This window comes from Streptomyces sp. NPDC006450, assembly GCF_040612195.1.
Classification (GTDB): Bacteria; Actinomycetota; Actinomycetes; order Streptomycetales; family Streptomycetaceae; genus Streptomyces.
Genome location: NZ_JBEXPT010000005.1, coordinates 1 through 56,382 on the forward strand (window position 1 = coordinate 1; position 56,382 = coordinate 56,382).

Consider the following 56,382-nt stretch of genomic DNA (forward strand, 5'->3'; position numbering starts at 1 on the left):
CGGAGCCGCCCCTCCCACCGCCGCCGCCCCGCCCGCCGCAGCGGCCCGGCTCACCGCGACCTCCGCGTCCACCGCCGGCCCCCGCCCCAGCAGCACCTCGGCGAGCTCCCGCGCTCCCGGCTCCGCGAACCGCACCACCGCCCGGTCGGGCAGCACCGTCCAGCTCCGCACCCGCGCCGCCCGCCCCGCGTGATCCGGCTCGGCGCCCACGCCCACGGCCACGGAGAGCGCCACCCCGCCGTCGGGCCCGCAGCCGCCCCGGATCCTGCCCCCGGCCCCGAGGCCGGCGTCGCGCAGGGCCTCCAGCAGCGGACCGACCACCCGGGGCGAGAGGCTCTCGCGGCCGCACGGGGTCCGGGGATGGACCAGCACCTCCCGGGCCCCGGCGGCCACCGCCGCCAGCGCGGCGTCCACCAGGTCCCCGGGGCTGAGCGGGACGGCCGTCCCGTCGGCGGCGCCCCGGGAACCGTTCAGCGACACCACCAGGGTCGGCCCCGCTCCCGCCCCCGGCACGCTCACGCCGCCCCTGCCAGATCGGCCCCCGGGAGCGCCTCGTCCGCGAGCGCCGGTCTCGGCACCACGATTCCGCAGCCCGCGCACACCGGCCCGTCCCACGCCCAGGCGGCGCCGGCCGACGTACCACCGGGCCCGCCGCCCGCCCGGGCCCCGGCGGCCACCGCCGCCACCGGCACCGGCCACTGCAACTCCCGGGCCCCGCACACCGGACACCCCGTCCCCGGTTCCGACTCCAGGGCCTCCACCAGCCGTCTGAGCACCTCACCCAGCGCTCCCTGCGGCCGCACGCCCGGGTCGGCGCACCGCACCACCGCGTCGCCGCTGCCGCTCCACGCCCACTCGGGCCGCCGCAGCCCGTCGTGCTTCTCGCGCCGCCGGCGCTCCGCGAACTGCCGTTCGTACTCCAGCCAGACCGCCCGCGCCTCCTCCAGCTCCTCCAGCGCGGCCACCAGCCGCGAGGGGTCCGCCGCCCGGTCCTCGGGGCCGATCCCGTGCCGGTCGCACAGGTGCCACCAGGTCGCGCGGTGCCCGTACGGGGCGAACCGCTCCAGGCAGCGGCGCAGCGAGTGGCGCCGCAGGGCCCTGTCGTTGCGTGCGTCGCGCACCTGATGGGCCAGACTCCGGAATCCCGCCATCACACCTTCACCTCCGCCGAGCGCCCAGCACCGGGCGCCGTGCCCGCCGCGCTGTGTTCCCCACAGGACCGGCGCCGTGTGCCCAACATGCCCGGCCCGGTCCGGGCGCATGCGGGGGCGGTCGAGGCGTGTGGGTGGCACATGGCCGGAACTCAGCGCCCCATGCGCCCCGCGACCACCACCAGCCGGGCCAGCTCCTCGTGGCAGATGTCGCTGTGCGCCCCCGAGGGGGCCCCGCCGCGCCGGACCACGGAGCCCGCGTCCACGCTCACGCAGCCCGCCGCGGGCAGGCCGCCCCGCAGCGCCGCGTCCAGGGTCAGCCGGGGGGCTCCCGGCACCCCCCGCACCCCGTCGTGCCCGATCGCGCCCCACCGCTCGTCGAAACCCAGAAGACCGGCCGAATCGCCGGCCATCCGGGAGGCCAGCGGGTAGAAGACCTTGAGGGAGGAGTCGTAGGGGGAATGGCAAGCGGTCAGCGGTCCGTCGACCCTGCCCTGCAGGCCGCGCAGGGCGCCCCCGCGCCCCCCGTCGTGCGGCAGGCTGTCGGCGAACGCGTAGTGGGAGAAGGCCCCCTGGAGCACGGTCAGGGACTTCACGTTCCGCGCCCCGGACGGCAGCGCGCGCAGCGAGAAGGAGACCACCCGGCCGCCGAAGCTGTGCCCGATGAGATGCACCCGCAGGGCCGGGCGGCGGCCGGCGAGCTCCGCCAGCAGCGGCCCGAGACCGTGTTCGCCGACCACACCGGCCCGTGCCTTCATCTGGTAGTACGTGGCCTGGCGCAGCACCTCCTTGGCCCCGTTCCACAGCGTCCGCATCCCGCCGCCCATCGAGAGGCCGGGCCCGGGGGAGTCCCCGGTGCCGTGGCCGTCCCCCGGGAACGTGGCGCCCGCCTCGGCCAGGGCCTCGGTGAATTCCCGGCACACCCGCAGGACGTCCCCGCTGAGGAAGTCCGGCACCTCGCGCGGGGCGAAGGCCGCCGCCAGGTCGTCGCCGGTGCCCACCCCGTCCACCCCGGCCAGCTCCCGTACCAGCGCGCCGAACTCGCTGAAGTCCACCTCCCCCGTGGGCCGTTCCTCCAGCAGTTCGGCGATCCGGTCCAGCTCCGCCGCCCGGCCGGGCCAGAACGTGCCCAGGGCCCGCCGGGTGGCCGCGTCCAGGGCCGTTCCGTGGCCCGGCTCCCCGGCACCCCCCATGGCGCCCCGGGCGTCGAAGTCGGGTATCGGCTCGTCCGAGAACCGGATCGAGGGCCACACCACCCCCACGTACCCCAGCCGCACCCCGGTCCCCACCAGATCCGCGAAGGGGGCGAAGAACCGGTCGAAGAGCCGGATCGCGGTGGACCGGTCGGAGTTCCATCCGTGGGCGAAGACCAGCAGGTCCGTGGCCTCGATCCCGAAGACCGCCTCCCGCGCGCCCGGGCCCGCGTCGCCCTGCGCGTCGAAGGTCAGCTCCACGTACGGCCGGGCTCCGATCCCCGCCCCCGTCGCCCCCGCGGCCCCCGCAGGCACCGCACCGCCGATGTGCACCATGACGCCCCCCTCCACGCCGTGTCCCTGTTCCGCAGCATCCTGCGGAACAGGCCGCCCGGCCAGCCCCTCCGCACCAACCGGTCCAACCGGTTCACGGATACAGCAGGTACTCCTCCCGTACCGCCGAGAACCCCGCCAGCCCCGCCGCCCAGTCGTCCGCGATCTCCTCGACGCCCGCCCCCGCGTCGACCATCCGCCGGACCCGGTCCGAGCCCGTGAGCCGGTCGATCCACTGGTCCGATCGCCAGGCGAATCCGCTCCACGCCCGCCGCGCGGTGACCAGCAGCCCGATCCCGGCCCGTACCGGATCGAAGGCCTCCCGGTCGTGGACGAGCAGCCGCACCCCGCCACAGGTCTTGCCGGCGTGCTTGGAGAAGGACGGCGTGAAATAGGCCTCCCGGAACCACACCCCGGGCAGCTCCAGCGCGTTCGCCGCCTCCGCCCACCGCCGGTCCACGCCCTGCGCCCCGACCAGCTCGAAGGGGGTGGTCGTACCGCGTCCCTCCGACAGGTTCGTCCCCTCGAACAGGCAGGTCCCGGCGTACGCCAGGGCCGTGCCCGGCGTCGGCATGTTCGGGCTCGGCGGGACCCAGGGCAGCCCGGTCTCCTCGAAGAAGGACTCCCGCCGCCACCCCGCCATCCGCACCACCTCCAGCCGTGGGACGGGGCCGGCTCCCCGCAGGAACTCGCCCGCGAAGAGCCCGGCCAGCTCGCCCGCCGTCATCCCGTGCGCCAGCGCGATCGGCTCCCGGCCCACGAAGCTCGCGTACGGGCGCTGCAGGACGGGCCCGGCCGCCCGCCCGGCGCCGACCGGGTTGGGGCGGTCCAGCACCACCACCGCCTTGCCGGCGAGCGCGGCCGCGCGCATGCAGTCGTAGAGGGTCCAGATGTAGGTGTAGAAGCGGGCGCCGACGTCCTGGATGTCGAAGACGACGGTGTCGACGCCGGCCGCCGTGAAGACGTCCGCGAGCCGCTGCCCGCTCTTGTCGTACGTGTCGTACACGGGCAGCCCGGTCGCCGGATCCCGCCCGGCCCCCTCCGAACCGCCCGCTTGGGCCGTCCCCCGGAAGCCGTGCTCGGGGCCGAACACCGCGACCAGGTCCACGCGGTCGTCCGCGTGGAGTACGTCGACCAGGTGGCGGGCGTCCGCGGTGATCCCCGTGGGGTTGGTGACCACCCCGACCCGCTGCCCGGCCAGTACGGCGTACCCGTCCGCGGCGAGCCGCTCGAACCCGGTCCGCACCCGGCCGGCGGGCACGCCCGGCGCCCGCGCCCCCGGGGCCCCCGCCCCCAGCGCGCCCGCGGCGCCCGCCGCCCCGGCCAGACCCAGCAACCCGCGTCGCGACAGCGTCATCGCGCCAAAGTAGGGCTCCGCACCCTTCCACCCGGACATACCGACTGGTTAGTCTGCCCGTGGTCCGGCAGTCCCGGATCCGGCAGCCCCGGGTCCGGCGGACGGCACCCTTGCGACACCCCGGCACCACCACCCGAGGCACCACCACACGAAGGGCGGACCCGTGAACGCGTTCCAGGACCAGCGAGTCGTCGTCACCGGCGCGGGCGGCGGCATCGGAGCCGCCCTCGCCCACCGCTTCGCCGCCGAGGGGGCGACCGTGGCGGTCAACGACCTCGACCCCGCCAGGGCCGCCTCCGTCGCGCAGGCGATCGGCGCCCGCGCCGTCGCGGTGCCCGGCGACGCCTCGGCCGTGATCGCGGAGGCCCGCGAGGCGCTCGGCGGCACCGTGGACGTCTACTGCGCCAACGCCGGCCTCGCCTCCGGCGGCGACGCCTTCGCCGACGAGGCCGTCTGGGAGGCGGCCTGGGACACCAACGTCATGGCCCACGTCCGCGCAGCCCGGCTGCTGCTGCCCGACTGGCTGGAGCGCGGGAGCGGGCGGTTCGTGTCCACCGTCTCGGCCGCCGGTCTGCTGACCATGATCGGAGCGGCCCCGTACAGTGTCACCAAGCACGGCGCGCTCGCCTTCGCGGAATGGCTCTCGCTGACCTACCGCCACCGCGGGCTCCAGGTCCACGCCATTTGCCCGCAGGGGGTCCGGACCGACATGCTCACCGCCGCGGGATCGGCGGGCGAGCTGGTCCTCGCGCCGACCGCGATCGAGCCGGAAGCGGTCGCGGACGCACTGTTCGACGGCATGGAGAAGGGCCGGTTCTTGATCCTCCCGCACCCCGAGGTCGCGGACTTCTACGCGTCCCGCGCCACCGACCCGGACCGCTGGCTGAGCGGCATGAACCACCTCCAGCGCAAGTGGGAGACCCGGTGACCGCGGACACCACATCAGAGGCCCCGGGCCCGGGTACGTCGCCTGCGGACCTGTCCTCCGCGCCCTCCCCCTCCCGGTACGCCGCCAAGCCCTGGCTCGGCCTGCTCAGCCCGGTCCAGCGGGCCCCGATCGCGCCCCCGCCCAGCGTGCTGCACGCCTTCCGCGCCGCCGTGTCCCGCGCTCCCGGGCACACCGCGCTCGCCTACTTCGACGGCCGCCTCACCTATGCCGAGACCGACGCGCTCTCCGACTCCCTCGCCGGCCACCTCGCCGCCCACGGCATCCGCCGCGGGGACCGGGTCGCGGTCATGCTCCAGAACACCCCGCACTTCGTGCTCGCCGTCCTCGCCGCCTGGAAGGCCGGGGCGGTCGTGGTCCCGCTCAACCCCATGTACAAGTCCGGTGAGGTCGGCCACATCCTGCGCGACTCCGGGGCCGCCGCTCTGGTCTGTGAGGCCCGGGCCTGGTCCGCGTACCTGCGCGGGGCCGCGCGGGGGACCGCCGTACGCACCGTCCTGACCGCCTGCGACCTGGACTTCCAGACCCGCGACGACGTACGGGTCCTCGCGCCGGGCCGTCCGGAGCAGGCGGCGGACGCCGCCGACCTGCACGCCGCGGCCCGCCGGGGCCACCCCGCCCCGCCCGACCCCGGCCTCACGGCCGCCGACACCGCCCTGATCAGCTACACCTCCGGCACCAGCGGCACCCCCAAGGGCGCCATGAACCCCCACGGCGCGCTCACCCACAACGCCGTGCGCCAGGTGACCGGCCACCCCCTCCCCGAAGGCGCCGGCTACTTCGCGCTCGCGCCGCTCTTCCACATCACCGGCATGGTGTGCGAGCTCGCCGCCTGCTTCACCAACGCCGGCACCCTCGTTCTCGCCCACCGCTTCGACGCCGGAGCCGTCCTCGACGCCTTCCTCGAACACCGCCCCGCCTACACCGTGGGCCCGGCCACCGCCTTCATGGCGCTCGCCGCCCACCCCGGGGCCACCCCGGACCACTTCGCCTCGTTCCAGGTGGTCTCCTCCGGCGGAGCCCCGCTGCCGCCCGCCCTGGTCGAACGGCTGCGCGCCGCCTACGGCTTCTACCTGCGCAACGGCTACGGCCTCACCGAGTGCACCGCCCCCTGCGCCTCCGTGCCCGTCCACCGCGAAGCCCCCGTGGACCCGGCCTCGGGCACCCTCTCCGTGGGCGTGCCCGGCGCCGACACCCTCGTACGGATCCTCGACGAGAGCGGCGCCGAGGTCCCCTTCGGCGAGACCGGCGAGATAGCCGTCCGCGGACCGCAGGTCGTCCCCGGCTACTGGGGCCTGCCCGCCGACACCGCCAAGGCCTTCCCGGACGGCGAACTGCGCACCGGAGACGTCGGGTTCATGGATCCCGAGGGCTGGCTCTACGTGGTCGACCGCAAGAAGGACATGATCAACGCCTCCGGTTTCAAGGTCTGGCCGCGCGAGGTGGAGGACGTGCTCTACACCCACCCCGCCGTGCGCGAGGCGGCCGTCGTCGGCATCCCGGACCCCTACCGCGGGGAGAGCGTGAAGGCCTACGTCAGCCTGCGCCCCGGCGCCGAGGCCGCCCCGGCGGAACTGTCCGCCTACTGCGCCGAGCGCCTCGCCGCGTACAAATACCCGCGCCGGGTGGAGATCCTGCCTGTCCTTCCGAAGACGACCAGTGGCAAGATCCTGCGACGGGAACTCCGGACACGCGACCACGGCTGAAAACGGCCGGACCGCGTTCGCACGGAGCCGCACACGCGAGGACACGAAAGGGAGGCGACAGCCATGGCCGCCAGGACCACGACGGAAACCGTCGGGACGCACGAGGCCCCGGTACCGCAGCGGCTGCTGGCCGTCGCGACCAGGCTGTTCGCCGAGCGCGGCTACGACCGGACCTCGGTCCAGGAGATCGTCGAGGCGGCCGGGGTCACCAAGGGCGCGCTCTACCACTACTTCGGGTCCAAGGACGACCTGCTGCACGAGGTGTACGCGCGCATGCTGCGCCTCCAGCAGCAGCGGCTCGACGCGGTGGCCGGTTCCGACGCCCCGGTGGAGGAGCGGCTGCGCGCCGCGGCCGCCGACGTGGTGGTCACCACGATCGAGAACCTCGACGACGCGGCGATCTTCTTCCGCTCCATGCACCAGCTCAGCCCCGAGAAGTTCAAGCAGGTCCGGGCCGAGCGCCGGCGGTACCACGAGCGCTTCCGCGCGCTGGTCGAGGAGGGCCAGCGCACCGGGGTCTTCTCCGACGCCACCCCGGCCGACCTGGTGGTGGACTACCACTTCGGCTCCGTCCACCACCTGTCGACCTGGTACCACGAGGACGGCCCGCTCACACCGCAGCAGGTAGCCGACCACCTCGCGGACCTGCTGATGCGGGCGCTGCGCCCCTAGGGGCGAGCACGGGATAGTCGGTGTAGCCCTCCGGCCCGGACACGTACATCATGAACTCCGGCCGGAGTTCGTTGAGCGGGGCGCCGGTGCGCAGCCGCTCCACGAAGTCGGGGTTCGCGAGGAACCCCCGCCCGAGCGCCACCAGGTCCGCGCCGCCGGCCAGCAGCGCCTCGGCCCGCGGCCCGCCGCCGTCGGAGGCGACCTCCTCGTGGGTCAGCCGGGGGTTGGCGATCAGGGTGCCGGGCCAGGCCGCGCGGATCTTACGGAAGAGTGGCTGCTCCGGGTCGGCGTGGACCAGGTGCAGATAGACCGGCCCGACCTCCGCCAGGGCCTCGACCAGCGCCGGGTAGATCTCCTCGGTGTCGCCCTCCTCGACACCGTTGACCTCGACTCCGGGCGAGATCCGTACGCCGACCCGCTCGGGGCCGATCGCCTCGGCGACGGCCCGGACCACCGCGACGGTGAACCGGATCCGGCCCGCCACCGACCCGCCCCACCCGTCCGTGCGCCGGTTGGTGTTCCGCGCCAGGAACTGGTGGAGCAGGTGGCCGTTGGCGGAGTGCACCTCCACCCCCGCGAAGCCCGCCTCGACGGCATTGCGGGCGGCGGCCGCGAAGTCCGCGAGGGTCGCCCCGATGTCCTCGGGCGTCATCTCCCGCGGATCGACGGCCTCCTGGGGACCGCCGGGTGTCTGCAGCGGTTCCGGGAACCGCACCACCGAGGGGGCGAGGGGGACGTGCCCGCTGGTGTCGGGGTGGCCGACGCGGCCGCCGTGCTGCAGTTGGAGGAACATCCGCCCGCCGGCGGCGTGCACGGCGTCGGTGACACGGCGCCATCCGGCGATCTGCGCCGCACTGTGGACGCCGGGGATGTTCGGGTAGGTCTGCCCGACGGCGCTCGGGGTGGTGCCCTCGGCGATGATCAGACCGGCCGAGGCGCGCTGGGCGTAGTAGGTGGCCATGAGCGTCCCGGGGACGCCGTCGGCCCCTGCCCGGTTGCGGGTCAGTGGCGCCATGACCAGGCGGCTGGGGAGTTCCAGGCCGCCGAGGCGGGCGGATTCGAAGAGACGGGATGCGGTGGGGACCTGCTGCGTCTGCGTCATGCCGGTACCGTAAAACCTGACGCCGATGTCAGATTCAAGTCGGGGACTCGGGACGGAGTGCACATGCGGATCGGGGAGTTGGCGGCGCGCACCGGGGTCAGCGAGCGTTCGATGCGCTACTACGAGGAGCAAGGTCTGCTGGTCTCCGACCGGACCCCCGGCGGCCACCGCGACTACACGGAGCGGGCGGTGGACCGGGTCATCCGGATCCAGGAGCTCTACGCGGCCGGACTGCACAGCGCGAAGATCGGGCAGATCCTGCCCTGCATGCGCGATGCGGACGGCGGACCGAACGTACGGGCCACGCCCGCGCTCGTCGCCGAGCTGAAGACGGAACGGGACCGGATCGACCGGCTGATCGCCGATCTGCTCCGGTCCCGTGAGGTGCTGGACGAGGTCATCGAGACGGCGGCGGGCCACCCCGGCACCGCCGCCACCGCCGCACCGACGGCCGTGCAAACGCCCTAGCCGTGGAGACGCCGTCACCGTGGAGGCGTCCTAGCCGAGCGGTGCGACCTCGCGGCCCCAGGTCTCCTTGGCGACCACCGCGAAGGAGACGTACCAGGCGACGCCCGCGGTGAAGAGGCCGAGGAAGCCGCCGGTGTGACCGAGGGCCGTGCTCTGCGCCAGATCGCCGAGGGCGAGGAACAGGAAGGTCAGCGCCAGCGAGACGAACAGCACCCGGTGCGCGACGTCCAGCTTCATGGCGGCGATCGACATGTACGCGGTGAAGAGGAACCAGGCCACGAGGAACCAGCCGGTCGCCACGTGCGCCTGGTCGGCCGGCAGCGTCGGGACGACGAACTTCACGTAGCCGGCGAAGGACATCCAGAACGCGCCGTACGAGACGAACGCCGTGGTCCCGAAGGTGTTGCCGCGGCGGAACTCCATGATGCCCGCGACGAACTGCGCGAGGCCGCCGTAGAACAGCGCCAGCGGCAGTACGACGGCACTGAGCGCGGCGTTCGGGACCAGCCCCGAGTTGAAGAGGCTGAGCACGAAGGTGGTGAGGGCGAACGCCGCGAGGCCGAGCGGGCCGGGGTTGGCCATGGCCTGCGGCGCTGTGGCGGGGGAGGCCGTTGCTTGCGGCGCGGCGGCGGGGGCCAGGGTGGAGCTGGGCATGGCGAAGGGCACTTTCAGTGGGGGACATCCCGAATATATCGGACTTCCCCAGTGGTCTGGACCATAGAAGGTCCGCCCCCGGAGGACCGAAGTCCCCCGGGGTGCGGCCCCCGCCATCGCCCGCCGGAGGCTACCGGTACCGCTTGAGCTCCCGGTGTGCGAGCGACCGCTGGTGCACCTCGTCCGGACCGTCCGCCAGCCGCAGCGTCCGCGCCGCCGCCCACAGCTCCGCCAGCGGGAAGTCCTGGCTCACGCCGCCCGCGCCGTGCAGCTGCACCGCGTCGTCCAGGATCCGCACCACCGCCCGCGGGGTCGCGATCTTGATGGCCTGGATCTCGGTGTGCGCACCCCGGTTGCCGACCGTGTCCATCAGCCAGGCCGTCTTCAGCACCAGCAGCCGCAGCTGCTCCACGGTGACCCGGGCGTCCGCGATCCAGTTCTGTACGACGCCCTGCGCGGCCAGCTCCTTGCCGAAGGCGGTACGTCCCACCGCGCGCCGGCACATCAGCTCGACGGCCCGCTCCGCCATGCCGATGAGACGCATGCAGTGGTGGATCCGCCCCGGCCCGAGGCGGGCCTGGGCGATGGCGAAGCCGCCGCCCTCCTCGCCGATCAGGTTCCCCGCCGGGACCCGGGCGCCGTCGAAGACGACTTCGGCGTGGCCGCCGTGGTCGTGGTCCTCGTACCCGTACACCGTCATCGCGCGCCGGATCTCGACCCCCGGAGCGTCCCGGGGGACCAGGATCATGGACTGCTGGCGGCGCGGGTCGGCGCCCCCGGGGTCGGTCTTGCCCATGACGATGAAGATCTTGCAGTCCGGGTTCATGGCCCCGGAGATGAACCACTTGCGCCCGGTGACCACATACTCGTCGCCGCCCGGGGAACGCTCGATCCGGGTCTCGATGTTCGTGGCGTCCGAGGAGGCCACGTCCGGCTCGGTCATCGCGAACGCGGACCGGATCTCCCCGGCCAGCAGCGGCTCCAGCCACTGCTTCTTCTGCTCCTCGTTCCCGAACTGCGCGAGCAGCTCCATGTTCCCGGTGTCCGGAGCCGCGCAGTTCGTCGCCGTGGGCGCCAGGTGCGGACTGCGGCCGGTGATCTCGGCGAGCGGGGCGTACTGGAGGTTGGTCAGCCCGGCGCCGTGCTCCGCATGGGGCAGGAAGAGGTTCCACAGCCCCTGACGGCGCGCCTCGGCCTTCAGTTCACCGAACACGGCCGGGGTGTCCCAGGGCGAGGCCAGCCGCGCGCGCTGCTCGGCGGCGACGGGTTCCGCCGGGTAGACGTACTCCTCCATGAACGCGAGGAGCCGCCCGCGGAGTTCCTCGGTACGGGCGTCGAATGCGAAATCCATGGGGGCTCCTCAGCCTTCGTGCGATTGACGGAGTGTGGTCAGACCGTGATCGATGAAGACCGGGACCAGCTCGCCGATCCGGTCGAAGCCCGAGCCGACGGTCTGCCCGAGCGTGAAGCGGTAGTGGATGCCTTCGAGGATCACCGCGAGCTTGAACCAGGCGAAGGCCGTGTACCAGGCGACCTGGGAGGCGTCCCGGCCGGAGCGGGCCGCGTACCGCTCGATCAGCTCGGCGGGCGCCGGATGGCCGGGGGCCCCGCTGGTCGTGCTGACCGGGGAGTCGGTCAGCCCCAGGTCGGAGCTGTACATCACCAGCAGCCCGAGGTCCGTCAGCGGATCGCCGAGCGTGGACATCTCCCAGTCCAGCACCGCCCGGATCCGGTCGTCGGAGCCGCCGATGAGCACGTTGTCGAGCCGGAAGTCCCCGTGCACCACCGTGGGCGCGGGGGAGTCGGGCAGGGCGCGCCCCAGGGAGCCGTGCAGTTCGTCGATACCGGCGAGCTCTCGCCCCCGCGAGGCCGCGAGCTGCTTGCCCCAGCGGCGCAGCTGCCGGTCCAGGAAGCCCTCGGGCCGCCCGAAATCACCCAGGCCCACCGCCTCCGGGTCCACCGCGTGCAGATCGACCAGGGTGTCCACCAGGCCCAGTACCGCCCGCCGGGTCCGCTCGGGGCCGAGCGCCGCGAGCTGTCGGGCCGTCCGGAACGGCACCCCGTCCACGTACTCCATCACGTAGAACGGCGCCCCCAGCACGGCCTCGTCCTCGCACAGCAGCAGCGGCTCGGGCACCGGCACCGCGGTGCCGTGCAGCGCCGCGATGACCCGGTGCTCGCGCCGCATGTCGTGCGCGGTGGCCAGTACGTGCCCCAGCGGCGGCCGGCGCACCACCCACCGGGAGCTCCCGTCGCCCACCTCGTACGTGAGGTTCGAGCGGCCGCCCTCGATCAGCCGGCCGGTCAGCGGCCCGGCCACGAGGCCCGGCCGCTCCCGCTCGAGATGCCCCCGCAGCCGCTCCAGATCGAGGCCTCGCGGAGCAGAGGGGGCCGCGGAGGAGTCCGGTGAGGGGGCCGGGCCCGGGGCTGAGGTCATGGTGCGCGCCTCCGTACGGGGTTGACGACGACGGAACGATCGCGACCCATGATGCCGACCAGTCGGTATGCCGTCCAGGGGGTGCGCCGAAGCGACCTCTCACCCGTCCCGGCGTCCGGCCCCCCCGCCCCGCCCGGTCAGGCGTGGCAGAGGATCGGCGTCCCGCCGTTCATCACCGTCATGTCCCGCAGCACCGCGAGGATGTCCAGCGGGACCCCCTCGGGCTCCCCGGCGAGTTCCGCGTAGGCCCGGTGCAGGTTGGCCACCAGCCGCTCGCTCTCCCGCCAGGCGGCGAACTCCCCGAGGTCGGCCTCCCGCGCCGCCTCCAGCGGGGTCAGCCCCTTCGCGCGGCCCTCCCGGGCCAGCTCGGACACGTAGCGCAGATAGCGCTCGGTGGCCTCGTACGCGCCGGGATCCGTCAGCGGCCCGTGCCCCGGTACGACCGTCTCCGCGCCGAGCGAGCGCAGCAGCTCCAGCGCCCGCAGCGAACCGGCCAGCGAACCCATCGCCAGGAACGGCGTGCCCTCCGCGAAGACCAGGTCGCCGGTGAAGACGATCCGCTGCTCGGGCAGCCACACCACGGAATCGCCCGTGGTGTGCGCGACGCCGGGGTGGAGGACCCGCACCTCGGTCTCCCCGACGTGCAGCGTCATCCGGTCGCCGTACGTGAGATCGGGCGCGGTGATGTCCAGCGCCCCGAAGTCGGTCGCCGGCCAGATCATCTCCAGCTGGCGCCCGGCGGCGAGCTGCTCGGAACGCGCGTTCTCGTGCCCCAGGACCAGCGCCTCGGGGGCGAACACGCCGTTGCCGTAGGTGTGGTCGCCGTGGTGGTGGGTGTTGACCACCGTGCGGGGGAGCGGCGCCCCCGCGGCCAGGACCGCCGCGCGCAGGGCCAGCGCCCGCCGCTCGGTGGCCGCCGTGTCGACGAGGAGCGTCCGGCCGCCGCAGGTCACGAAGCCGGCGTTGTTGAGGCACCAGCCGCCGTCCGGCTGGACGAAGGCGTACACCCCGGGCGCGGGCTGGACGAGGTACGGCTCTTGGGCGGGCATGCGCGCTCTCCCCGGGTCGCTGTGACGGGCCTTCGGCATCCTGCCAGTCACGACGGCCCGGGGGAGAGGGAACTGCCTCACTGGCCGTCAGTCGACGCCAGTCGCCGTCAGCGGCTGTCACGCCGCCCGGCGATCGTCAGCGATCGTCAGTGGTCGTCGTAGTGGTCGCCGTGCTCCGCGTGCCGGTGCCCGTCGTGCAGGTAGTCGACGTGGTCCCCGTGCCGGACCGAGTCGTGACCGCAGTCCGTGCCGTGGGCGTGCTCGTGGGCGGCGTGCGGGGCGTGCCCGGCGGGCTCGCATTCGTCCCAGTGCCCGGAGTGCTCGCGGTGGAGATGGCCGTCGTGCGCGTAGTCGACGTGGTCGCCGTGCTCGACCGCCCGGTGGCCGCAGTCGGGACCGTGGGCGTGGGCGTGCTCCTGGGCGGGGTGTTCCTGGTGCAGAGTCGTCATGGGGCCGACGCTAGTGCGGAAAGACCCCGATCGCCCGTTCTGTCCGCTGTGTGCCGCGCATGGCGCCACAAGGCGGACCATCGGCCCGTCGGCTCACCTGATGAGCGCCACCGCGAACACGGCCAGGCCCACCGTGCACGCCGTCGCGGCCAGCGCCGCACCCGCGGGGAGCGCGGCCGGCTGCGCCGTCGCCAGCTCCCGCACCCGCCGGTGGGCCACGCACAGGAACGCGAGCCAGAGCAGCGCGACCACCGCGACCCCGGCGACCGCCCCCAGGGAGCCGCCCGCCGCCATCAGGGCCTGGCGCAGCGCCAGTACGGCCACCACCGCGCACGACAGCGTCGTACGCCGCCACGCGAGCCGGGTCCGCTCGGGCTGCAACCCCGGGTCGCGGCCCTCGGGACGCGGGGGACCGGCGGCGTCGGCCGGGACGCTCACCGCCCCTTCGTCCAGCCCAGCAGGACGACCATCATCATCGTCACCGCGACCAGCCCCACGCCCAGGCTCAGCACCACCGGGAACCGGGACATCGGCAGATCCTCGCCGCGCCGCATGGCGCGCTCGCACCCCACCCAGTGGTTCACCGCGCGCAGCGCACAGGCCGCGCCCACCGCGAGCAGCGTGATGGACATGCTCACGCGTACCGCCCACCGCAGGTCGGGCAGGAACTGGTCCACGGCGAACCCGCCTCCGATCAGGGCCAGGGCCGTCCTGATCCAGGCCAGGAAGGTCCGCTCATTGGCCAGCGAGAAGCGGGAGTCGGGGGTCGCCCCCTCGTCCCTCACCCGAGCCGGCGCGAACCACAGCCGCACGTCCTTGACGAAGTCGATCACCTGTCCAATCTACTGGCGTCCCGTCCTACCGGCGCCCGGAGCGGAACTCCAGCAGCCTGCGGTACGCCTCCAGCCCGTCCGGCACCCACGGCCAGGAGCCGTCCGCGACCCGCCTGCCCACCTCCTCCGCGGGGAGCCACGCGTGCCAGGCCACCTCCGAGGCCTGCGGCCGTACCGGCAGCTCGCAGCGGACCTCGTGCACGTAGCTCCACCAGGCCCCGCCCGGGCCCTCGTACAGGAACTTGAACAGCGGATCCGGCTGCTCCAGCCGCGCCACCCCGAGCTCCTCCTCCGCCTCCCGCAGGGCCGCCTGCGCGTAGCTCTCGCCGGCGCCGACCACCCCGCCCACGAACATGTCGTAGTGGGAGGGGAAGACCAGCTTCGAATCCGTCCGCCGGTGCGTGAAGATCCGTCCCTGCCCGTCCCGGGCCAGTACGAAGACGCAGCGGTGGATCAGCCCGGCCGCGTACACCTCGCCCCGCGGCGCGCGCCCCGTCACCCGGTCCTCCCGGTCCACCACGTCCAGTACCTCGTCGGCCGCGCTCATGCCGTGATCCCTCCGCTCCTGTTGACTGGTTACCGCTCCGTAGCAAAGGATCGCCCCACCATCGACGGAGGACGGGTTCCACATGACGTACGACGCAGACGTGATCGTGATCGGGGCCGGGCTCGCGGGCCTCGTGGCCACCGCCGAGCTCGTCGACGCCGGCCGCAAGGTCATCCTGCTCGACCAGGAGCCCGAGCAGTCCCTCGGCGGCCAGGCCCACTGGTCCTTCGGCGGCCTGTTCTTCGTCGACTCGCCCGAGCAGCGCCGCATGCGGATCAAGGACACCCGCGAGCTGGCCCTCCAGGACTGGGCCGGCACGGCCGGCTTCGACCGCGAGGAGGACGCCTGGCCGCGCCGCTGGGCCGAGGCCTACGTGGACTTCGCGGCCGGCGAGAAGCGCCCCTGGCTGCACGCCCAGGGCGTCCGCTTCTTCCCCGTCGTCGGCTGGGCCGAGCGCGGCGGCTACGACGCGAACGGCCACGGCAACTCCGTCCCGCGCTTCCACATCACCTGGGGCACCGGCCCCGGCCTCGTGGAGCCCTTCGAGCGCCGCGTACGGGCCGGGGTGGCCCGCGGACTGGTCCAGCTGAAGTTCCGCCACCGGGTCACCGGGCTCTCCCGTACGGCGGGCACCCTCGACACCGTGACCGGCGAGGTCCTGGCCCCCTCGGACGCCGAACGCGGCACGGCGAGCGGCCGCGAGGCCACCGGGGAGTTCTCCCTGCGCGCCCAGGCCGTGATCGTGACCAGCGGCGGCATCGGCGGCAACCACGACCTCGTCCGGGCCCAGTGGCCGGCCCGGCTCGGCACCCCGCCCGCGCGGATGCTCTCCGGGGTCCCGGCCCACGTGGACGGCCTGATGCTGGGCATCGCGGAAGGGGCGGGCGCCAGCCACATCAACAAGGACCGGATGTGGCACTACACCGAGGGCATCGAGAACTGGAACCCGATCTGGTCCCGGCACGGCATCCGCATCCTGCCCGGTCCGTCCTCGCTCTGGCTGGACGCCACCGGCAAGCGGCTGCCCGTACCGCTCTTCCCGGGCTTCGACACGCTCGGCACGCTCGACCACATCATGAAGACCGGCCACGACCACACGTGGTTCGTCCTCAACCAGCGCGTCATCGGCAAGGAGTTCGGGCTCTCCGGGTCCGAGCAGAACCCGGACCTGACCGGCAGGTCGGTCCGCGGGGTCATCGACCGGGCGCGCCAGGCCGTCCCCGGACCGGTGCAGGCCTTCATGGACAACGGCGCCGACTTCGTGGTCGAGAAGGACCTCTCCGCGCTGGTGCGCGGCATGAACGCGATCACCAAGGACGGACTCCTCGACGAGGAGACGGTCCGCCGCGAGATCGTCGCCCGCGACCGCGAGATCGCCAACCCCTTCACCAAGGACCTCCAGGTCACCGCGATCCACGGCGCCCGCAAGTACCTCGGGGACAAACTGATCCGCACCGCCGCCCCGCACCGGATCCTGGACCCCGCGGCGGGCCCGCTGATCGCCGTCCGGCTCTCGATCCTCACCCGCAAGTCCCTGGGCGGCCTGGAGACCGACCTCTCCTCCCGCGTCCTGACCGCCACGGGAGAACCCCTCCCGGGCCTCTACGCGGCGGGCGAGGCGGCCGGCTTCGGCGGCGGCGGCGTCCACGGCTACCGGGCCCTGGAGGGCACCTTCCTCGGCGGCTGCATCTTCTCGGGGCGGGCGGCCGGCCGTGCGGCGTCCGCGGCCGTCTCCTGACCCCGTCTCCTGACCCCGTCTCCTGACCCCGTCTCCTGACCCCGTCTCCTGACCCCGTCCCCTGAGACCGGCCGCTCAGGGCAGACGGGTCACCAGGCGGAACCGCTCCGCCACGACCGGGGTGTCGTCGTCGACCGTGAAGTCGGGGTCGCCGACGGCCTCCCGCATCTGCGGACCGTGCCAGAACTCCTCGTGCCCGGCGCGCCATTCGGCCACGGACGTGAACCCCTCGCCCTCGTCCAGCGCGTGCTGCAGGTCCACGTCCGCCAGCCGCAGCACCCGTACGTCCGTCACTTCCAGGACACCCACCGCACGCTCGGCGGAGTCCACGATCGCCATCAGCTCCCCCGCCACCGGCAGCGGGTCCCCGGCCGCCTCGTAGTCGGCCAGGACGCCCGTGGTCGTGGTCTTGGCGCCGCTCAGCACGGCTGCCACCAGCATGTCGCGCAGGGGCCCCGGGAAGGCGAACTCGATGGGCGGGAGATCTTCGTAGGCCGTCATGGACCCACCCTACGGTCCCGCGGGCGACCCGGACCGGGGAGGGAGGCGCCCGGCCCGCAACCTGCCGACAACTGCCACGAACCGGAACAACCGCATCAACTCACCTGTCTGAAAGACCAGTTGAAACTAGCCACGCGGTGGACTGGACCTTGACGCGGAGCTGTGCGTACCGCTTTGCTGTGCGTGATCTTCCGGCCACACCGTCCAACCGCCCGCGTCCTGGAGGGAAACCCGCGGATGCCGCCCCCTCCGCCGCCCTTCGGCCGCGCCCGCAAGCGGGACGCCCAGCTCTTCGACCCGGCCCTGTGCGACTCGGAACTCGTCGACGTCCGCGCGCAGTTCACCCAGGGCCGCTGGGCCAAGGCGCGCACCCTCCTCGTCGCCACCGGCGACGACTGGGACCGTCGCGGGCACCGCCTCGTCGTCCTCGGCGAGACCCCGGCCGCCACCGCGTGGGCGCACGAGTGGCTCCTCGCCGAACCGGAGAGCGCCGACGCCGTCACCCTCCTCGCCTGCGCGGCCGTCTTCCGCGCCCTGCGCCGCAAGGGCACCCCCGAGGCCGCCGAGGAGGCCTGCCGCCGCGCCGCGGCGCTGCTCCCGGCCGACCCCACCCCCTGGCTCGGCCTGCTGCTGCTCACCCGCGCGTTCGGTACCGAAGAGGAGTTCAGCCGCCACTTCGACCAGGTCCGGGCCCGCCACCGCGAACACCACCACGCCCACCACCTGATGGTCTCCCGACTGGCCGAACGGGCCCCCGCCGCCGGCCGCGACCCGCTCCACGAGGTCTACGACTTCGCCGCCTGGGCCGCCGAGGAATCCCCGGCCGACTCCCCGCTCGCCGTCCTGCCCGTCATCGCCCACGCCGAGCGCTACCGCGTCCTCGCCGCCGGGCAGGGTCACGGCCCGGACGCCGGAGCCGAGCACTGGTCGGGCCGCCGCCCCCGCCAGGTGCTGCGCTCCGCCTTCGACTGGTGGCTGGAGTGGGAGCGCGAGGACCACCCCCGCAACCGGGTCGACCTGAACTTCCTCGCCCACGCCAAGCTCTGCGAGGGCCGCCCCGCCGAGGCGGCCGCCCTCTTCCAGCGCATCGGCAGCCACGCCACCCAGGCCCCGTGGTCCTACCCGGACCTCGACCCGCACAAGGCCTTCCTCGCCGCACGCAGCGCCGCGCTCGGCACCGCCTGACCCGGCTCGGCCGGCGCACCCAGCAGACACCGCTCAGCAGGCACACCGCTCGGCCAGAACCGCTCAGCAAGCACCACCGCTCAGCCAGAACCGCTCAGCAAGGACCGCTCAGCAAGGACCGCTCCGTCCCCGCCCCGAAAGGACGCCCCGCCATGCCGACGGGCAGATCCACCACGCTCACCGACCCGGCCGGCCAGGCCGAGATCCGTACGTACAAGGGCCAGGACCGCGCCCTGCGCGCCGGCCGCCTCGGCACCGCCGGCCTGCTGCTCTCCGTACTCGCCGCGAGCGCGCCCCTGATGGTCGTCGCGGGTGTCATGCCCACCACCTTCGGGGTCATGGGCATCGTCGGACAGCCCCTGCTGTTCGTGATCCTCGGCGCCGTCCTCGCCCTCTTCAGCGTCGGCTACGCCGAGATGAGCCGGCACGTCCACAACGCCGGCGCCTTCTACGCCTACATCGCGCGCGGGCTCGGCCCCACCGCCGGCGCCGGCGCCTCGTTCGTCGCCCTCTTCGCGTACAGCGCCATGCAGGTCGGCGTCTACGGCATCCTCGGCTTCGAGATCTCCGGCCTCTTCGCCACGTACCTCGAGACCGAACTCGCCTGGTGGATACCGGCCCTGGCCGCCGTCGCCCTCACCGGCGCACTCGGCTGGCTCAAGATCGACCTGAACGCCAAGGTCCTCGGCGTCCTCCTGCTCATCGAGGTCCTCCTCGTCGTCGTCTTCGACGCCGCCGCCCTCGGCAAGCCGGGCCCCGACGGGCTCTCGCTGCACGCCTTCGACCCCGCGACCCTGACCGGCGCCGGCCTCGGCACCGCCCTGTGCTTCTGCATCGCCGCCTTCGTCGGCTTCGAGCAGTCCCCGGTGTACGCCGAGGAGACCAGCAGGCCGCACATCGTCGTCTCCCGGGTGATGTTCCTCGCCGTCGGCTTCGTCGCCCTCTTCTTCGCCTTCAGTGCCTGGGCCCTCACCGTCGCCACCGGCCCCGGCGACGTGGTCAAGGCCTCCGCCGAAGCCGGCCCCGGACTGCTCTTCCAGCTCACGGAGATCCGCCTCGGCGCCGCCTTCACCGACGTGCTGCACGTCCTCTTCGTGACCGGCATGTTCGCGGCGATGCTCAGCTTCCACAACGTCGTCTCCCGCTACGCCTTCGCCATGGGCCGCGAGGGCCTGCTCCCGGCCGCCTTCGGCCGGACCAACGCGGGCACCGGCGCGCCCGCCACCGGCTCGCTCCTGCAGACCGTGATCTCCGTCGTGGTTGTCCTGGCCTTCGCCTTCACCGACGACACCCCGGCCGGCGATCCCACCGTGCCCGTCCTGCACCTGTTCACCTGGATGGGCAGCGTCGGCGCCCTCGGCGTGACCCTCCTCATGGCCACCGCCTCCTTCGCGGTCATCGCCTTCTTCGTCCGCCGCGGCACCGCAGGCGCCCAGCTCTGGCGGCTCGCCGCCGCGGGCCTCGCCGGCCTCGCGCTGCTCGCCATCGCCGTCTACACGGTCAAGGACTTCGGCGTCCTGGTCGGCGCCGAGGAGGGCTCCGCGCTGAGCTGGGCCCTGCCCGGCATCATCGCCGCCGCCGCCGTCGTGGGCCTGGCGTACGGGCTCATCCTGCGCTCCGCCCGCCCCGCGGTGCACGCCCGCATCGGCCTGGGCAACGAGGCCTTCCGCCTCGACCAGGCGGCGGAGTCGGAGTCGGAGTCGGCCGGGACCTCGATCCCGGCCCCGCGCGGCTGACCCGTACACGTACGAAGAGGGGCCCCGCCGTGGCGGGGCCCCTCTTCGTACGCGGAGCGGAGTTCAGGCCTTCTTGACCACGCTGGACTTCAGCTGCATGGCCCCGAAGCCGTCGATCTTGCAGTCGATGTCATGCCCGTCGACCCCGTCGACGAGCCGGATGTTGCGCACCTTGGTACCCGCCTTGATCCCCGAGGGGCTGCCCTTGACCTTGAGCGCCTTGACGACGGTCACGGTGTCGCCGTCGCTCAGCACGTTCCCGACGGCGTCCTTCACGACCTGGGCTCCGGCGTCCCCGCCGGCCTCGGCGTCGCCCTCGGCGGGCACCCACTCGTGACCGCACTCGGGGCACACCACGAGCGCGTTCATCTCGTAGGTGTACTCACAGGAGCATTTCGGACACGGGGGAAGGTTCTCGTTCACCGGCCCAGAATATCCCGAACCCGTCGTGCACGGCCCGCCGCACAATGCTCCCCCAACGCAGAAAACCCCACGTGAAGTGGGGTTTTCGCTTGGTGTCCGAGGGGGGACTTGAACCCCCACGCCCGATAAAGGGCACTAGCACCTCAAGCTAGCGCGTCTGCCATTCCGCCACCCGGACAAGGTGTCTGTCTCGCGTCCCTCGCGGGCCGTTCCGACGTGGAAAACATTACCAAACATTCCGGGGTCCTCGATCACACCCCCCGACGGCCGGGGATCGCCCTTGGGGGAAGCGCCCCGGGGCGCGAGGATGGAGTCAGTTCGGTACTGATCAGTGGGAGGAAGCAGCGTGAGCGAATCGGGCGCGGGCAGGGCCGTCTCCGGCGAGGACGAGGTCGTCGACCTCTGCCGGGACCTCATCCGGATCGACACCAGCAACTACGGGGACCACTCCGGGCCCGGGGAGCGCAAGGCGGCCGAGTGGGTCGCGGAGCAGCTCGCCGAGGTCGGGCTGGAGCCGCAGATCTTCGAATCGCACAAGGGACGCGCCTCGACCGTGGCGCGGATCGAGGGTGAAGACCCCTCGCGGCCGGCCCTGCTGATCCACGGGCACACCGACGTGGTCCCGGCCAACGCCGCCGACTGGACCTACGACCCCTTCGCCGGGGAGATCGCCGACGGCTGCGTGTGGGGCCGCGGCGCGGTCGACATGAAGGACATGGACGCGATGACGCTGGCCGTCGTACGCGACCGCATGCGCAGCGGCCGCAAGCCCCCGCGCGACATCGTGCTGGCCTTCCTCGCCGACGAGGAGGCGGGCGGCATCTACGGCGCCCGGCACCTCGTCGACAAGCACCCCGACCTCTTCGAGGGGGTGACGGAGGCGATCGGCGAGGTCGGCGGCTTCTCCTTCACCGTCAACGAGAACCTGCGGCTGTACCTGGTGGAGACCGCCCAGAAGGGCATGCACTGGATGCGCCTCACCGTCGAGGGCACCGCGGGCCACGGGTCCATGACCAACAACGACAACGCCATCACGGAGCTCTGCGAGGCCGTGGGCCGCCTGGGCCGCCACACGTGGCCCGTACGCGTCACCAAGACCGTACGGAGCTTCCTGGACGAGCTCTCGGACGCGCTGGGCACCCCGCTCGACCCCGACGACATGGACGCCACGCTCGCCAAGCTCGGCGGCATCGCCAAGATGGTCGGCGCGACGCTGCGCAACTCCGCCGCCCCGACCATGCTCGGCGCCGGCTACAAGGTCAACGTCATCCCCGGCCAGGCCACCGCCCACGTGGACGGCCGCTTCCTGCCGGGCTATGAGGACGAGTTCTTCGCCGACCTCGACCGGATCCTGGGGCCGCGCGTGAAGCGGGAGGACGTCCACGCGGACAAGGCGCTGGAGACGGACTTCGACGGCAAGCTCGTGGACGCCATGCAGACCGCCCTGAAGGCGCACGACCCGATCGCGCACGCGGTCCCGTACATGCTCTCCGGCGGCACGGACGCCAAGTCCTTCGACGACCTCGGCATCCGCTGCTTCGGCTTCGCTCCGCTCCAGCTCCCGCCGGAGCTGGACTTCGCCGGGATGTTCCACGGCGTGGACGAGCGGGTGCCGGTGGAGGGCCTGAAGTTCGGCGTACGGGTGCTCGACCGGTTCATCGACGAGTCCTGAGGCGGGCGGGCGACGGGTGGCGGGCGGAGCGGGGCGTTGCTAACGCCCGGGAATCGAGAAGGTGTGCGGAATCCACTGAGAAGAGTGAATGCGCTCATACGCTCGTAGCCCCGGTGATCCCTCCTCGTTACAGGTGGTGCGGTCCGCGGCTGGGACCGCGCTTGCCTACTAGGAGGAACAATGCTCAAGAAGGTTGCCGCCGCTGCGGCTGTCACCGGTGGTCTGGTTCTCGCGGGTGCGGGTCTGGCTGTCGCCGACGCGGGTGCCCAGGGTGCGGCCATCGGTTCGCCCGGTGTCGCCTCCGGCAACGTCATCCAGGTTCCGGTCCACGTTCCCGTGAACGTCTGCGGTAACACGATCTCCGTGATCGGTCTCCTGAACCCGGCTTTCGGCAACACCTGCGTCAACGCCTGACGTATCTGAAGTTCTCGGCCCCGGAGTGCATTCCAGCGCTCCGGGGCTGCCGGGCTTCAGGGGCCCGATGACGATCTTTCGGCGTGCCGGGCGGGGGAGTCTGTGCGGCCGGCGCGCCGACCGGGCGTGCACGTGGGTGAACGTGCACGACGCACACACCAGGGGACGAAGTACAGATGCGACGACAGGTACAGGTCACCGGCAGGAAGACCTTGGTCACCATGGCGGCCGCGGGGGGTCTGCTCGCGCTCGGAGGGGGATACGCGCACGCGGACTCCGGCGCCTCCGGCCGCGCCGCGAACTCACCGGGACTGCTGTCCGGGAACGCCCTCGAGGCACCCGTGGACGCGCCGCTGAACGCCTGCGGGAACACGGCGACGGTGGTGGGGGCCCTCAACCCGGCCTTCGGAAACCGCTGCGCGAACCTCCCGGGCCGGCCCGGACACCCGCAGCATCCTCAGCACCCGAACCACCCCCAGCACCCCGAACACCCCCAGCACCCCGAACACCCGGGCGACCCGCACGAACCGTGCGACGAGGACACCGGCCCGGGGCACCCGGAACACCCGGAACACCCGAGCGGGCCCGGGGGCCACGAGAACCCGGGCGGTCCCGGCGACGGAAACCCCGGTGGTCCTGGGGGCAACGAGAATCCGGGCGGTCCCGGGACCCCGGGCGGGCACGGCACCCCCGGTGGTCCCGGGGGCAACGGCACCCCCGGCGGTCCGGGTGCCGGGCAGCAGCCGGGGACTCCGGCCGGCCCCGGCGCGGGTACCGGTACGGGGCCCGGCGCCGGATCGGTGACCCCGGTGACGCACCCCGCCCAGGGGACCGGCACCGGTACCGATACCGGTTCGACCCCGGCCGGGGGACTCGCCGCCACGGGCTCCGGCGATGTCCTCACCGCAGGAGTTCCCCTGGCCGCGGGCATGCTGCTGGCGGGCGCCGTGCTCTACCGCCGGGGCCGCAGCGCGGCCTGACGGTTCCTCAGGACGCGGGCCCCGCCCCAGGGGCCCGCGTCACCAGGTCGCGCGGACCTGGCGGATGATCCGGCGGCGCAATCGCACGCGGCGACTGCCGTCCCGAAGCAGGGTCAGCCGGTCGAGCTCCCAGTGCCCGTACTCGGCGTGTTCGGTCAGCAGGCGGGTCGTTTCCTGACGTGGAACCCCGCGGGGCACGTACAAGTCGACAAATTCGTATTCCGGCATCGCATCTATTGTGCCGTGAGAGCCCCGCTACGGATAGCGTCTGCACTATGTCTGATGCCGCTCTGCCCACTGTTGCCGAGGTACGCGCCGCCGCCGAGGCGGTCAAGGCCGCGCTCGACCGTCACCTCGCCGCGGTCGAGAGCAGGATCGGGGACGATGATCCGGACGTCTACGCCGCGTTCAACGAACTCGCCGCCGCCGCCGAGGAGTACGACGAGCTCCTCTACGACCGTTACGACGAGGTCACCCCCTTTGAGATCCCCACCCCCGAGGACGGGCTCCCGTACACCGGCCCCGCCGAACCCGCCGCCTTCAGCGTGCTCATCCGCCGTGACTACGCCGTCGTCGAGCCGGCTCGACTGATCGCCCAGGCCGAACGTGTCGTCGCGCACGACCGCGACGCCGAACTCGACCACGACGGCGGCACCGCCGACGCGCTCGGCGTGCTCTTCGGTGAGTACGAGCCGGACGAAATCGCCTCCCGCGCCAAGGACTTCGGGCTGGAGGAGGGCGATTCCACGCTGTGGATCGCCGCTTCGGAGGAGATCGCGGAAGCGGGGGAGTGGCTCGGTGCGCCCTTCGCGCACATCGATCCGCAGGACGTGATGCACCGGTTCGACGTCAGCTCGGTCTTCGACGAGGAAGACGAAGAGGGTGAATTCACCGAGGGGGCCGAGGACGGCGAGCCGGCCGAGCGCGGTCTGACCCCGGCCTGACCCGCCCCGCGCGACTCCTCGTACCGAACGCACCGCGGCCCCCTTCCCGGACGGGACGGGGGCCGCGGTGCGTTCCGTCAGCGGGGCTCGGCCGCCGCCGACGCCACGAGCGCCTGCAGCAGACCCGTCAGCCGGGTCGTACGGGGCTTCGCCGGTACTTCCGCGACCGCGCGCGGCAGCGCCTGGTCCACCCCGTGCACCACCGACAGGTGCCGCTCGGCCCGGCCGAAGGCCGTGTACACCCAGTCCCGGGACAGGGCCTGAGCCGCGTCCCCCGGCAGGACGACGACCGCCGCGGGCCAGCGCGAGCCGACGGCCTGGTGCGCCGTCACGGCCCAGCCGTGCCGCACCTGCGACTCCACCCGGTCCTTCGGTACGACGATCCGCGCGCCCGCGGCTCCGGCCAGGTGCAGCCCCTGCGCGTCGGCCGACACCACGCGGGCCGGCAGCGCCCGCCCGGCGGAGGGCACGTGGACCACCCGGTCACCGGGGTCGAAGCCGCCGAACCGGCCGGGGCCCGGGTTCAGCCGCTCCTTGAGGGCCGCGTTGAGCGCGCGGGTGCCCGCCGGGCCGCCGTGGCCCGGGGTGATCACCTGGACGGCGTCCGCCGGGATCCCAAAGGCGCGGGGCACCGACTCGGCGACCAGCTGCACGGTGCGGTGCACCGCCTCGCCGGCGTCGCGGACCGGGACGATGACGACCTCCTTGCCGGGAGCCTCGACCTGGTTCAGCTCCCCGACGCCGACGCCCGACACCAGCTCGCCGATCGGTCCCGGGTCCGGGATCCGGGAGACGACCTGCGGACAGGGACGGGCCGCGAGCACATCGGCGAAGACCCGCCCGGGACCGGCGGAGCCGAGCACCGCGGGGTCGCCGGACAGCACCAGACGGGCCCCGTCGGGGACGGACTCCACCAGCGCGGCCGCCGTCTCCACGTCCAGCTGCGGGGCGTCCAGGACGAGGAGCAGGTCCAGGGCGAACTGCCCGTCCGCGTCCCGCCCAGGGCCCTCGGCGCCGGCGAGCAGGCCCGCCACGGTGACGGCCCCCTCGGCCGGGGCGTGCGCGGCCAGGCAGGCCCGCAGGCCGAATTCCCGGGCGGCCGCGAGCAGTGCGCGGGGTTCGGCGCGGGCGGCTTCGCCGCCGGTGTGGGTGACCAGGCCGTGCCCGGCGGCGGCGCGGATCAGCTCGGCGCCCGTGCCGGTGGCGGCCTCGTCCCAGTCGGCGGGGTCCGTGAAGGTGTTGGCGAGCCGGGCCAGGCCCTCGGCGAGGCCCTCCTCGGCCATGGCGGAGCCCTCCAGGCCCACCAGGATGCGTACGGGCTGCTCCTCCCCCTCGGCGGAGTCCGCGACAGGCGGGCCGACGGGCTCCTCGAAGGCCAGCGCGGCGCCTTCACCGACGGCCGCCTCCAGGGCCTGCGCGGGGTCCGGTACGCCGTACTGGGCGAGGGCCGACTCCAAGGTGGGGGACTCCAGCACGGTGTGCCCCTTGGCGGCGGCCTGCGCCAGCAGCCAGCTCACCAGGGCGGCGGCCCGCCGCTCGTCCCCGGGGCCGGTCGCCTCGGCACCGAGGAGGGCGCGGGCGAACCCGTCGGCCTGGGTCGGGCGGACCCCGGCGACGGCCAGCAGCCGCCAGGGGGATTCGACGAGCTGCGCGGCGGCGTCCTCGCCGAGCGCGGCGGCGGTCTGCGGGGCGAGGGACTCGGGGGCCCCGCCCCTCGCCAGGACGGCGCGGATCGACTGGACGGCGTCGGGGGAGGGGGCGGTGGCATGCGGCGCGGGTGCGGGTGCGGATGCCGGGGTGTGCGCCGGGGCGGGCGCGGGCGCGGGGGACGGCGAGCGGGGCGCCGGGGGCGCGCTGAACGCGGCGGGGGGCTTGCCGCCGCTCTCCACGGCCCGTACGGCGGCCAGCAGGTCGGCGGCCGTGCCGCTGAGCTTGGCACCGGCCTCCACGGGGGCTTCGCGCTCCGCCTTGCGGCGGGCGATGCGCTCCCGCTCGATCTTCTGCGCGGCCAGTTCCGCCGCGGCTTCGCTGAGCTGAGGCGTGGCCTCGGCGGCCCCGTCCGCGCTGGCGGTCCCGGCGGCGGCTTCCGCTTCCGGGTCGGCGTCCGCGTCCGCCTCCGCCTCCGCGTCAGCGTCGTCGGTGGGCCCTGCGGGGCTTTCCCCCACCCCGCCCCTTCCCGAAACCGGGGGCTCCGCCCCCGGACCCCCGTCCGGGTCCGCGGCTCCGCCCTCGCCGGAGGCGTCCGCGACGGTTGACTCCCCGTCGGCGGTGTCCTCGGGGTCTGCCGGGGTGTGGTCCGCCGACGGGGGCTCGGCTTCGACGGCGGCGTGCGCGGCGGCTCCGTCCGCGGGGGCGGCCGGGTCTTCCGGGGCGGTGGCAGCGGCGGGCGCCGGGGCCTCCGCGGCAGCGGCGTCGGCGGCGGCGGTGTCGCTCACAAGGTGCTCCAGTCCTGATCGGGGTAGCGGTGGACGGGCGCCGAGACGTCGTCCAGCGCTTGGCGGATCTCCTGGGGAAGACTAAGGGCCTCCACCGACAGGGCAGCCCCGAGCTGCGCCGACGTGCGCGCGCCGACGATCGGCGCGGCCACCCCGGGTCGGTCCCGGACCCAGGCCAGGGCCACCTGGAGCGGGGTCACCGCCAGCCCGTGCGCGGCCGTCGCCACCGCGTCCACGATCCGGCTCGCCGGCTCGTCCAGGTAGGGGTCCACGAAGGCCGCCAGTGTCTCCGACGCACCCCGGGAGTCCGCCGGGGTGCCCGCCCGGTACTTCCCCGTGAGGACGCCCCGCCCCAGCGGGGAGGACGGGAGGAGGGAGACCCCCAGGTCCAGCGCGGCGGGGACCACCTCGCGTTCCACGCCGCGCTGGAGCAGGGAGTACTCCATCTGCGTCGACGCCAGCCGGGTGCGTACCCCCTGCGCCGCGAGCTGCCAGGTCGCCGCCTTCGCGAGCTGCCAGCCGCTGAAGTTCGACACGCCGGCGTACCGCGCCCGGCCGCTGCTCACCGCGATGTCCAGTGCCTGGAGGGTCTCCTCCAGCGGGGTCCAGGGGTCGAAGGCGTGGACCTGCCAGAGGTCGACGTAGTCCGTCTCCAGGCGGGCCAGGGAATCGTCCAGCGCGGCGAGGAGGTGGCCGCGCGAGGCGTCGAAGCGGCGGTCCGGGTCCGCGACCCCGCCCGCCTTCGTCGCGATGACCAGATCCCGCCGCGGGACGACGGAACCGATCAACTGCCCGAGGAGGTACTCCGCCTCCCCGCCCCCGTACACGTCGGCGGTGTCCACGAGCGTGCCGCCCGCGTTCCAGAACGTCTTCAACTGCGCGGCCGCTTCCGCCTCGTCCGGTCCGTCCGCCGACCGGCCCCAGGTCAGTGTGCCGAGACCGATCCGGGAGACGCGCAGTCCGGTGCGGCCGAGATGCCTCTGCTCCATGAGGGCTGAGACTACTGCCGCACTGACGCGGGACAGCCGGGCGCGCTACAGTCCCCGCAGACCTACGTTACTGATCGGTAAACCGGTAAGGGGACGACTTATGCGGCTCGGCATCAATCTCGGCTACTGGGGCGCTGGCATGGACGCCGACAACCTGGCCGTCGCGCAGGAGGCCGACCGCCTCGGCTACGACGTCTGCTGGGCCGCGGAGGCCTACGGCTCCGACGCGCCGACCGTGCTCGCCTGGGTCGCCGCCCAGACCGAGCGCATCGACGTGGGCTCGGCCATCCTGCAGATCCCGGCCCGCCAGCCCGCCATGACGGCCATGACGGCCGCCACCCTCGACTCCCTCACCAAGGGCCGCTTCCGGCTCGGCCTCGGGGTCTCCGGCCCCCAGGTCTCCGAGGGCTGGTACGGCGTGAAGTTCGACAAGCCCCTCGCGCGGACCCGCGAGTACGTGGAGATCGTCCGCAAGGCGATGACCCGCGAGCGGCTGTCCTACGAGGGCGAGCACTGGACGCTGCCGCTGCCCGGCGGGCCGGGCAAGCCGCTCAAGCTGACCGTGCACCCCGAGCGCGAGCACATCCCGCTCTACATCGCCGCCATCGGGCCGAAGAACCTGGAACAGACCGGTGAGATCGCCGACGGCGCCCTGCTGATCTTCCCGGCCGCCGAGCACCTGGAGGCCACCGCGCTCACCCACATCCGGGCGGGCCGCGAGAAGGCCGGCCTGACGATGGACGGCTTCGACGTCTGCCCGACCGTGCCGCTGGCCCTCGGCGACGACGTCGCCGGGCTCGCGGACATGTTCCGCCCGTACACCGCCCTGTACGTGGGCGGCATGGGCAGCCGCAAGCAGAACTTCTACAACCAGCTCGCCCAGCGCATGGGCTACGAGAAGGAAGCCGCCGAGATCCAGGACAAGTACCTGGCCGGCGACAAGCAGGGCGCGGCCGCCGCGATCCCGCACTCGCTGATCGACTCCACCACCCTGCTGGGCCCGGTCGAGCGCATCGCCGACGGGATGCGGGCCTACGCGGAGGCCGGGGTCACCACCCTGACGCTCGCTCCGGCCGGCTTCACCCTGGAGGAGCGGACCGCCGCCCTGCGGGCCGGTGTGGAGGCCATGGAGCTCGCCGGACTGGCCTGAGCGACGGAACGGAAGTCTGCGGCCGTGGTGGGGGCTCGGGGGGTCTTCCCCGCCACGGCCGACAAGCCAACAACGGGCCGGGCGGCCCCCGGGTTACGCACGGTGGGCCATCTCGGGGCTTCGTTCATTCGGACGAGTAGCGCGCCCCGCGGGTTGCCCGCCCGGGCGCGCGGAGTTTGACTCGGTGCATGCTCTCTGCCCGCAGCCTGTTCCAGGAGATCGTCGACAACGACGACTCCTTCCAGCTGTTCTGTTCCATCGCCGCCAGCGGGGAGACCCAGGGCGGCTGGGAGAACGCCCGGATCGCGGCCCTGGTACCCGACGGCATGCGCGATCTCGCACCCAAGATCACCCGGCACGGCGCCGACGAGGACAAACACGGCCGGATCTTCAACGCCCTGCTGCGCAAGCGCGGCCTGCCGCCCGTTCCGGTCCCGCCCGAGACCGACTACACGATGCTGCTGGAGCGCAGCGGCATCGGCCTCGCGCACGACAAGCTCCGCCGCGACGAGCCGCTGACCGAACGCGACATCGTCGTCTACCTCGCGCACAGCCGGGTCACCGAACAGCGCGCCGCCGACCAGATGGACATGCTGGTCAAGAACTTCGGAGACCACCCCGAGGTCGGCAAGGCCATCCGCATGATCAGCCACGACGAGGACAACCACCTCGCCTACTGCCACGAGGAGCTGCTGCGCCTCGCCCGGGAGGGCCACGGCCGCACCATCCAGCAGGTGCTGCGGGAGAGCGCGCTCGTCGAGATCGGCGTCTACCGGGACGTGAGCCTGGCCGTCATGGGCCACATGGGGCGGCTCCTGCGCTGGCCCGCACCGAAGGCGGCCGCGCTGGCCGCCGGGATCCGGGGCATGTACGCGTACGAGAGGTTCGCAGGCTGGCACCGGATGGTCTCCCTGCGCCCGCCGGCACGCGCGAACGCGCTGGGCGGCCCGGCGACGGCGGCGGCCGAGTTCGCGTAGCGGGCCGGTCCGGGGGCGGTCAGAGCCAGCCGCGGCGCTTGAACATCCGGTGCAGGCCCACGCAGACGACCGCCATCACCAGCAGCACCATCGGATAACCCCAGCGGTGCCTGAGCTCCGGCATGTGATCGAAGTTCATCCCGTAGATCCCCGCCACCATGGTCGGGACCGCGGCCATGGCCGCCCAGGCGGAGATCTTGCGCATGTCGTCGTTCTGCCGGACACCCATCTGCGCCAGGTGCGCGGCCAGGGCGTCCGAGAGCAGCCGGTCCAGGCCCTCGATGTACTCGTTCGCCTTCGTCAGGTGGTCGGCGACGTCGCGGAAGAACGGCTGGGAGCGCTCGTGCACGAAGGGCACGTTCCCGAAGGCGAGCCGGTCCATCGGCTGCAGCAGCGGACTCGTGGCCCGGCGGAACTCCAGGACCTGGCGCTTGAACCCGTAAATGCGGGCGGCGGTGTTCTTGCTGTCCGAGGGATTCGGCGCGAAGACCTCCGCCTCCAGCTCCTCCAGATCCGCCTGGAGCTCGGCGGCCACCTCGATGTAGTGGTCCACCACCGCGTCCGAGACCGCGTACAGCACCGCCGTGGGGCCGTGCTTGAGCACCTCGCGGTCCTGCTCCAGGCGGTGGCGCACGGCCGCCAGCGCGGCCCCCTCGCCGTGCCGGACCGTGACGACGAAGGAGTCGCCGATGAACACCATCAGCTCGCCCGTGCTCACCGTGTCCGAGGCCTCGTCGTACAGCACCGGCTTGAGGACCACGAACAGCGAGTCGTCGTAGACCTCCATCTTCGGCCGCTGGTGCGCGGTCAGCGCGTCCTCCACCGCCAGCGGGTGCAGCCCGAACTCCTCGCTGACGTGCTCGAATTCCTTCTCCGTCGGCTCGTACATGCCCACCCAGAGAAAGGCGTCACCGGTGGCCCGCGCCTCGTCGAGGGCATCGGAGAAGTCGTCGGGCGCCTCGGAGCGGCGGCCGTCGCGGTACATGGCGCAGTCCACAATCACCCGCGCATTGTTCCTTGCCCGGGCCCCGTCCGCACGTCGGCGTCACCGCATACCCTTCTGCCATGGCCACGCTGATCCTCGTACGACACGGGCGGTCCACCGCCAACACCGCAGGGCTGCTCGCCGGATGGACCCCGGGGGTGACCCTCGACGAGCACGGAGCCGCACAGGCCGCCGCGCTGCCCGGGCGGCTCGCCGCCGTGCCCCTCGCCGCGGCCGTCACCAGCCCGCTGGAGCGGTGCGCCGAGACCCTGGCCCCGCTGCTGGCGGCCCGCCCCGGTCTCGCCCTGCACACCGACGAGCGGATCGGCGAGTGCCACTACGGGGACTGGTCGGGCCGCAAACTCTCCGAACTGTCCGAAGAACCGCTGATGCGCGTCGTCCAGCAGCACCCCTCGGCCGCCGCCTTCCCCGGCGGCGAGTCCATGCGCGCCATGCAGGCCCGCGCCGTGGACGCCGTCCGCGACTGGAACGCGCGGATCGAGGAGGAGCACGGCTCCGACGCCGTGTACCTGATGTGCTCGCACGGCGACATCATCAAGTCCCTTGTCGCCGACGCCCTCGGCATGCACCTGGACCTCTTCCAGCGGATCCACGTCGACCCCTGTTCGGTCACCGCGATCCGCTACACGCCGACCCGCCCCTTCCTGCTCAGGCTCGGCGACACCGGGGACTTCGCGGCCCTCGCGCCCCGCGACAGCAGCGCGCCGGACGCCGCGGCGGCCGAGGACGCCGCGGAAGCGGGCGGCGAGGCCGTCGTGGGGGGTGGTGCGGGCGCGGTGTGATCGAACGGCGCAGTAGGGTGGACGGGCCAACCCATGGGCGCAGCCCTGCCCCTGCAGCCGAAGCTTGGAGACTGGACGTGCCCCGTCAGGTGTTCCTCTACGACCCGCCGGACCGTTTCGTGGCCGGCACGGTCGGCCTGCCTGGACGCCGTACGTTCTTCCTGCAGGCCTCCACCGGCCCCCGCGTCACCAGCGTCTCCCTGGAGAAGACGCAGGTGGCGGCCCTCGCGGAGCGGATGGAAGAGCTGCTGGACGAGGTCGTACGGCGCACCGGGGGCAATGCCCCCGTCCCGGCCGTGGCGCCCGCCGAGGCGACCGACACCGCACCCCTGGACGTCCCCGTCGAGGAGGAGTTCCGCGTCGGCACCATGGCCCTGGCCTGGGACGGCGAGGACCAGCGCATGATCGTCGAGGCGCAGGCCCTGGTGGAACTCGACGCCGACTCGGAGGAGGACCTCGCCGAGGCGGAGGAGCGGCTGCTCCAGGACGAGGAGAACGGGCCGCCCATGCTGCGCGTGCGCCTCACCGGCGCCCAGGCCCGGGCCTTCACCAAGCGGGCCCTGGACGTGGTCAACGCGGGCCGGCCGCCGTGCCCGCTGTGCAGCCTCCCGCTGGACCCCGAAGGGCACGTCTGCCCGCGCCAGAACGGCTACCGGCGCCAGGCGTGAACGCAACGGGGGGAACGCCGGAACTGGAAGCACTGCTGGCCCACGGGGAACTCACCGTCGTCGGCCGGATCCGGGAAGCGTCCAACGCCGTCCTGCTGTGCACCGTCACGCACGGGGGCGTGAGCACCGACTGCGTGTACAAGCCGGTCAAGGGCGAGCGCCCGCTGTGGGACTTCCCCGACGGGAACCTCGCCCAGCGCGAGGTCGCCGCGTACCTGGTCTCCGAGGCCACCGGCTGGGGGCTGGTGCCCCCGACCGTGCTGCGCGACGGACCGTACGGCGAGGGCATGGTCCAGCAGTGGATCGAGACGGGGGAGTCCCCGGAGGCGGAACTGCTCGCGCTCGTGGACGGCGAGGAAGCGGGGGAGGGCTGGAAGCCCGTCGCCTTCGCCGAGGTCGGCGAGGGCCGCACCGCGCTCCTCGTGCACGCCGACGACGAACGGCTGCGCCGGATGTCCGTCCTCGACGCCGTGATCAACAACGGCGACCGCAAGGGCGGCCACCTGCTGCCCGCCCCCGACGGCCGGCTCTACGGCATCGATCACGGAGTGACCTTTCACACCGAGGACAAGCTGCGCACCCTGCTGTGGGGCTGGGCGGGGGAGCCGCTGACCGAGGAAGCGGCATCGGTGCTGACCTCGCTGGAGGCCTCCCTGGCCGCCGGGCAGCCCCTGGCCACCCGACTGGCCGAACTGGTCACCGCCGCCGAGCTGGCCGCCGTACGGGCCCGCGTGGCGCTGCTGCTGCGCACCGGGAGGCATCCGCAGCCCTCGGGACAGTGGCCCGCGATCCCGTGGCCGCCCGTCTGACGGTCGGGGCCCGCTGCCGGACTGACGCACAGAACCGGCCATGGCGCAAGAGTGCCGATCCGGACAACAGTGCAGGTCCGGTTCGTTTCAGGAACACCCGTCCGGTTAGGCTCGAGACATGCATGCCTGGCCCGCTTCTGAGGTCCCCGCCCTGCCTGGCAAGGGCCGCGACCTCCAGATCCACGACACCGCGACCCAAGGGACGATCACCCTCGCCCCCGGTCCCGTCGCCCGTATCTACGTCTGCGGGATCACCCCGTACGACGCGACGCACATCGGTCACGCGGCGACCTACAACGCGTTCGACCTCGTGCAGCGCGTGTGGCTCGACACCAAGCGGCAGGTCATCTACGTCCAGAACGTCACGGACGTCGACGATCCACTGCTGGAGCGGGCCCTGCGCGACAACCAGGACTGGACGGAGCTCGCCGAACGCGAGACCGCCCTGTTCCGCGAGGACATGACCGCCCTGCGGATGCTGCCCCCGCAGCACTACATCGGCGCCGTGGAGGCCATACCCGGCATCGTGCCGCTCGTCGAGCGGCTGCGCGACGCGGGCGCCGCCTACGAGCTGGACGGCGACGTCTACTTCTCGGTGGAGTCCGACCCGAACTTCGGCAAGGTGTCCAACCTGGACGCCGAGGCGATGCGGCTGCTGTCGGCCGAGCGGGGCGGCGACCCGGACCGGGTGGGCAAGAAGAACCCGCTGGACCCGATGCTGTGGATGGCGGCCCGCCCGGGCGAGCCGAGCTGGGACGGCGGCTCGCTGGGCCGTGGCCGGCCCGGCTGGCACATCGAATGCGTGGCCATCGCCCTGGACCACCTGGGCATGACCTTCGACATCCAGGGCGGCGGCTCCGACCTGGCCTTCCCGCACCACGAGATGGGCGCCTCGCACGCCCAGGTGCTGACGGGCGAGTTCCCGATGGCCAAGGCGTACGTCCACGCCGGGATGGTCGCGCTGCACGGCGAGAAGATGTCGAAGTCCAGGGGCAATCTGGTCTTCGTATCGGCCCTGCGGCGGGCCGGAGTGGACCCGGCGGCCATCCGCCTGGCCCTGCTCTCGCACCACTACCGCGCGGACTGGGAGTGGACCGACGAGGTCCTCGCGGAGGCCCAGGCCCGTCTGGGGCGCTGGCGCGCGGCCGTCTCCCGCCCCGACGGCATCCCGGCCGACGACCTGGTCGAAGAGGTCCGCGAGGCCCTCTCCGACGACCTGGACGCCCCCGCCGCCCTCGCGGCCGTGGACCGCTGGGTCGAGCGTCAGCTCGTCACCGACGGAGACGACGAGTCGGCCCCGGGCCTGGTCTCGCGCACGGTGGACGCCCTGCTGGGCGTAGCGCTGTAAGCACCCGCCGGAGGGGCTGGGTTGCCCGCAGGGCGATTCCAGCCCCTCCGGCGTTCGAGGAGCGGGGTCCGGGGCGGAGCCCCGGGACACGGTGAAAGGGCGGGGCGGGGAGAAGAACTCCCCGCCCCGCCCTTTCACGGTCCGGCTACGCCTCCGGAGGCGTCTCGTCCTCGTCCGGTGAGGCCGCCGGAGAGGCCGGGGGCTCGTCCCCGGACGAGGACGGCTCCGGCTTCCGCTTCGGCGGCCGCGCCAGCCCACTGGACGGGTCCCGCAGGTACGACCCGTCCCCCGGCTCCGCGCCCGCGGACGGATCACGCCGCCGCAAGTACCGCTCGAACTCCCGGGCGATCGCGTCCCCGGAGGCCTCCGGCAGGTCCGCGGTGTCCCGCGCCTCCTCCAGCGTCTGGACGTACTCCGCCACCTCGCTGTCCTCGGCGGCCAGTTGGTCCACGCCCAGCTGCCACGCCCGCGCGTCCTCGGGGAGTTCGCCCAGCGGGATCCGGATGTCGATCAGATCCTCCAGCCGGTTGAGCAGCGCGAGGGTCGCCTTCGGGTTCGGCGGCTGGGACACGTAGTGCGGTACCGCCGCCCACAGGGACACCGCCGGCACCCCGGCATGGGTGCAGGCCTCCTGGAGGATGCCCACGATCCCGGTCGGACCCTCGTACTTGGTCTCCTCGAGGTCCATCGTGCGCGCCAGATCGGCGTCCGAGGTCACCCCGCTGACCGGCACCGGGCGGGTGTGCGGGGTGTCGCCCAGCAGCGCCCCCAGGATGACGACCATCTCCACGCCCAGCTCGTGGGCGAAGCCCAGGATCTCGTTGCAGAACGAACGCCACCGCATGGACGGTTCGATGCCCCGCACCAGCACCAGGTCGCGCGGTTTGGTCCCACCGATCCGGACCACGGACAGACGCGTCGTCGGCCACGTGATCTTCCGCACCCCGTTGTCCAGCCACACCGTCGGCCGGTTGACCTGGAAGTCGTAGTAGTCCTCGGCGTCCAGAGCCGCGAAGACCTCGCCCTTCCACTCCCGGTCCAGGTGTGCGACCGCACCGGAGGCCGCGTCACCCGCGTCGTTCCAGCCCTCGAACGCGGCCACCATGACCGGGTCGATCAGCTCGGGCACGCCCTCAAGCTCGATCACCCAGGTCTCCTTCCGAAGTTCCCTTGTGTACGTGGGTCAGCCTAAGCCTTGATGAGGCACCGGCCACAGCCCACGACAGAGGGGCGGTTCCCCCTGGAACCGCCCCTCTGCCCGTTCACGCCACCGCTTATGCCTTGTGGGCCAGCATCTCCTCGACCCGGCCGCGCACTTCGGCGCTGTCCAGACCGCGGACCGTCACCGTCGTGCGGCGGCGCAGCACGTCGTCGGCCGTCTCGGCCCACTCGTTGTCACGGGCGTAGGCGACCTGCGCCCAGATCTCCGGACCGTCCGGGTGGATCCGCTCGGCCAGCGCCGGGTCCTCGTTGGCGATCCGCGCGATGTCGAAGGCCAGCGAGCCGTAGTGCGAGGCCAGGTGCCGCGCGGTCAGCGGGTCCATCCGGGAGCCCGGCTCGCGGTCCACGAGCAGCCGGTGCGCCACCGCGTTCGGGTTGGCGACACCGGGCAGCGCGATCCGTCGTACGAGGGACTTCACCGGCTCCATGTCCTCGGTCAGCGGGCTGCCCGGAAGCTTGGCCAGCTTGTCCATGACCACGCGGCCGATGTGCCGGTACGTGGTCCACTTGCCGCCGGCCACCGACAGCATGCCGCCCGCGCCCTCGGAGACGACCGTCTCGCGCTTGGCCTTCTCCACACCCCCGGGACCGCCGGGCAGCACGCGCAGGCCCGCGAAGGCGTACGTCATCAGCGAGCGGTCCAGATCGGCGTCCTTCACCGAGAAGGCCGCCTCGTCCAGGATCTGCTGGATGTCGCCCTCGGTGGCCCGCACGTCCGCCGGGTCCCCCTCGTACACCTCGTCGGTGGTGCCCAGCAGGAGCTGGTCCTCCCACGGCAGGGCGAAGGTGATGCGGTACTTGTCGATCGGGGTGGCCATGGCGGCCTTCCACGGCGACTTGCGCTTCATGACGATGTGCGCGCCCTTGGACAGGCGGATCGACGGCATCGAGTGCTTGTCTTCCATGCGCCGCAGGTGGTCCACCCACGGGCCGGTGGCGTTGAGCACGACGCGCGCGTCGACGCCGAACTCGGTGCCGTCCAGGCGGTCCTTGAGCTCGGCGCCCGAGACCCGGCCGCGCGTCATGCGCAGGCCGGTGACCTCGGCGTGGTTCAGCACGACCGCGCCCGACTCGACGGCCGCGCGGACCGTCATGACGGCGACGCGCGAGTCGTTCATCTGGTGGTCGTAGTAGACCGCGACGGCCTTGAGGTTGTCCGTCTTCAGACCCGGGTTGTCGGCGGCGGCACGGGCCGGAGAAATGATCTTGCCCATGCCGTCGCCGAAGGCCGAGAGCGCCGAGTACGCGAACACGCCCGCGCCCAGCTTCGCCGCGCCCACCGGACCGCCCTTGTACACCGGGAGGTAGAAGGTGAGCGGGTTGACCAGGTGCGGGGCCACGTCCTTGGCCAGGACCCGGCGCTCGTGGTGGTTCTCGGCGACCAGCTTGACCGAACCGGTCTGCAGGTAGCGCAGGCCGCCGTGGACGAGCTTGGAGGAGGCTGAGGAGGTGGCGCCGGCGAAGTCGCCGGCGTCCACCATGGCGACCCGCAGACCCGACTGCGCGGCGTGCCAGGCCACCGAGGTGCCCAGGATTCCACCGCCGATGACCAGCAGGTCGTACGTGGCCTTCGCCAGCTGCTCACGGGTCTCGGCGCGGCTCGCGTTCGAACCGGCGGTCGGGTGCGTACCCAGGGTGGGAACGCTCTGCAGGGTGCTCATGTCCGTTGACTCCTACTTACTCGTCGATTGCGCCGGCCGTGCGGTCAGCTGGCGTCTTCGTCGTCGACCCAGCCCATGGACCGCTCGACGGCCTTGAGCCAGCTCTTGTACTCGCGCTCCCGCTGCTCGGCGGGCATCCGCGGGGTCCACTCCGCCGCGCGGCGCCAGTTGGCGCGCAGGGCGTCGGTGTCGGGCCAGAAGCCGACGGCCAGGCCGGCGGCGTAGGCGGCGCCGAGGCAGGTGGTCTCGGCGACCATCGGGCGCACCACGGGGGCGTCCAGGAAGTCCGAGAGCGTCTGCATCAGCAGGTTGTTGGAGGTCATGCCGCCGTCGACCTTGAGGGCCGCGAGCTCGACGCCCGAGTCCTTGGTCATGGCGTCGGTGATCTCGCGGGTCTGCCAGGCGGTGGCCTCCAGGACGGCACGGGCGATGTGCGCCTTGGTGACGTACCGGGTGAGGCCGGTGATCACGCCGCGGGCGTCGGAGCGCCAGTACGGGGCGAACAGACCGGAGAAGGCCGGCACGAAGTACGCGCCGCCGTTGTCCTCGACGGAGGAGGCCAGGGTCTCGATCTCGGCCGCGGACTTGATCAGGCCCATCTGGTCGCGCATCCACTGGACGAGCGAGCCCGTGACGGCGATGGAGCCCTCCAGCGCGTAGACCGGCTGCTGGTCGCCGATCTGGTAGCCGACCGTGGTCAGCAGGCCGCTGTAGGAGTTGATGATCTTGTCGCCGGTGTTCATGAGCATGAACGTTCCGGTGCCGTACGTGGACTTCGCCTCGCCCTCGGCGAAACAGGTCTGGCCGAACAGCGCGGCCTGCTGGTCGCCGAGCGCCGAGGCGACCGGGACACCCGCGAGGACGCCCTCCTTGACGTGGCCGTAGATCTCGGCGGAGGACTTGATCTCCGGGAGGACGTTGAGCGGCACCTCCATGGACTCGGCGATCTTCTCGTCCCAGGCCAGGGTGTGCAGGTTCATCAGCATGGTGCGCGAGGCGTTGGTGACGTCGGTGACGTGCACACCGCCCTGGGCGCCGCCGGTGAGGTTCCAGATGACCCAGGAGTCCATGGTGCCGAAGAGGATGTCCCCGGCCTCGGCGCGCTCGCGCAGGCCCTCGACGTTGTCGAGCAGCCAGCGGACCTTGGGGCCGGCGAAGTAGCTCGCCAGCGGCAGGCCGGTCTCGCGGCGGAAGCGGTCCTGGCCGACGTTGCGGCCGAGCTCCTTGCACAGGGCGTCGGTGCGGGTGTCCTGCCAGACCAGCGCGTTGTGGACCGGCTCGCCGGTGTTCTTGTCCCACAGCAGGGTGGTCTCGCGCTGGTTGGTGATGCCGATGGCCTTGACGTCCGCCGCGGTGATCTCCGCCTTCGCGATGGCCGAGGCGACGACCTCCTGGACGTTGGTCCAGATCTCGGTGGCGTCGTGCTCGACCCAGCCCGGCTTCGGGAAGATCTGCTCGTGCTCCTTCTGGTCGACGGCGACGATGCGGCCGTCACGGTCGAAGACGATGCAGCGGGAGGAGGTCGTGCCCTGGTCGATCGCGGCGATGAAGGGGCCGGTGCTGGTGGTCATGGTGGCTGCTCCTGGCAGGTGTCGAAGTAGGCGGAATCAGAATGGCGGTGCGGGAGGCGCCGTGGTGCCGATTGCTGATCAGGCGAACGCGATGTTGTACAGACCGCCGGCGAGCGCGGCGCCCGCGAGGGGGCCGAGGACCGGGATCCAGGAGTAGCCCCAGTCCGAGCCGCCCTTGTTGGGCAGCGGCAGCAGGGCGTGGACGATGCGCGGGCCGAGGTCGCGGACCGGGTTGATGGCGTAGCCGGTCGGGCCGCCGAGCGAGAGGCCGATGCCGACCACGACGAACGAGGTGATCAGGACGCCGATGACGCCGAGGCCCTTGCCGTCGTCCTGCAGGCCCTGGGTCAGGATGGCCAGGACCAGGACGGCGGTGCCGATGATCTCGGTCGTCAGGTTCTGGACGACGTTGCGGATCTCGGGGCCCGTGGAGAAGATCCCGAGCACCGGGCCGGCCACGTCGTGCGGGTGCGGGTCCTCGGGGCCGAGCTTGGCGTCACGGATGTGCTCCGGGTCGGACAGGTGCGCCCGGAACTGGCCGTAGTAGGCGAGCCACATCAGGACCGCGCCGATCATGGCGCCGAGCAGCTGGCCGGCGAAGTAGACCGGCACGTCGCCCCAGGCGCCGTCCTTTATGGCGATGCCGACGGTGACCGCCGGGTTGAGGTGCGCCCCCGAGAGCGGTGCGGAGACGTAGGCGGCGATCAGTACGGCGAAACCCCAGCCGAAGGTGATCGAGAGCCAGCCGGCGCCGCGGGCCTTGGAGCTCTTGAGCGTCAGCGCGGCGCACACGCCACCACCGAGAAGGGTGAGCAGGGCGGTACCGATGGTCTCGCCGATGAAGATGTCGGAGCTGGACACCCGCGACTCCTTTGTCGTTCAGGGGTGGTGGCCGCCGGGTCCCTCCGGCGGTCCACGCACTCGGTGAGTGCTGTATCGGTCCCTGGCCTTGCCACACCCTAACGCGTATTGCCGGTAGGTGTTCGGCATTGCCGACCGATGAACGGCAGTTTTCCGCCCCGGTGAAGCGGGCGTCAAGAGTTGACCAGGCCAATGAGCCGGATCGTTACCGGTCGGTGCGATCGAACGAATTAGGCCAATCCTTGATCATGAAACGACAAAAACCACCCAAATGCCACTTTTGTGCGGCCTTTGGGTGGTCGGGTGGAGCGATGAGGTCACGCCAAGGTCAGAACCGGCCCGCTCCGAGATCGCGCGAAACCGCCCGCGCGCAGTCCCGTACGGACGCCACCAGGGACGCCCGGGGCTCCCCGGACTCCCCGCACACCCGTTCCACCGCGCCCGCGACGGCGACCGCGCCGACCGGCATCCTGCGGCGGTCGTGGATGGGGGCCGCCACCGAGGCGACGCCGTCCCAGGTCTCCTCGATGTCGCTGGCCCAGCCCCGGGCCCGGATCAGGGTCAGCACTTCCTCGAAGGCGGCGCCGTCGGTGACCGTGCGGGGGGTGAACGCCTCCCGCTCCACCTCCAGGACCTGCGTGTGCGCCACCGGGTCGTACGCGGACAGCACCTTGCCCAGGGCCGTGGAGTGCAGCGGCTGCATGGCCCCCACCTCCAGCACCTGACGGCTGTCGTCGGGCCGGAACACGTGGTGCATGATCAGCACCCCGCTCTTGTGCAGCACCCCCACGTACACGCTCTCCCCGCTCGCGCGGGCCAGATCGTCCGTCCAGACCAGGGCGCGCGCCCGCAGCTCGTGGACGTCCAGATAGCTGTTGCCCAGGCGCAGCAGCTCCGCGCCGAGCTGGTAGCGGCCCGAGGCCGGGTCCTGCTCCACGAAACCCTCGGCCTGGAGCGTGCGCAGGATCCCGTGAGCCGTCCCCTTGGCCAGGCCGAGGGAAGAGGCCACGTCCGAGAGCCCCAGCCGGCGCTCGCCGCCCGCCAGGAGCCGCAGCATCGCAGCGGCTCGTTCGAGCGACTGGATGTTCCGTGCCATCGCGCAGCCTCCTGCTGACGTAGTTCGACAATGCTGAACACTATCGGTCGATGCCGACTTCTTGCATGATGAGGGCAGAGTCCACCGATACGAGTCGCCCAGGACGCCCCGGCCGGAAGCAGCCGCCCCCGGGCACAGAATGCAGTCCGCCACGTGGGACGCCCTCACCGGGGCCGGTTCCGCACGGTTACCCTGGCCGCGTGCACCCTTGACACAGAGGGGTGCAAAGCCGACAGCCGTCGCATCCCAGGGAGCTCAAGCATGGCCTCGTTGCCGAACCCGCCCGCAGACACCCAGACCCGGGCCGATGCCCTCCGCCAGGCACTGGCGACCCGCGTGGTCGTCGCCGACGGAGCCATGGGAACCATGCTCCAGGCCCAGGACCCCACCCTGGACGACTTCCAACAGCTCGAAGGCTGCAACGAGGTCCTCAACGTCACCCGCCCCGACATCGTGGCCAACGTGCACCGCGAGTACTTCGAGGCCGGCGTGGACTGCGTCGAGACGAACACCTTCGGCACGAACTACGCCGCCCTCGCCGAATACGACATCGCCGACCGCAACCACGAGCTGTCGCTCGCCGGCGCACGGATCGCCCGCGAGATCGCCGACGAGTTCACCGCCTCCACCGGGCAGCAGCGCTGGGTCCTCGGCTCGATGGGCCCCGGCACCAAGCTTCCCACCCTGGGCCACATCGACTACGGAACCATCCGCGACGCCTACCAGATCAACGCCGAGGGCCTGATCACCGGCGGCGCCGACGCGCTCCTCGTCGAGACCACCCAGGACCTCCTGCAGACCAAGTCCTCCATCGTCGGCGCCCGCCGCGCCATGGAAGCCCTCGGCGTGTCCGTTCCGCTGATCTGCTCCGTGACCGTGGAGACCACCGGCACCATGCTGCTGGGCTCGGAGATCGGCGCCGCGCTGACCGCGCTGGAGCCCCTGGGCATCGACATGATCGGCCTGAACTGCGCCACCGGCCCCGCCGAGATGAGCGAGCACCTGCGCTACCTCGCGCGCAACTCCCGCATCCCGCTCTCCTGCATGCCCAACGCGGGCCTGCCGGTCCTCGGCAAGAACGGCGCCCACTACCCGCTGTCCGCGAGCGAGCTCGCCGACGCGCAGGAGACCTTCGTCCGCGAGTACGGGCTCTCCCTCGTCGGCGGCTGCTGCGGCACCACCCCCGAGCACCTGCGCCAGGTCGTCGAGCGGGTCCGCGGGCTGAACCCGGCCGTCCGCGACCCCCGCCCCGAGCCCGGCGCGTCCTCCCTCTACCAGACGGTCCCGTTCCGCCAGGACATCTCCTACATGGCGATCGGCGAGCGCACCAACGCCAACGGCTCGAAGAAGTTCCGCGAGGCCATGCTCGAAGCCCGCTGGGACGACTGCGTGGAAATGGTCCGCGACCAGATCCGCGAAGGCGCGCACATGCTCGACCTGTGCGTCGACTACGTCGGCCGCGACGGCGTCGCCGACATGCGGGAGCTGGCCGGACGCTTCGCGACCGCCTCCACCCTGCCGATCGTCCTGGACTCCACCGAGGTCCCCGTCCTGCAGGCGGGCCTCGAAAAGCTCGGCGGGCGCGCCGTCATCAACTCCGTGAACTACGAGGACGGCGACGGCCCCGAGTCCCGCTTCGCGAAGGTCACCCGCCTCGCCCAGGAGCACGGGGCGGCGCTCATCGCGCTGACCATCGACGAAGAGGGCCAGGCCCGCACCGTCGAGCACAAGGTCGCCATCGCCGAGCGCCTCATCGACGACCTCACCGGGAACTGGGGAATCCTCGAGTCGGACATCCTCATCGACACCCTGACCTTCACCATCTGCACCGGCCAGGAAGAGTCCCGCAAGGACGGCATTGCCACGATCGAGTCGATCCGCGAGCTCAAGCGCCGCCACCCCGACGTCCAGACCACCCTGGGCCTCTCCAACATCTCCTTCGGCCTCAACCCGGCTGCCCGCGTCCTCCTGAACTCCGTCTTCCTCGACGAATGCGTCAAGGCCGGCCTGGACTCCGCGATCGTCCACGCGTCCAAGATCCTGCCGATCGCCCGGTTCGACGAGGAGCAGGTCACCACCGCCCTCGACCTGATCTACGACCGGCGCGCCGAGGGCTACGACCCCCTGCAGAAGCTGATGGCCCTCTTCGAGGGCGTCAACACCAAGTCGATGAAGGCCGGCCGCGCTGAGGAGCTCCTCGCCCTGCCGCTCGACGAGCGCCTCCAGCGCCGCATCATCGACGGCGAGAAGAACGGCCTGGACGCCGACCTCGACGAAGCCCTCCAGACCCGTGCGGCCCTCGACATCGTCAACGACACCCTCCTGGAGGGCATGAAGGTCGTCGGCGAACTCTTCGGCTCCGGCCAGATGCAGCTCCCCTTCGTGCTCCAGTCCGCCGAGGTCATGAAGACCGCGGTGGCCCACCTGGAACCGCACATGGAAAAGAGCGACGACGAGGGCAAGGGCACCATCGTGCTGGCCACCGTCCGCGGCGACGTCCACGACATCGGCAAGAACCTCGTCGACATCATCCTGACCAACAACGGCTACAACGTCGTCAACATCGGCATCAAGCAGCCGGTCTCCGCGATCCTCGAAGCCGCCCAGGAACACAAGGCCGACGTCATCGGCATGTCGGGCCTGCTGGTCAAGTCCACGGTGATCATGAAGGAGAACCTGGAAGAGCTCAACCAGCGCAAGCTGGCAGCCGACTACCCGGTCATCCTCGGCGGCGCCGCCCTCACCCGCGCCTACGTCGAACAGGACCTCCACGAGATCTACGAGGGCGAAGTCCGCTACGCCCGCGACGCCTTCGAGGGCCTGCGCCTCATGGACGCCCTCATCGCCGTCAAGCGCGGAGTCCCCGGCGCCACCCTCCCCGAACTCAAGCAGCGCCGCGTCGCCAAGCGCGACACGGCGGCGCTCGTCGAGGAGACCGAAGAGCCCGGCGGCCGCTCCGACACCTCCACCGACAACCCCGTGCCCACCCCGCCGTTCTGGGGCACCCGCGTCGTCAAGGGCATCCCCCTCAAGGACTACGCCTCCTGGCTCGACGAAGGCGCCCTCTTCAAGGGCCAGTGGGGCCTCAAGCAGGCCCGCGCCGGCGGAGCCACCTACGAGGAACTCGTCGAGAGCGAAGGCCGCCCGCGCCTGCGCGGCCTCCTCGACAAGCTGCACACCGAGAACCTCCTCGAAGCCGCCGTCGTCTACGGCTACTTCCCCTGCGTCTCCAAGGGCGAGGACCTGATCATCCTCGACGACGCCGGCAACGAGCGGACCCGCTTCACCTTCCCGCGCCAGCGCCGCGGCCGCCGCCTGTGCCTCGCCGACTTCTTCCGCCCCGAAGAGTCCGGCGAAACCGACGTCGTCGGCCTCCAGGTCGTCACGGTCGGCTCCAAGATCGGCGAAGCCACCGCCAAGCTGTTCGAGTCCGACTCCTACCGCGACTACCTGGAGCTCCACGGCCTCTCCGTCCAGCTCGCCGAGGCCATGGCCGAGTACTGGCACGCCCGCGTCCGCGCCGAGCTCGGCTTCGGCGGCGAGGACCCCGCCAAGGTCGAGGACATGTTCGACCTGAAGTACCGCGGCGCCCGCTTCTCCCTCGGCTACGGAGCCTGCCCCGACCTGGAGGACCGCGCCAAGATCGCCGACCTCCTCCAGCCCGAGCGGATCGGCGTCCACCTCTCCGAGGAGTTCCAGCTCCACCCCGAGCAGTCCACCGACGCCATCGTCATCCACCACCCCGAAGCGAAGTATTTCAACGCACGCTGACACGGACCGGCGTACACTAGTCGGTCCCATACAGGCCGGTCACCTGTCGCCCCGGGGGCACGCCCCCACGGGTGAGGTGACCGGCCTTGTCGTCCCCCGAGGACCTTCAGAAAGGTGCGCGCATGACGAGCACAGTCCCCGCCCCCGTCGCCCGTACGGCCGACGGACATGCCCTGCAGGCGGTGCTGCTCGACATGGACGGCACCCTCGTCGACACCGAGGGCTTCTGGTGGGAGATCGAAGTCGGTGTCTTCGGCGAACTCGGACACCGCCTCGACGAATCCTGGCGTGACATCGTCGTCGGCGGCCCCATGACCCGCAGCGCCGGATTCCTCATCGAATCCACCGGCGCCGACATCGGCCTCGCCGAGCTCACCGTCCTGCTCAACGAGCGCTTCGAAGCCCGCATCGCCGACCGCGTCCCCCTCATGCCCGGCGCCGAACGCCTCCTGAGCGAACTGGCCCGCCACAACGTCCCCACCGCCCTGGTCTCCGCCTCCCACCGGCGCGTCATCGACCAGGTCCTGCTCACCCTCGGACGCGACCGCTTCACCATGACCGTCGCCGGCGACGAGGTCCCGCGCACCAAGCCGCACCCCGACCCCTACCTCCTCGCCGCCCACACCCTCGGCGCCCACCCCTCCCGCTGCGCCGTCATCGAGGACACCGCCACCGGCGTCGCCGCCGCCGAAGCCGCGGGATGCAGGGTCGTCGCCATCCCCTCCGTCGGCCGCATCGCACCCGCCCCCGGCCGCACCATCGTCGGCTCCCTCGAAGACGTCGACCTGCCCTTCCTGCGCTCCCTCATCACTCCGCTGAACTGAGCGCGCACGCTCCGTACCGGACGATCCGCCCCGGGACCAAGGTCCCACGGGCGGATCTCCCGCGCCCTACCCCGGAGGCCGAAATTCCATCCCTACCGGGGGAGTTGTCCCAGGTGACCTTTGTCACCCGCAAAGCCCCCTTCGCACCACTGCGCGCCCTCCCGCGCCACCCCTTGTGTCCCCATTGATCAGCACCTGACCGAATCTGTGCACCGCCCCGCGCACACCCCGGGTCAACTCCCGCAACGGAGCGACAACACCCCCGATCCGCACGGTTCAAGCCACCCCTCCACAGGCCACTAATGTCGATCCGGGCACTGCGCCGCACCTCAGCCGTCCCGGATACACACCCCTGTTCCGGAACCGCGTGGACCGATCGTCACACCACCGGCCCGATCGTTCCGCCCTGAACGGGCGACCGTCGCGATGCCCTCCACGCCAGCTTTGAACAAGTGCCGGGTCGAGGGAGTACTTCCAGCATGAACCGCAAGACCATGGCGCTGACGGCAGCCGCCGGACTGCTCACCCCCGCGCTGACCGCCTGCGGCAGCACCAGCGGCGCAGGAGCGGGATCCGGAGCGATCGTCGTCGGCACCACCGACCGGTTCGAGGCGGCCGACTACGCCCCCGCCCCGCTCGACCCCGCCTACGCCTACGACGCCGGCACCTGGAACATCCTCCGCCAGACCGTCCAGACCCTGATGCACACCCCGCGCGGCGGCGGCCAGCCCGTCCCCGAAGCAGCCTCCGCCTGCCGCTTCACCGACACCGGCAACGAGAGCTACCGCTGCGTCCTGCGCCCCGGCCTCACCTTCGCCGACGGCAGCCCCCTCACCGCCCAGGACGTCAAGTTCTCCATCGAACGCGTCCTCGCCATCAAGGACGAGAACGGCCCCTCCTCGCTGCTCTCCACCATCGACACCGTCGAAACCAAGGGCACCGACAGCATCGTCTTCCACCTGAAGACCGCCGACGCCACCTTCCCGTACAAACTCTCCACCCCCGCCGCCGGCATCATCAGCTCCAAGAAGTACGACGCCAAGAAGCTCCGCACCGGCTTCGCCGTCGACGGCTCCGGCCCCTACACCATGAAGGCCGAAGTCAAGGGCAACCGCCTCGTCCGCGCCGTCTTCAGCAAGAACCCGAACTACAAGGGCGACCTGAAGCTCCAGAACGGCAAGGCCGAACTGCGCGCCTTCGACGACTCCGACGCCATGGGCAAGGCCCTGGAACGCGGCACCATCCACATGGTCTCCCGCACCCTGTCGCCCGCCCAGATCACCGAACTCTCCGCCAACCCCCCCAAGGGCATCAAGCTCGTCCCCCTGCCCGGCCTGGAGATCCGCTACCTCGGCTTCAACACCGACGCCCCCGTGGTCAAGGACAAGGCCGTACGCCAGGCCCTCGCCGCCGCCGTCGACCGCAACGCCCTCATCGCCAAGGTCTACGGCAAGTCCGCGCAGCCCCTGTACTCCCTGGTCCCCACCACCCTCAGCGGCCACGTCAACTCCTTCTTCAACAAGTACGGCGAAGCCAACACCGCCAAGGCCGCCGACCTGCTGAAGAGCGCCGGAATCAAGACCCCGGTCAAGCTCACCCTCCACTACACCAACGACCACTACGGCGACGGCACCGCGGCGGAGTTCGAAGCACTCAAGAGCCAGCTGAACTCCACCCAGCTCTTCGACATCACCGTCCAGGGCACCGACTGGGCCGACTTCAGGCCCGCGCAGAAGAAGGGCGACTACGCCGCCTACGGGCTCGGCTGGTTCCCCGACTACCCCGACGCCGACAACTTCCTCGCTCCCTTCCTGGAGCAGGACAACTTCCTGGGCACGCCGTACGCCAACACCACGGTGCGCACCAAGCTCATCCCCGAATCGCGCCGCGCCGTCGACCGAGGCGTCGCCGGCTCCGCGATCGCGGAGATGCAGGACATCGTCGCCGAGGACGTACCCGTCCTGCCCCTGTGGCAGGGCAAGCAGTACGTCGCCGCACGCGACGGGATCACCGGAGCGGAGTGGTCGGTCAACGCCATCTCCGACCTCCAGCTGTGGGAACTCGGCCGCGGCGTCAGCGGCTGACGCCCCGGCACCCGGCCCCGGCCCGTGGCACCACCCCGGGCAGCAACACCATCCAGCAAGAACCAGACGAGCCAGTAAGACTGAGAAGGACGTTCGCGTGAAGACACGGAACCAGTGGTTGGCCGCCCCGCTCGGAGCGGCCACCGCCGCCGCGCTGCTCAGCGGCTGCGGGGCGACGGACGGCTCCCACGCCGGCAGCGGCAAGGGCGTCGTCATGGGCATATCCGACAAGGTGAAGGCCACCGACCCCGCCTCCGGCTACGACCCGGGCTCCTGGCTGCTCTTCAACAACGTCTTCCAGTCGCTGCTCAGCTTCCCCAAGGGCGCCACCACCCCCGAACCCGACGCCGCACAGGTCTGCGGGTTCGAGGGCGGCGAGAGCAAGACCTACGTGTGCACCCTGCGCGGCGGCCTGAAGTTCAGCAACGGCAACAGCCTCACCTCCAAGGACGTCAAGTACTCCTTCGAGCGCACGCTCAAGATCAACGACGAGAACGGCCCCGCCGTCATGCTCGCGTCGATCGGCTCCATCGACACCCCCGACGACAAGACGGTGATCTTCCGTCTCAAGGCCCCCGACGCGACCTTCCCCAGCAAGATCGCATCCGGCGCCGGTTCCATCGTCGACCACACCGAGTACCCCGCGGACAAACTCCGCACCGACGGCAAGGCCTTCGGCTCCGGCGTCTACAAGCTGGACTCGATCAACGACAAGAGCGCCGCCTTCTCCGTCAACGACAGCTACAGCGGCAAGGCCAAGCCGAAGAACAGCGGCGTCACCATGAAGTTCTTCAACGAGGACCAGGCCGCCCTCAAGAAGGTCCTCGAGAGCGGAGACGTCGACTTCGCCTTCCGCGGCCTCGCCGCCAAGGACATCGCCGGCCTCGCCTCCCAGAGCGGCGAGCAGAAGGTCGAGGTCGTCCAGGGCGCCGGCGCCGAAGTCGAACACCTCGTCTTCAACACGAGCGACCCCGTCGCCGGGAAGCTCCCCGTCCGCAAGGCCATCGCCTACCTCGTCGACCGGGAAGCCCTCGTCAGAGAGGTCTACGACGGCACCGCCACCCCGCTCTACTCCATCGTCCCGGCCGGGATCGCCTCCCACACCACCGCCTTCTTCGACCGCTACGGCGGCACCCCCCAGCCCGAGAAGGCCAAGGCCGCCCTCCGCGCAGCCGGCATCAAGGACAAGGTGAAGATCACCCTGTACTCCACGCCGAGCCGCTACGGCCCCTCGACCGACGAGGAATTCCACCTCATCGCCAAGCAGCTCAACGACAGCGGCCTCTTCGAAGCCGACGTCAAGTCCGTCGAGTTCGAGCAGTACGAGAAGGACATCCAGGCAGGCAAGTACGGCGTCTACGTCAAGGGCTGGGTCCCCGACTACCCCGACGCCGACAACTTCACGCAGCCCTTCTTCGGCCCCGACAACGTCCTGCACAACAACTACGACAACAAGGAGATCACCGGGACGATCATCCCGTCGACCTCCGCGAAGTCCGACCGCGGCTCCGCCAGCAGCGACTACGCCCGCCTCCAGGACATCGTCGCCGAGGAGATTCCGCTCCTCCCGCTCTGGCAGGGCAAGCAGTACGCCGTCACCCGCCCGAACGTGACCGGCCTGCAGTGGTCCCTGGACGCCTCCACCGTCTTCCGCTTCTGGGAGATCAGCAAGGGCTGAGTCGCTCCGCCCGGGGCAACCGCAACGGCAACGGGCCCGCCTCCGCACCCAGCGGAAGCGGGCCCGTACCCGTACCCGTACCCGTACCGGCGACCTCGCGGGCAGCGACCGAAACGCCTACTGACCGGCCCCCGGACGCACCAGACCACTCTCGTACGCGTACACCGCGGCCTGCACCCGGTCCCGCAGACCCAGCTTCGTCAGCACATGACCCACGTGCGTCTTCACCGTCGTCTCGCTCACGAACAGATCCGCCGCGATCTCCGCATTGGACAACCCCCGGGCCACCAGCTTCAGCACCTCGACCTCGCGCTCCGTCAACGAAGCGATCATGTCCGGAACCCGGTCCTCGCCCGACGGCAGATGCCCCGCGTACTTGTCCAGCAGCCGCCGCGTGATGCTCGGCGCCAGCATCGCCTCGCCACCCGCGACCACGCGGATCGCCTGCACCAGCTCCGCCGCCGGCGCATCCTTCAGCAAGAACCCACTGGCCCCCGCCCGCAGCGCCTCCACCACGTACTCGTCCAGATCGAAGGTCGTCAGCACCAGCACCTTCGCCGGACCGTCCCGCCCCGGACCCGTGATCTGCCGCGTCGCCTCCACCCCGTCCATCCGCGGCATCCGGATGTCCATCAGCACCACATCGGGCTGCAGCGCCCGCACCTGGTCCAACGCCTGCAGACCGTCCCCGGCCTCGCCGACCACCGCCACATCCTGTTCGGCCTCCAGGATCATCCGGAAACCGGTACGCAGCAGCGGCTGATCATCGACCAGCAGTACGCGGATCGCCACGGGGTCTACCTCGCGTTCATCGGATTCATTCGGACCCCAACGGGGAACCCCGCCCATTCTGCCCTGACCCCAAGATCAGGATTCGCCCCGCCCGGCGGACGGCAGCGCCAGCGGATACACCGGGGGAGTACCACCGAACTCCGGACACACCGCCTGATGATCACACCAGCCGCACAGCTTCGACTGCCGCGGCCGCCAGTCACCCGTCTCCGTCGCCACCCGGATCGCCTCCCACAGCGCCAGGAGCTTGCGCTCCATCCGCTCCAGATCCTCGATCACCGGGTCGTACGTCACCACGTCCCCACTGCCCAGGTACACCAGCTGCAGCCTCCGTGGCACCACCCGCTTCAGCCGCCACACCACCAACGCGTAGAACTTCATCTGGAACAGCGCACCCTCGGCGTACTCCGGACGCGGCGCCTTCCCCGTCTTGTAATCGACGATCCGCACCTCACCCGTCGGCGCCACGTCCACCCGGTCGATGATCCCGCGCAGCCGAAGCCCCGACTCCAGCTCCGTCTCCACGAAGAACTCCCGCTCCACCGGCTCCAGCCGCGTCGGGTCCTCCAACGTGAACCACCGGTCCACCAACGCCTCGGCCTCGCTGAGCCAGCGCGCCAGCCCCGCCCCCTCGTCACCCTCCGGGAACAGTTCCGACAACTCCGGCTTCGACTCCACCAGCCGGTCCCACTGCCCCGGAATCAACGCCTTCGCCCGCGGCGCCGTCCGCTCCGACGCCGGATGATCGAAAAGCCGCTCCAGCACCGCGTGCACCAACGTCCCCCGCGTCGCCGCCGCACTCGGCTTCTCCGGCAACTTGTCGATCACCCGGAACCGGTACAACAGCGGACACCGCATGAAATCACTCGCCCGCGAAGGCGACAGCGAAGAAGGCGCCACGGCCGCCACCTGCGCGGGCACGGCACCGGGCACGGCACCGGGCACCGCACCGGGCACGGAACCGGACACGGGACTGGTCACTGCATCGTCCGGACCGCTGCCGGGGCTCGTCGTCATGGACAAAACCCTACGACCCGCCACCGACAGCACGCGCATACCATCGACGCCGACCCCCCTCGCACTGCATGATCGGAGCATCACACCGCGCAACGGCGCACCCCGGCACCACGGGAAAAAGACACCGGAACCACCGGCGCACCACCGCACCGGACAGCAGCGAACGAAGGACAACCGTGGCAGACACCGACGAAACCGGCGAGCGCGCGGGCCGGCGCTCAGGACCGGGCGGCGGACTCCTCATGGGCCGCCCCTTCGGCGTACCCGTCTACGTCTCGCCCAGCTGGTTCCTCGTCGCCGCCCTCATCACCTGGGTCTTCGGCGACCAGCTCGACCGGATCCTGCCCGACCTCGGCGCCCTGCGCTACCTCGTGGCCCTCTTCTTCGCCGTCGCCTTCTACGCCTCGGTCCTCGTCCACGAACTCGCCCACACCCTCGCAGCCCTCCGCTTCAAACTCCCCGTACGCCGCATCCAGCTCCAGTTCTTCGGCGGCGTCTCCGAGATCGAGAAGGAATCCGAGACCCCCGGCCGCGAATTCGTCCTCGCCTTCGTCGGCCCCCTCCTCTCCCTCCTCCTCGCCGGCGCCTTCTACCTCGGCATGAAGACCGTCGAACCCGCCAGCGTCCCCGGCGTCCTCCTCGCCGGCCTCATGATCTCCAACCTCCTCGTCGCCGCCTTCAACCTCCTCCCCGGCCTCCCCCTCGACGGCGGCCGCATGCTCCGGGCCGTCATCTGGGGCATCACCGGCAAACCCATGGCCGGCACCATCGCCGCCGCCTGGGCCGGCCGCGCCCTCGCCGTCGCCGTCCTCCTCGGCCTGCCCCTCCTGAACTACACCGGGACCCTCGGCAACCCCACCGACGACATCGGCGGCATGGACACCGTCATGGACGCCCTCCTCGCCGCCATCCTCGCCGGCATCATCTGGACCGGCGCCGGCAACAGCCTCCGCGTCGCCCGCCTGCGCGAGCACCTCCCGGAACTCCACGCCCGCAAACTCACCCGCCGCGCCATCCCCGTCGAGAACGCCACCCCCCTCTCCGAAGCCCTCCGCCGCGCCAACGAAGCCGGCGCCCGCGCCCTCGTCATCGTCGACGGACTCGGAGACCCCACCGGCATCGTCCGCGAGAGCGCCATCGCCTCCGTCCCCGAACACCGCCGCCCCTGGGTCGCCTCCGGCACCCTCGCCCAGGACCTCACCGACGGCATGAAGGTTTCAGCAGACCTCACCGGCGAAGAACTCCTCGACCACCTCCGCACCACCCCCGCCACCGAGTACCTCGTCCTCGAACCCGACGGCGCGATCTACGGAGTCCTCTCCACCCTCGACGTCGAAAAGGCCTTCGTGAAGGCCATGGCGCGGCCCCAGTCCTGAAGCCAATACACTGGTCACATGTCCGAACCGACCGGTGCCGCCCGCCGACGCGGGCCCTTCGAGGTCGGGGACCAGGTACAGCTCACCGACCCCAAGGGCCGCCACTACACGTTCACGCTCGAAGCCGGGAAGAATTTCCACACCCACAAGGGTTCCTTCCCGCACGACGAGCTGATCGGCTCCCCCGAGGGAAGCGTTGTCCGTACCACGGGCAACGTCGCCTACCTCGCGCTGCGTCCCCTGCTCCCCGACTATGTCCTGTCCATGCCCCGCGGTGCCGCCGTGGTCTACCCCAAGGACGCAGGCCAGATCCTGGCCTTCGCCGACATCTTCCCCGGCGCCCGCGTCGTCGAAGCAGGCGTCGGCTCCGGCTCCCTGAGCAGCTTCCTGCTGCGCGCCATCGGCGACCAGGGCATGCTCCACAGCTACGAGCGCCGCCCGGACTTCGCCGAGATCGCCACGGCGAACGTCGAGCGCTACTTCGGCGGCCCGCACCCCGCGTGGCAGCTGACCGTGGGCGACCTCCAGGACAACCTGTCCGACACGGACGTCGACCGCGTGATCCTCGACATGCTCGCCCCCTGGGAGTGCCTGGAGGCCGTCTCCAAGGCGCTGGTCCCCGGCGGCATCCTCTGCTGCTACGTGGCCACCACCACCCAGCTCTCCCGGACCGTCGAATCCATCCGCGAGTTCGGCTGCTACGCCGAACCGCAGCCCTGGGAATCGATGATCCGCAACTGGCACGTCGAAGGCCTGGCCGTCCGCCCGGACCACCGCATGATCGGCCACACCGGCTTCCTCGTCACCGCCCGCCGCCTCGCGGACGGCGTCGAGCCGCCCATGCGCCGCCGCCGCCCCTCCAAGGGCGCCTACGGCGAGGACTACGACGGCCCCGGCAGCCAGTCCGCCGCCAAGACCGCCGACACGGCCGAGGCCGCCGGGACCGGCGACCGCAGCTGACGACGAGGAGCGGCCCGCCACCCGGCAGGCCACCCCACCCCACCAACAGACAGACGCTGTGGCGCAGTTCCCCCGAACCACGGGGAACTGCGCCACAGCGTCTTTTCGTTGTCCTGCGGGCCGGCCCCGCACGCGTCACCCCGGTCGGCCCGGACCCACCCGTTCCACCCCGATGTGAGGTGTGGCACGATGCTGGCTCCCCGTCACCCTTCGCACAGGAGACACCCCGCGTGCCGCACAGCCCCGCCGAGCCGGCGCCGAGCAACCCCACCCCGGCGCACTACCGGGCCCGGCCCGTCCACTGGCTCGCCACCGCCTCGGCCCTGGCCGCCGTCGTGGCCGGCGCCGGACTCCTGCAGCCGGACCGGGCCACCGGAGCCTCCGCGGAACCGGGACGCACCGCGAACCCCGTGGCCCCCGCGCGCCCCGCCAACGGCCCCGAGGCGCCCGCCCCCGACGCGCACGCGGCCACGTACCCCCTCGACTGCAAGGGAGCCCCGCACGCCGTCACGGCCACCGCCGAAGGCGACCTCGACGGCGACGGCCGCCCCGAGACCGTCGCGGCCGTCCGCTGCGACGCCGGCTCGGGCACCCCACCGCACGCGATCTACGTCCTCGTCCAGGACCCCGCGAACACCGCGTCCCCCCGCGTCGTCGCCACACTCCTCGAAGCCGGCCGCAAGCAGACCGCGACCGATCTCACCGTCCGCGACGGACTCGTCACCGCGAGCCTCCTCGGCTACTCCTCGCCCGAAGTGCCCCGCTACAGCCCCGACACCAAGCAGCTCGCCAAGTGGCGCTGGACCGGCGGAAAATTCCGCCAGGAGCTTACGGATTCGACCCCCACAGGAGTTTGAACCGTCACTCCGCGTCGGGACCGAAGACTTCCACCCTGTCCGAAACCCGCCTTACATGGATGCAATCCCCAGGACATTCCTTCGCGGAATCCACCACGTCCTGAAGCAGCACCAGCGGAACCGGAGTGGTCGCCCCCGCCTCCACGAGCAACTCGTCCGCAGGGCTCTTCACGTACGCCAGACCATCGATGTCCAGCTCGAACACCTCCGGTGCGTACTGCACACAGATGCCGTCACCGGTGCAGAGGTCCTGGTCGATCCAGACCTCGAGCGGCTCTCCGGCCACGCCGGCGGTGCCCGCAGTCCGCTCGGCCGCTGCCTCCTGCTGCACGGTCATATCTCCTGCCGTTCCCTGCTCTGAGTGATCCATCCCGGTCACCCCGCGCGGCAAGTCGCACGAGCTCTGACGGGTGTTGAACAGTTCGACCTTACAACCGGCTGCTTTCCGATGTTGATGGGTGGGTATTTCCTTGACGGGAGGGAGTACGCAAGGGTGAAGATCGGACACACCCCTACCGTCTTTGTGATCTAGGGGTTTCAATCACCACCAGCCCAGGTAGGGTCAGAAAGCGTCCAGCTCCCCTTGGAGGAGGTGAGGACCGTGGCAGCCCACGACGACGACATCAACCGCGGCATCCGGCCCGGGCGAGGGTCTGAGGACCCCGCCGGCCAGGTTGCCTATCTCGAGCAGGAAATCGCCGTCCTGCGACGTAAGCTCGCCGACTCTCCGCGACACACGAGGATTCTCGAAGAGCGGATCGTCGAGCTCCAGACAAACCTGGCAGGCGTCTCCGCACAGAACGAGCGGCTGGCGAACACCCTGCGCGAGGCCCGCGACCAGATCGTGGCCCTCAAGGAAGAAGTCGACCGGCTCGCACAGCCGCCGGCCGGCTTCGGAGTCTTCCTGCAGTCGAACGAAGACGGAACCGTCGACATCTTCACCGGCGGCCGAAAGCTCCGAGTGAACGTGAGCCCCAGCGTCGAACCGGAAGACCTCCGGCGCGGCCAGGAGGTCATGCTCAACGAGGCCCTCAACGTGGTCGAGGCCATGGAGTACGAGCGGGCCGGGGACATCGTCACCCTCAAGGAAATCCTCGAGGACGGCGAGCGCGCCCTGGTGGTCGGGCACACCGACGAGGAAAGGGTGGTGAGGCTCGCCGAGCCGCTCCTGGACGTCACCATCCGCCCCGGCGACTCCCTGCTGCTCGAACCCCGCTCCGGCTACGTCTACGAGATCGTCCCCAAGAGCGAGGTCGAAGACCTCGTCCTCGAAGAGGTCCCGGACATCGACTACGACAAGATCGGCGGCCTGGGCGACCAGATCGAACTGATCCGCGACGCCGTCGAGCTCCCCTACCTCTACCCCGACCTCTTCAAGGAACACGAACTGCGGCCCCCCAAGGGCATCCTGCTCTACGGCCCGCCCGGCTGCGGCAAGACGCTCATCGCCAAGGCCGTGGCCAACTCCCTTGCCAAGAAGGTCGCCGAAGTCACCGGCCAGCCCACCGGGAAGTCCTACTTCCTGAACATCAAGGGCCCCGAACTCCTCAACAAGTACGTCGGCGAGACCGAGCGGCACATCCGCCTCGTCTTCCAGCGTGCGAGGGAGAAGGCGAGCGAGGGCACCCCCGTCATCGTCTTCTTCGACGAGATGGAATCCCTCTTCCGCACCCGCGGATCCGGAGTCAGCTCGGACGTGGAGAACACCATCGTCCCCCAGCTGCTCGCCGAGATCGACGGCGTGGAAGGCCTGGAGAACGTCATCGTCATCGGCGCCTCCAACCGCGAGGACATGATCGACCCGGCCATCCTGCGCCCCGGCCGGCTCGACGTGAAGATCAAGATCGAGCGCCCCGGCGCCGAGGCCGCGAAGGACATCTTCGCGAAGTACCTCAAGGCCTCGCTGCCCCTGCACACGGACGACCTGTCCGAGCACCAGGGATCCACCGCCGAAACCGT

General features: G+C 71.8%; 52 protein-coding genes and 1 tRNA gene (1 of these 53 only partly in view). 25 read left to right on the forward strand and 28 right to left on the reverse strand.

Annotation, left to right across the window (positions count from 1 at the left end; genetic code table 11):
• The 4 genes from ABZY57_RS03325 to ABZY57_RS03340 form a co-directional block, all read right to left on the reverse strand.
• A partial coding sequence (locus tag ABZY57_RS03325) for a 3-keto-5-aminohexanoate cleavage protein (RefSeq protein ID WP_356507617.1) occupies window positions 1–519 on the reverse strand: 519 nt, incomplete at its 3' end.
• Window positions 516–1,151, reverse strand: a complete 636-nt coding sequence (locus tag ABZY57_RS03330) for a hypothetical protein (protein WP_356507619.1) — start codon at window positions 1,149–1,151, stop codon at window positions 516–518. The genes ABZY57_RS03325 and ABZY57_RS03330, both read right to left, overlap by 4 nt.
• 152 nt (window positions 1,152–1,303) lie before the next feature.
• On the reverse strand, window positions 1,304–2,680 hold the full coding sequence (locus tag ABZY57_RS03335; RefSeq protein WP_356507621.1) for a serine-threonine protein kinase: 1,377 nt from the start codon (window positions 2,678–2,680) through the stop codon (window positions 1,304–1,306).
• A 91-nt stretch (window positions 2,681–2,771) separates the two neighbouring features.
• The gene (locus ABZY57_RS03340) at window positions 2,772–4,034 is read right to left on the reverse strand and encodes a DUF1343 domain-containing protein (protein WP_356507623.1); all 1,263 of its coding nucleotides are present in this window, start codon (window positions 4,032–4,034) and stop codon (window positions 2,772–2,774) included.
• Between the two features lie 163 nt (window positions 4,035–4,197).
• On the opposite strand from ABZY57_RS03340, the gene ABZY57_RS03345 reads away from it, so the two are divergent.
• The 3 genes from ABZY57_RS03345 to ABZY57_RS03355 all read left to right on the forward strand — a co-directional run bounded on the left by ABZY57_RS03345 (window position 4,198) and on the right by ABZY57_RS03355 (window position 7,358).
• Window positions 4,198–4,962, forward strand: a complete 765-nt coding sequence (locus tag ABZY57_RS03345) for an SDR family NAD(P)-dependent oxidoreductase (RefSeq protein ID WP_356507625.1) — start codon at window positions 4,198–4,200, stop codon at window positions 4,960–4,962.
• 50 nt (window positions 4,963–5,012) lie between these two features.
• Window positions 5,013–6,686, forward strand: a complete 1,674-nt coding sequence (locus tag ABZY57_RS03350; RefSeq protein ID WP_356507834.1) for an AMP-binding protein — start codon at window positions 5,013–5,015, stop codon at window positions 6,684–6,686.
• Between the two features lie 63 nt (window positions 6,687–6,749).
• On the forward strand, window positions 6,750–7,358 hold the full coding sequence (locus ABZY57_RS03355; protein WP_356507627.1) for a TetR/AcrR family transcriptional regulator: 609 nt from the start codon (window positions 6,750–6,752) through the stop codon (window positions 7,356–7,358).
• Here ABZY57_RS03355 and ABZY57_RS03360 read toward each other — a convergent pair.
• Window positions 7,297–8,460 carry an alkene reductase gene (locus ABZY57_RS03360; RefSeq protein ID WP_356507629.1) on the reverse strand — a complete coding sequence of 388 codons (1,164 nt, stop codon included), beginning with the start codon at window positions 8,458–8,460 and terminating at the stop codon, window positions 7,297–7,299. The two genes, ABZY57_RS03355 and ABZY57_RS03360, sit on opposite strands and share 62 nt — an antisense overlap.
• 63 nt (window positions 8,461–8,523) lie before the next feature.
• Between ABZY57_RS03360 and ABZY57_RS03365 the strand changes: the two genes are divergently transcribed.
• On the forward strand, window positions 8,524–8,928 hold the full coding sequence (locus ABZY57_RS03365) for a MerR family transcriptional regulator (RefSeq protein ID WP_356507631.1): 405 nt from the start codon (window positions 8,524–8,526) through the stop codon (window positions 8,926–8,928).
• Between the two features lie 30 nt (window positions 8,929–8,958).
• Here ABZY57_RS03365 and ABZY57_RS03370 read toward each other — a convergent pair whose 3' ends face one another.
• The 8 genes from ABZY57_RS03370 to ABZY57_RS03405 all read right to left on the reverse strand — a co-directional run bounded on the left by ABZY57_RS03370 (window position 8,959) and on the right by ABZY57_RS03405 (window position 14,897).
• The gene (locus ABZY57_RS03370) at window positions 8,959–9,582 is read right to left on the reverse strand and encodes an acetate uptake transporter (protein WP_356507632.1); all 624 of its coding nucleotides are present in this window, start codon (window positions 9,580–9,582) and stop codon (window positions 8,959–8,961) included.
• Between the two features lie 130 nt (window positions 9,583–9,712).
• Window positions 9,713–10,933 (reverse strand): acyl-CoA dehydrogenase family protein, encoded by a 1,221-nt coding sequence (locus tag ABZY57_RS03375; protein WP_356507634.1) that lies wholly within the window; start codon window positions 10,931–10,933, stop codon window positions 9,713–9,715.
• 9 nt (window positions 10,934–10,942) lie between these two features.
• Window positions 10,943–12,019 (reverse strand): phosphotransferase family protein, encoded by a 1,077-nt coding sequence (locus tag ABZY57_RS03380; protein WP_356507636.1) that lies wholly within the window; start codon window positions 12,017–12,019, stop codon window positions 10,943–10,945.
• 137 nt (window positions 12,020–12,156) lie between these two features.
• Entirely contained in the window at window positions 12,157–13,068 is a 912-nt protein-coding gene (locus tag ABZY57_RS03385; RefSeq protein WP_356507638.1) for an MBL fold metallo-hydrolase, read from the reverse strand.
• 146 nt (window positions 13,069–13,214) lie between these two features.
• Window positions 13,215–13,517 carry a hypothetical protein gene (locus ABZY57_RS03390; RefSeq protein WP_356507640.1) on the reverse strand — a complete coding sequence of 101 codons (303 nt, stop codon included), beginning with the start codon at window positions 13,515–13,517 and terminating at the stop codon, window positions 13,215–13,217.
• A gap of 93 nt (window positions 13,518–13,610) precedes the next feature.
• The gene (locus ABZY57_RS03395; RefSeq protein WP_356507642.1) at window positions 13,611–13,955 is read right to left on the reverse strand and encodes a DUF202 domain-containing protein; all 345 of its coding nucleotides are present in this window, start codon (window positions 13,953–13,955) and stop codon (window positions 13,611–13,613) included.
• Window positions 13,952–14,350: a DUF202 domain-containing protein gene (locus ABZY57_RS03400; protein ID WP_356507644.1), complete on the reverse strand. Its 399-nt coding sequence runs from the start codon at window positions 14,348–14,350 to the stop codon at window positions 13,952–13,954. Before ABZY57_RS03400 ends, ABZY57_RS03395 begins: the two co-directional genes overlap by 4 nt.
• A gap of 25 nt (window positions 14,351–14,375) precedes the next feature.
• Window positions 14,376–14,897 carry an NUDIX domain-containing protein gene (locus ABZY57_RS03405; RefSeq protein ID WP_356507646.1) on the reverse strand — a complete coding sequence of 174 codons (522 nt, stop codon included), beginning with the start codon at window positions 14,895–14,897 and terminating at the stop codon, window positions 14,376–14,378.
• A gap of 82 nt (window positions 14,898–14,979) precedes the next feature.
• Between ABZY57_RS03405 and ABZY57_RS03410 the strand changes: the two genes are divergently transcribed.
• The gene (locus ABZY57_RS03410) at window positions 14,980–16,635 is read left to right on the forward strand and encodes an FAD-binding dehydrogenase (RefSeq protein WP_356507648.1); all 1,656 of its coding nucleotides are present in this window, start codon (window positions 14,980–14,982) and stop codon (window positions 16,633–16,635) included.
• A gap of 75 nt (window positions 16,636–16,710) precedes the next feature.
• Here ABZY57_RS03410 and ABZY57_RS03415 read toward each other — a convergent pair whose 3' ends face one another.
• The gene (locus ABZY57_RS03415; RefSeq protein ID WP_356507650.1) at window positions 16,711–17,136 is read right to left on the reverse strand and encodes an ASCH domain-containing protein; all 426 of its coding nucleotides are present in this window, start codon (window positions 17,134–17,136) and stop codon (window positions 16,711–16,713) included.
• Between the two features lie 237 nt (window positions 17,137–17,373).
• On the opposite strand from ABZY57_RS03415, the gene ABZY57_RS03420 reads away from it, so the two are divergent.
• Both ABZY57_RS03420 and ABZY57_RS03425 read left to right on the forward strand, forming a co-directional pair.
• Window positions 17,374–18,321 carry a hypothetical protein gene (locus tag ABZY57_RS03420; protein ID WP_356507652.1) on the forward strand — a complete coding sequence of 316 codons (948 nt, stop codon included), beginning with the start codon at window positions 17,374–17,376 and terminating at the stop codon, window positions 18,319–18,321.
• Between the two features lie 152 nt (window positions 18,322–18,473).
• The gene (locus ABZY57_RS03425) at window positions 18,474–20,057 is read left to right on the forward strand and encodes an APC family permease (RefSeq protein WP_356507654.1); all 1,584 of its coding nucleotides are present in this window, start codon (window positions 18,474–18,476) and stop codon (window positions 20,055–20,057) included.
• Window positions 20,058–20,120: 63 nt separating this feature from the next.
• Here ABZY57_RS03425 and ABZY57_RS03430 read toward each other — a convergent pair whose 3' ends face one another.
• Complete coding sequence (locus ABZY57_RS03430) at window positions 20,121–20,480, reverse strand: zinc ribbon domain-containing protein YjdM (RefSeq protein WP_356507656.1); 360 nt, start codon at window positions 20,478–20,480, stop codon at window positions 20,121–20,123.
• A gap of 90 nt (window positions 20,481–20,570) precedes the next feature.
• A tRNA-Leu gene (locus ABZY57_RS03435) sits at window positions 20,571–20,658 on the reverse strand.
• A gap of 168 nt (window positions 20,659–20,826) precedes the next feature.
• Here ABZY57_RS03435 and ABZY57_RS03440 point away from each other — a divergent pair.
• The 3 genes from ABZY57_RS03440 to ABZY57_RS03450 all read left to right on the forward strand — a co-directional run bounded on the left by ABZY57_RS03440 (window position 20,827) and on the right by ABZY57_RS03450 (window position 23,546).
• A complete protein-coding gene (locus ABZY57_RS03440; RefSeq protein WP_356507658.1) occupies window positions 20,827–22,152 on the forward strand; it encodes a M20/M25/M40 family metallo-hydrolase in 1,326 nt (441 codons plus the stop codon).
• A gap of 180 nt (window positions 22,153–22,332) precedes the next feature.
• On the forward strand, window positions 22,333–22,566 hold the full coding sequence (gene chpH / locus ABZY57_RS03445; RefSeq protein ID WP_356507660.1) for a chaplin ChpH: 234 nt from the start codon (window positions 22,333–22,335) through the stop codon (window positions 22,564–22,566).
• Window positions 22,567–22,742: 176 nt separating this feature from the next.
• Window positions 22,743–23,546 (forward strand): chaplin family protein, encoded by an 804-nt coding sequence (locus ABZY57_RS03450; RefSeq protein WP_356507662.1) that lies wholly within the window; start codon window positions 22,743–22,745, stop codon window positions 23,544–23,546.
• A gap of 39 nt (window positions 23,547–23,585) precedes the next feature.
• On the opposite strand, the gene ABZY57_RS03455 is transcribed toward ABZY57_RS03450, so the two are convergent.
• A complete protein-coding gene (locus ABZY57_RS03455) occupies window positions 23,586–23,774 on the reverse strand; it encodes a DUF5703 family protein (RefSeq protein WP_243333977.1) in 189 nt (62 codons plus the stop codon).
• A gap of 47 nt (window positions 23,775–23,821) precedes the next feature.
• On the opposite strand from ABZY57_RS03455, the gene ABZY57_RS03460 reads away from it, so the two are divergent.
• Window positions 23,822–24,490, forward strand: coding sequence for a hypothetical protein (locus ABZY57_RS03460; RefSeq protein WP_356507665.1), 669 nt, complete (start codon window positions 23,822–23,824; stop codon window positions 24,488–24,490).
• 77 nt (window positions 24,491–24,567) lie between these two features.
• On the opposite strand, the gene ABZY57_RS03465 is transcribed toward ABZY57_RS03460, so the two are convergent.
• Entirely contained in the window at window positions 24,568–26,925 is a 2,358-nt protein-coding gene (locus tag ABZY57_RS03465) for a helix-hairpin-helix domain-containing protein (protein WP_356507667.1), read from the reverse strand.
• A complete protein-coding gene (locus ABZY57_RS03470; protein WP_356507669.1) occupies window positions 26,922–27,914 on the reverse strand; it encodes an aldo/keto reductase in 993 nt (330 codons plus the stop codon). Before ABZY57_RS03470 ends, ABZY57_RS03465 begins: the two co-directional genes overlap by 4 nt.
• Before the next feature lie 100 nt (window positions 27,915–28,014).
• Here ABZY57_RS03470 and ABZY57_RS03475 point away from each other — a divergent pair, with 100 nt between their 5' ends.
• Window positions 28,015–29,064 carry an LLM class F420-dependent oxidoreductase gene (locus ABZY57_RS03475; protein ID WP_356507671.1) on the forward strand — a complete coding sequence of 350 codons (1,050 nt, stop codon included), beginning with the start codon at window positions 28,015–28,017 and terminating at the stop codon, window positions 29,062–29,064.
• 188 nt (window positions 29,065–29,252) lie between these two features.
• Window positions 29,253–30,041, forward strand: a complete 789-nt coding sequence (locus ABZY57_RS03480) for a ferritin-like domain-containing protein (RefSeq protein ID WP_356507673.1) — start codon at window positions 29,253–29,255, stop codon at window positions 30,039–30,041.
• Between the two features lie 19 nt (window positions 30,042–30,060).
• Here ABZY57_RS03480 and corA read toward each other — a convergent pair whose 3' ends face one another.
• Entirely contained in the window at window positions 30,061–31,044 is a 984-nt protein-coding gene (gene corA, locus ABZY57_RS03485; protein WP_356507675.1) for a magnesium/cobalt transporter CorA, read from the reverse strand.
• A 62-nt stretch (window positions 31,045–31,106) separates the two neighbouring features.
• On the opposite strand from corA, the gene ABZY57_RS03490 reads away from it, so the two are divergent.
• The 4 genes from ABZY57_RS03490 (at window position 31,107) to mshC (ending at window position 34,654) form a co-directional block, all read left to right on the forward strand.
• Window positions 31,107–31,829: a histidine phosphatase family protein gene (locus tag ABZY57_RS03490; RefSeq protein WP_356507677.1), complete on the forward strand. Its 723-nt coding sequence runs from the start codon at window positions 31,107–31,109 to the stop codon at window positions 31,827–31,829.
• Between the two features lie 77 nt (window positions 31,830–31,906).
• Window positions 31,907–32,497, forward strand: a complete 591-nt coding sequence (locus tag ABZY57_RS03495; RefSeq protein WP_243333987.1) for a DUF3090 domain-containing protein — start codon at window positions 31,907–31,909, stop codon at window positions 32,495–32,497.
• On the forward strand, window positions 32,494–33,306 hold the full coding sequence (locus ABZY57_RS03500; RefSeq protein WP_356507679.1) for an SCO1664 family protein: 813 nt from the start codon (window positions 32,494–32,496) through the stop codon (window positions 33,304–33,306). Before ABZY57_RS03495 ends, ABZY57_RS03500 begins: the two co-directional genes overlap by 4 nt.
• A 118-nt stretch (window positions 33,307–33,424) precedes the next feature.
• Window positions 33,425–34,654 carry a cysteine--1-D-myo-inosityl 2-amino-2-deoxy-alpha-D-glucopyranoside ligase gene (gene mshC / locus ABZY57_RS03505; protein WP_356507681.1) on the forward strand — a complete coding sequence of 410 codons (1,230 nt, stop codon included), beginning with the start codon at window positions 33,425–33,427 and terminating at the stop codon, window positions 34,652–34,654.
• 145 nt (window positions 34,655–34,799) lie between these two features.
• Here mshC and ABZY57_RS03510 read toward each other — a convergent pair whose 3' ends face one another.
• The 5 genes from ABZY57_RS03510 to ABZY57_RS03530 form a co-directional block, all read right to left on the reverse strand.
• Window positions 34,800–35,801 carry a PAC2 family protein gene (locus ABZY57_RS03510; RefSeq protein ID WP_356507683.1) on the reverse strand — a complete coding sequence of 334 codons (1,002 nt, stop codon included), beginning with the start codon at window positions 35,799–35,801 and terminating at the stop codon, window positions 34,800–34,802.
• A 127-nt stretch (window positions 35,802–35,928) separates the two neighbouring features.
• Entirely contained in the window at window positions 35,929–37,536 is a 1,608-nt protein-coding gene (locus tag ABZY57_RS03515; protein ID WP_356507685.1) for a glycerol-3-phosphate dehydrogenase/oxidase, read from the reverse strand.
• A 44-nt stretch (window positions 37,537–37,580) separates the two neighbouring features.
• Window positions 37,581–39,107, reverse strand: coding sequence for a glycerol kinase GlpK (glpK, locus tag ABZY57_RS03520; protein WP_356507687.1), 1,527 nt, complete (start codon window positions 39,105–39,107; stop codon window positions 37,581–37,583).
• A 78-nt stretch (window positions 39,108–39,185) separates the two neighbouring features.
• Window positions 39,186–39,968 (reverse strand): MIP/aquaporin family protein, encoded by a 783-nt coding sequence (locus tag ABZY57_RS03525; RefSeq protein WP_356507689.1) that lies wholly within the window; start codon window positions 39,966–39,968, stop codon window positions 39,186–39,188.
• A gap of 328 nt (window positions 39,969–40,296) precedes the next feature.
• Window positions 40,297–41,064, reverse strand: a complete 768-nt coding sequence (locus ABZY57_RS03530) for an IclR family transcriptional regulator (RefSeq protein WP_356507691.1) — start codon at window positions 41,062–41,064, stop codon at window positions 40,297–40,299.
• A gap of 261 nt (window positions 41,065–41,325) precedes the next feature.
• Here ABZY57_RS03530 and metH point away from each other — a divergent pair, with 261 nt between their 5' ends.
• From metH to ABZY57_RS03550, 4 genes are all read left to right on the forward strand, one after another.
• On the forward strand, window positions 41,326–44,835 hold the full coding sequence (metH, locus tag ABZY57_RS03535) for a methionine synthase (RefSeq protein WP_356507693.1): 3,510 nt from the start codon (window positions 41,326–41,328) through the stop codon (window positions 44,833–44,835).
• Window positions 44,836–44,957: 122 nt separating this feature from the next.
• Window positions 44,958–45,659 (forward strand): HAD family phosphatase, encoded by a 702-nt coding sequence (locus tag ABZY57_RS03540; RefSeq protein ID WP_356507695.1) that lies wholly within the window; start codon window positions 44,958–44,960, stop codon window positions 45,657–45,659.
• 479 nt (window positions 45,660–46,138) lie between these two features.
• Window positions 46,139–47,743: an ABC transporter substrate-binding protein gene (locus ABZY57_RS03545; RefSeq protein ID WP_356507697.1), complete on the forward strand. Its 1,605-nt coding sequence runs from the start codon at window positions 46,139–46,141 to the stop codon at window positions 47,741–47,743.
• 97 nt (window positions 47,744–47,840) lie between these two features.
• Window positions 47,841–49,421: an ABC transporter substrate-binding protein gene (locus ABZY57_RS03550; RefSeq protein ID WP_356507699.1), complete on the forward strand. Its 1,581-nt coding sequence runs from the start codon at window positions 47,841–47,843 to the stop codon at window positions 49,419–49,421.
• Window positions 49,422–49,538: 117 nt separating this feature from the next.
• Here the strand turns inward: ABZY57_RS03550 and ABZY57_RS03555 are convergent, their stop codons facing one another.
• Together ABZY57_RS03555 and ABZY57_RS03560 are read right to left on the reverse strand one after the other, a co-directional pair.
• Window positions 49,539–50,213, reverse strand: coding sequence for a response regulator transcription factor (locus ABZY57_RS03555; RefSeq protein ID WP_356507701.1), 675 nt, complete (start codon window positions 50,211–50,213; stop codon window positions 49,539–49,541).
• Window positions 50,214–50,288: 75 nt separating this feature from the next.
• On the reverse strand, window positions 50,289–51,230 hold the full coding sequence (locus tag ABZY57_RS03560) for a RecB family exonuclease (protein WP_356507703.1): 942 nt from the start codon (window positions 51,228–51,230) through the stop codon (window positions 50,289–50,291).
• A 242-nt stretch (window positions 51,231–51,472) separates the two neighbouring features.
• Here ABZY57_RS03560 and ABZY57_RS03565 point away from each other — a divergent pair, with 242 nt between their 5' ends.
• The 3 genes from ABZY57_RS03565 to ABZY57_RS03575 all read left to right on the forward strand — a co-directional run bounded on the left by ABZY57_RS03565 (window position 51,473) and on the right by ABZY57_RS03575 (window position 54,423).
• Window positions 51,473–52,606: a site-2 protease family protein gene (locus ABZY57_RS03565; protein ID WP_356507837.1), complete on the forward strand. Its 1,134-nt coding sequence runs from the start codon at window positions 51,473–51,475 to the stop codon at window positions 52,604–52,606.
• Between the two features lie 18 nt (window positions 52,607–52,624).
• Window positions 52,625–53,566 (forward strand): tRNA (adenine-N1)-methyltransferase, encoded by a 942-nt coding sequence (locus tag ABZY57_RS03570; RefSeq protein ID WP_356507705.1) that lies wholly within the window; start codon window positions 52,625–52,627, stop codon window positions 53,564–53,566.
• 230 nt (window positions 53,567–53,796) lie between these two features.
• Complete coding sequence (locus ABZY57_RS03575) at window positions 53,797–54,423, forward strand: hypothetical protein (protein WP_356507707.1); 627 nt, start codon at window positions 53,797–53,799, stop codon at window positions 54,421–54,423.
• Between the two features lie 4 nt (window positions 54,424–54,427).
• Here ABZY57_RS03575 and ABZY57_RS03580 read toward each other — a convergent pair whose 3' ends face one another.
• Window positions 54,428–54,760, reverse strand: coding sequence for a ferredoxin (locus ABZY57_RS03580; protein WP_356507709.1), 333 nt, complete (start codon window positions 54,758–54,760; stop codon window positions 54,428–54,430).
• A gap of 264 nt (window positions 54,761–55,024) precedes the next feature.
• On the opposite strand from ABZY57_RS03580, the gene arc reads away from it, so the two are divergent.
• Window positions 55,025–56,382, forward strand: the 5' portion of a protein-coding gene (arc, locus tag ABZY57_RS03585; RefSeq protein WP_356507711.1) for a proteasome ATPase. Its footprint extends 409 nt past the window's final position; 1,358 of the gene's 1,767 nt are visible here — the first part of the coding sequence; the start codon lies at window positions 55,025–55,027; the stop codon falls past the right edge of the window.

Excerpts from the sequence above, each read along its gene's own strand:
- ABZY57_RS03455 (WP_243333977.1), bottom strand. The coding sequence starts at position 23,774 with ATGCCGGAATACGAATTTGTCGACTTGTACGTGCCCCGCGGGGTTCCA.
- ABZY57_RS03450 (WP_356507662.1), top strand. The coding sequence starts at position 22,743 with ATGCGACGACAGGTACAGGTCACCGGCAGGAAGACCTTGGTCACCATG.
- ABZY57_RS03330 (WP_356507619.1), bottom strand. The coding sequence starts at position 1,151 with ATGGCGGGATTCCGGAGTCTGGCCCATCAGGTGCGCGACGCACGCAAC.
- ABZY57_RS03515 (WP_356507685.1), bottom strand. The coding sequence starts at position 37,536 with ATGAGCACCCTGCAGAGCGTTCCCACCCTGGGTACGCACCCGACCGCC.
- ABZY57_RS03480 (WP_356507673.1), top strand. The coding sequence starts at position 29,253 with ATGCTCTCTGCCCGCAGCCTGTTCCAGGAGATCGTCGACAACGACGAC.
- ABZY57_RS03475 (WP_356507671.1), top strand. The coding sequence starts at position 28,015 with ATGCGGCTCGGCATCAATCTCGGCTACTGGGGCGCTGGCATGGACGCC.
- ABZY57_RS03340 (WP_356507623.1), bottom strand. The coding sequence starts at position 4,034 with ATGACGCTGTCGCGACGCGGGTTGCTGGGTCTGGCCGGGGCGGCGGGC.
- ABZY57_RS03545 (WP_356507697.1), top strand. The coding sequence starts at position 46,139 with ATGAACCGCAAGACCATGGCGCTGACGGCAGCCGCCGGACTGCTCACC.
- ABZY57_RS03410 (WP_356507648.1), top strand. The coding sequence starts at position 14,980 with ATGACGTACGACGCAGACGTGATCGTGATCGGGGCCGGGCTCGCGGGC.
- chpH (WP_356507660.1), top strand. The coding sequence starts at position 22,333 with ATGCTCAAGAAGGTTGCCGCCGCTGCGGCTGTCACCGGTGGTCTGGTT.
- ABZY57_RS03335 (WP_356507621.1), bottom strand. The coding sequence starts at position 2,680 with ATGGTGCACATCGGCGGTGCGGTGCCTGCGGGGGCCGCGGGGGCGACG.
- ABZY57_RS03405 (WP_356507646.1), bottom strand. The coding sequence starts at position 14,897 with ATGAGCGCGGCCGACGAGGTACTGGACGTGGTGGACCGGGAGGACCGG.
- ABZY57_RS03420 (WP_356507652.1), top strand. The coding sequence starts at position 17,374 with ATGCCGCCCCCTCCGCCGCCCTTCGGCCGCGCCCGCAAGCGGGACGCC.
- ABZY57_RS03355 (WP_356507627.1), top strand. The coding sequence starts at position 6,750 with ATGGCCGCCAGGACCACGACGGAAACCGTCGGGACGCACGAGGCCCCG.
- ABZY57_RS03415 (WP_356507650.1), bottom strand. The coding sequence starts at position 17,136 with ATGACGGCCTACGAAGATCTCCCGCCCATCGAGTTCGCCTTCCCGGGG.
- metH (WP_356507693.1), top strand. The coding sequence starts at position 41,326 with ATGGCCTCGTTGCCGAACCCGCCCGCAGACACCCAGACCCGGGCCGAT.
- glpK (WP_356507687.1), bottom strand. The coding sequence starts at position 39,107 with ATGACCACCAGCACCGGCCCCTTCATCGCCGCGATCGACCAGGGCACG.
- ABZY57_RS03390 (WP_356507640.1), bottom strand. The coding sequence starts at position 13,517 with ATGACGACTCTGCACCAGGAACACCCCGCCCAGGAGCACGCCCACGCC.
- ABZY57_RS03540 (WP_356507695.1), top strand. The coding sequence starts at position 44,958 with ATGACGAGCACAGTCCCCGCCCCCGTCGCCCGTACGGCCGACGGACAT.
- ABZY57_RS03490 (WP_356507677.1), top strand. The coding sequence starts at position 31,107 with ATGGCCACGCTGATCCTCGTACGACACGGGCGGTCCACCGCCAACACC.
- ABZY57_RS03425 (WP_356507654.1), top strand. The coding sequence starts at position 18,474 with ATGCCGACGGGCAGATCCACCACGCTCACCGACCCGGCCGGCCAGGCC.
- ABZY57_RS03560 (WP_356507703.1), bottom strand. The coding sequence starts at position 51,230 with ATGACGACGAGCCCCGGCAGCGGTCCGGACGATGCAGTGACCAGTCCC.
- mshC (WP_356507681.1), top strand. The coding sequence starts at position 33,425 with ATGCATGCCTGGCCCGCTTCTGAGGTCCCCGCCCTGCCTGGCAAGGGC.
- ABZY57_RS03530 (WP_356507691.1), bottom strand. The coding sequence starts at position 41,064 with ATGGCACGGAACATCCAGTCGCTCGAACGAGCCGCTGCGATGCTGCGG.
- ABZY57_RS03380 (WP_356507636.1), bottom strand. The coding sequence starts at position 12,019 with ATGACCTCAGCCCCGGGCCCGGCCCCCTCACCGGACTCCTCCGCGGCC.
- ABZY57_RS03365 (WP_356507631.1), top strand. The coding sequence starts at position 8,524 with ATGCGGATCGGGGAGTTGGCGGCGCGCACCGGGGTCAGCGAGCGTTCG.
- ABZY57_RS03370 (WP_356507632.1), bottom strand. The coding sequence starts at position 9,582 with ATGCCCAGCTCCACCCTGGCCCCCGCCGCCGCGCCGCAAGCAACGGCC.
- ABZY57_RS03375 (WP_356507634.1), bottom strand. The coding sequence starts at position 10,933 with ATGGATTTCGCATTCGACGCCCGTACCGAGGAACTCCGCGGGCGGCTC.
- ABZY57_RS03385 (WP_356507638.1), bottom strand. The coding sequence starts at position 13,068 with ATGCCCGCCCAAGAGCCGTACCTCGTCCAGCCCGCGCCCGGGGTGTAC.
- ABZY57_RS03470 (WP_356507669.1), bottom strand. The coding sequence starts at position 27,914 with ATGGAGCAGAGGCATCTCGGCCGCACCGGACTGCGCGTCTCCCGGATC.
- ABZY57_RS03460 (WP_356507665.1), top strand. The coding sequence starts at position 23,822 with ATGTCTGATGCCGCTCTGCCCACTGTTGCCGAGGTACGCGCCGCCGCC.
- ABZY57_RS03580 (WP_356507709.1), bottom strand. The coding sequence starts at position 54,760 with ATGACCGTGCAGCAGGAGGCAGCGGCCGAGCGGACTGCGGGCACCGCC.
- ABZY57_RS03360 (WP_356507629.1), bottom strand. The coding sequence starts at position 8,460 with ATGACGCAGACGCAGCAGGTCCCCACCGCATCCCGTCTCTTCGAATCC.
- ABZY57_RS03570 (WP_356507705.1), top strand. The coding sequence starts at position 52,625 with ATGTCCGAACCGACCGGTGCCGCCCGCCGACGCGGGCCCTTCGAGGTC.
- ABZY57_RS03565 (WP_356507837.1), top strand. The coding sequence starts at position 51,473 with ATGGGCCGCCCCTTCGGCGTACCCGTCTACGTCTCGCCCAGCTGGTTC.